This window comes from Streptomyces sp. NPDC006393 (genome assembly GCF_040628575.1).
In the GTDB taxonomy this organism is placed as follows: domain Bacteria; phylum Actinomycetota; class Actinomycetes; order Streptomycetales; family Streptomycetaceae; genus Streptomyces.
The window spans coordinates 1-56,399 of record NZ_JBEXZD010000041.1; the positions used below are offsets into that span (position 1 = coordinate 1).

At 72.1% G+C, this 56,399-nt stretch carries 49 protein-coding genes and 1 pseudogene (1 of these 50 running past the window's edge); 23 read left to right on the forward strand and 27 right to left on the reverse strand.

What is annotated here, in order from left to right; genetic code table 11:
* Window positions 1-218: 218 nt before the first annotated feature.
* Entirely contained in the window at window positions 219-2,066 is a 1,848-nt protein-coding gene (locus tag ABZ484_RS18865) for a phosphoenolpyruvate carboxykinase (GTP) (RefSeq protein WP_358867013.1), read from the reverse strand.
* A 298-nt stretch (window positions 2,067-2,364) separates the two neighbouring features.
* Between ABZ484_RS18865 and ABZ484_RS18870 the strand changes: the two genes are divergently transcribed.
* From ABZ484_RS18870 to ABZ484_RS18885, 4 genes are all read left to right on the forward strand, one after another.
* Window positions 2,365-3,078 (forward strand): hemolysin III family protein, encoded by a 714-nt coding sequence (locus ABZ484_RS18870; RefSeq protein ID WP_358867014.1) that lies wholly within the window; start codon window positions 2,365-2,367, stop codon window positions 3,076-3,078.
* 177 nt (window positions 3,079-3,255) lie between these two features.
* Window positions 3,256-4,887, forward strand: a complete 1,632-nt coding sequence (locus ABZ484_RS18875; RefSeq protein ID WP_358867015.1) for an MFS transporter — start codon at window positions 3,256-3,258, stop codon at window positions 4,885-4,887.
* Window positions 4,888-4,892: 5 nt separating this feature from the next.
* A complete protein-coding gene (locus ABZ484_RS18880; RefSeq protein WP_358867016.1) occupies window positions 4,893-5,525 on the forward strand; it encodes a TetR family transcriptional regulator in 633 nt (210 codons plus the stop codon).
* Window positions 5,526-5,558: 33 nt separating this feature from the next.
* Window positions 5,559-6,302, forward strand: a complete 744-nt coding sequence (locus ABZ484_RS18885; protein WP_358867017.1) for a Mut7-C RNAse domain-containing protein — start codon at window positions 5,559-5,561, stop codon at window positions 6,300-6,302.
* A 94-nt stretch (window positions 6,303-6,396) separates the two neighbouring features.
* Here ABZ484_RS18885 and ABZ484_RS18890 read toward each other — a convergent pair whose 3' ends face one another.
* Window positions 6,397-8,430 carry a thioredoxin domain-containing protein gene (locus tag ABZ484_RS18890; RefSeq protein WP_358867018.1) on the reverse strand — a complete coding sequence of 678 codons (2,034 nt, stop codon included), beginning with the start codon at window positions 8,428-8,430 and terminating at the stop codon, window positions 6,397-6,399.
* A gap of 159 nt (window positions 8,431-8,589) precedes the next feature.
* Here ABZ484_RS18890 and ABZ484_RS18895 point away from each other — a divergent pair, with 159 nt between their 5' ends.
* On the forward strand, window positions 8,590-11,793 hold the full coding sequence (locus ABZ484_RS18895) for a tetratricopeptide repeat protein (RefSeq protein ID WP_358867019.1): 3,204 nt from the start codon (window positions 8,590-8,592) through the stop codon (window positions 11,791-11,793).
* A gap of 167 nt (window positions 11,794-11,960) precedes the next feature.
* On the opposite strand, the gene ABZ484_RS18900 is transcribed toward ABZ484_RS18895, so the two are convergent.
* The gene (locus ABZ484_RS18900; RefSeq protein WP_358867020.1) at window positions 11,961-12,218 is read right to left on the reverse strand and encodes a hypothetical protein; all 258 of its coding nucleotides are present in this window, start codon (window positions 12,216-12,218) and stop codon (window positions 11,961-11,963) included.
* A gap of 6 nt (window positions 12,219-12,224) precedes the next feature.
* Entirely contained in the window at window positions 12,225-13,103 is an 879-nt protein-coding gene (gene mca, locus ABZ484_RS18905; protein WP_358867021.1) for a mycothiol conjugate amidase Mca, read from the reverse strand.
* A gap of 205 nt (window positions 13,104-13,308) precedes the next feature.
* Here mca and ABZ484_RS18910 point away from each other — a divergent pair, with 205 nt between their 5' ends.
* The 4 genes from ABZ484_RS18910 to ABZ484_RS18925 all read left to right on the forward strand — a co-directional run bounded on the left by ABZ484_RS18910 (window position 13,309) and on the right by ABZ484_RS18925 (window position 16,808).
* Window positions 13,309-13,707: a DUF4307 domain-containing protein gene (locus ABZ484_RS18910; protein WP_358867022.1), complete on the forward strand. Its 399-nt coding sequence runs from the start codon at window positions 13,309-13,311 to the stop codon at window positions 13,705-13,707.
* Between the two features lie 176 nt (window positions 13,708-13,883).
* The gene (gene greA / locus ABZ484_RS18915) at window positions 13,884-14,384 is read left to right on the forward strand and encodes a transcription elongation factor GreA (protein ID WP_358867023.1); all 501 of its coding nucleotides are present in this window, start codon (window positions 13,884-13,886) and stop codon (window positions 14,382-14,384) included.
* Window positions 14,385-14,609: 225 nt separating this feature from the next.
* Window positions 14,610-15,233, forward strand: a complete 624-nt coding sequence (locus tag ABZ484_RS18920; protein WP_358867024.1) for a hypothetical protein — start codon at window positions 14,610-14,612, stop codon at window positions 15,231-15,233.
* Between the two features lie 150 nt (window positions 15,234-15,383).
* Window positions 15,384-16,808 carry a DUF1254 domain-containing protein gene (locus tag ABZ484_RS18925; RefSeq protein WP_358867025.1) on the forward strand — a complete coding sequence of 475 codons (1,425 nt, stop codon included), beginning with the start codon at window positions 15,384-15,386 and terminating at the stop codon, window positions 16,806-16,808.
* Window positions 16,809-16,852: 44 nt separating this feature from the next.
* Here ABZ484_RS18925 and ABZ484_RS18930 read toward each other — a convergent pair whose 3' ends face one another.
* From ABZ484_RS18930 to ilvA, 4 genes are all read right to left on the reverse strand, one after another.
* A complete protein-coding gene (locus ABZ484_RS18930) occupies window positions 16,853-19,198 on the reverse strand; it encodes a SpoIIE family protein phosphatase (protein ID WP_358867026.1) in 2,346 nt (781 codons plus the stop codon).
* A 271-nt stretch (window positions 19,199-19,469) separates the two neighbouring features.
* A complete protein-coding gene (locus tag ABZ484_RS18935; RefSeq protein ID WP_358867027.1) occupies window positions 19,470-20,327 on the reverse strand; it encodes an ABC transporter permease in 858 nt (285 codons plus the stop codon).
* Window positions 20,324-21,289 carry an ATP-binding cassette domain-containing protein gene (locus ABZ484_RS18940; protein ID WP_358867028.1) on the reverse strand — a complete coding sequence of 322 codons (966 nt, stop codon included), beginning with the start codon at window positions 21,287-21,289 and terminating at the stop codon, window positions 20,324-20,326. Before ABZ484_RS18940 ends, ABZ484_RS18935 begins: the two co-directional genes overlap by 4 nt.
* A gap of 270 nt (window positions 21,290-21,559) precedes the next feature.
* Complete coding sequence (gene ilvA, locus ABZ484_RS18945; RefSeq protein ID WP_358867029.1) at window positions 21,560-22,789, reverse strand: threonine ammonia-lyase; 1,230 nt, start codon at window positions 22,787-22,789, stop codon at window positions 21,560-21,562.
* A 143-nt stretch (window positions 22,790-22,932) separates the two neighbouring features.
* Here ilvA and ABZ484_RS18950 point away from each other — a divergent pair, with 143 nt between their 5' ends.
* The 3 genes from ABZ484_RS18950 to ABZ484_RS18960 all read left to right on the forward strand — a co-directional run bounded on the left by ABZ484_RS18950 (window position 22,933) and on the right by ABZ484_RS18960 (window position 24,571).
* Entirely contained in the window at window positions 22,933-23,502 is a 570-nt protein-coding gene (locus tag ABZ484_RS18950) for a MarR family transcriptional regulator (protein ID WP_358867030.1), read from the forward strand.
* A 243-nt stretch (window positions 23,503-23,745) separates the two neighbouring features.
* Window positions 23,746-24,246 (forward strand): sigma factor-like helix-turn-helix DNA-binding protein, encoded by a 501-nt coding sequence (locus tag ABZ484_RS18955; protein WP_358867031.1) that lies wholly within the window; start codon window positions 23,746-23,748, stop codon window positions 24,244-24,246.
* Window positions 24,247-24,322: 76 nt separating this feature from the next.
* Window positions 24,323-24,571 carry a hypothetical protein gene (locus ABZ484_RS18960; RefSeq protein ID WP_358867032.1) on the forward strand — a complete coding sequence of 83 codons (249 nt, stop codon included), beginning with the start codon at window positions 24,323-24,325 and terminating at the stop codon, window positions 24,569-24,571.
* A gap of 64 nt (window positions 24,572-24,635) precedes the next feature.
* On the opposite strand, the gene ABZ484_RS18965 is transcribed toward ABZ484_RS18960, so the two are convergent.
* Entirely contained in the window at window positions 24,636-25,793 is a 1,158-nt protein-coding gene (locus ABZ484_RS18965) for a cystathionine gamma-synthase (RefSeq protein ID WP_358867033.1), read from the reverse strand.
* 186 nt (window positions 25,794-25,979) lie between these two features.
* Here ABZ484_RS18965 and ABZ484_RS18970 point away from each other — a divergent pair, with 186 nt between their 5' ends.
* The gene (locus tag ABZ484_RS18970; protein WP_358867034.1) at window positions 25,980-27,098 is read left to right on the forward strand and encodes a hypothetical protein; all 1,119 of its coding nucleotides are present in this window, start codon (window positions 25,980-25,982) and stop codon (window positions 27,096-27,098) included.
* A gap of 59 nt (window positions 27,099-27,157) precedes the next feature.
* Here the strand turns inward: ABZ484_RS18970 and ABZ484_RS18975 are convergent.
* From ABZ484_RS18975 to ABZ484_RS18995, 5 genes and pseudogenes are all read right to left on the reverse strand, one after another.
* Window positions 27,158-27,268 (reverse strand): annotated as a pseudogene (locus tag ABZ484_RS18975) (peptide-methionine (S)-S-oxide reductase); the annotation flags it as partial.
* 224 nt (window positions 27,269-27,492) lie between these two features.
* Window positions 27,493-27,963, reverse strand: a complete 471-nt coding sequence (locus tag ABZ484_RS18980; RefSeq protein ID WP_358867035.1) for a hypothetical protein — start codon at window positions 27,961-27,963, stop codon at window positions 27,493-27,495.
* 147 nt (window positions 27,964-28,110) lie between these two features.
* Window positions 28,111-30,318, reverse strand: coding sequence for a xanthine dehydrogenase family protein molybdopterin-binding subunit (locus ABZ484_RS18985; protein ID WP_358867036.1), 2,208 nt, complete (start codon window positions 30,316-30,318; stop codon window positions 28,111-28,113).
* On the reverse strand, window positions 30,315-31,304 hold the full coding sequence (locus tag ABZ484_RS18990) for a xanthine dehydrogenase family protein subunit M (protein ID WP_358867037.1): 990 nt from the start codon (window positions 31,302-31,304) through the stop codon (window positions 30,315-30,317). Before ABZ484_RS18990 ends, ABZ484_RS18985 begins: the two co-directional genes overlap by 4 nt.
* Entirely contained in the window at window positions 31,291-31,764 is a 474-nt protein-coding gene (locus ABZ484_RS18995; RefSeq protein ID WP_358867038.1) for a (2Fe-2S)-binding protein, read from the reverse strand. Before ABZ484_RS18995 ends, ABZ484_RS18990 begins: the two co-directional genes overlap by 14 nt.
* 247 nt (window positions 31,765-32,011) lie before the next feature.
* Between ABZ484_RS18995 and ABZ484_RS19000 the strand changes: the two genes are divergently transcribed.
* Entirely contained in the window at window positions 32,012-32,902 is an 891-nt protein-coding gene (locus ABZ484_RS19000) for a trypsin-like serine protease (RefSeq protein ID WP_358867039.1), read from the forward strand.
* A 205-nt stretch (window positions 32,903-33,107) separates the two neighbouring features.
* The gene (locus tag ABZ484_RS19005) at window positions 33,108-33,605 is read left to right on the forward strand and encodes a hypothetical protein (protein ID WP_358867040.1); all 498 of its coding nucleotides are present in this window, start codon (window positions 33,108-33,110) and stop codon (window positions 33,603-33,605) included.
* Here the strand turns inward: ABZ484_RS19005 and ABZ484_RS19010 are convergent.
* The gene (locus ABZ484_RS19010) at window positions 33,584-34,450 is read right to left on the reverse strand and encodes a hypothetical protein (RefSeq protein WP_358867041.1); all 867 of its coding nucleotides are present in this window, start codon (window positions 34,448-34,450) and stop codon (window positions 33,584-33,586) included. The two genes, ABZ484_RS19005 and ABZ484_RS19010, sit on opposite strands and share 22 nt — an antisense overlap.
* A gap of 246 nt (window positions 34,451-34,696) precedes the next feature.
* Window positions 34,697-35,743 (reverse strand): NAD(P)-dependent alcohol dehydrogenase, encoded by a 1,047-nt coding sequence (locus ABZ484_RS19015; RefSeq protein ID WP_358867042.1) that lies wholly within the window; start codon window positions 35,741-35,743, stop codon window positions 34,697-34,699.
* A gap of 169 nt (window positions 35,744-35,912) precedes the next feature.
* Between ABZ484_RS19015 and ABZ484_RS19020 the strand changes: the two genes are divergently transcribed.
* Window positions 35,913-36,836 carry a helix-turn-helix transcriptional regulator gene (locus ABZ484_RS19020; protein WP_358867043.1) on the forward strand — a complete coding sequence of 308 codons (924 nt, stop codon included), beginning with the start codon at window positions 35,913-35,915 and terminating at the stop codon, window positions 36,834-36,836.
* Window positions 36,837-36,983: 147 nt separating this feature from the next.
* Here the strand turns inward: ABZ484_RS19020 and ABZ484_RS19025 are convergent, their stop codons facing one another.
* From ABZ484_RS19025 to ABZ484_RS19035, 3 genes are all read right to left on the reverse strand, one after another.
* On the reverse strand, window positions 36,984-37,667 hold the full coding sequence (locus tag ABZ484_RS19025; RefSeq protein ID WP_358867044.1) for an ABC transporter ATP-binding protein: 684 nt from the start codon (window positions 37,665-37,667) through the stop codon (window positions 36,984-36,986).
* Between the two features lie 51 nt (window positions 37,668-37,718).
* Window positions 37,719-39,167: an ABC transporter permease gene (locus tag ABZ484_RS19030; RefSeq protein WP_358867045.1), complete on the reverse strand. Its 1,449-nt coding sequence runs from the start codon at window positions 39,165-39,167 to the stop codon at window positions 37,719-37,721.
* A gap of 140 nt (window positions 39,168-39,307) precedes the next feature.
* Window positions 39,308-40,555 (reverse strand): Ig-like domain-containing protein, encoded by a 1,248-nt coding sequence (locus tag ABZ484_RS19035; RefSeq protein WP_358867046.1) that lies wholly within the window; start codon window positions 40,553-40,555, stop codon window positions 39,308-39,310.
* A 510-nt stretch (window positions 40,556-41,065) separates the two neighbouring features.
* Between ABZ484_RS19035 and ABZ484_RS19040 the strand changes: the two genes are divergently transcribed.
* Window positions 41,066-41,428 carry a hypothetical protein gene (locus ABZ484_RS19040; protein WP_358867047.1) on the forward strand — a complete coding sequence of 121 codons (363 nt, stop codon included), beginning with the start codon at window positions 41,066-41,068 and terminating at the stop codon, window positions 41,426-41,428.
* 77 nt (window positions 41,429-41,505) lie between these two features.
* Here the strand turns inward: ABZ484_RS19040 and hutH are convergent, their stop codons facing one another.
* The 3 genes from hutH to ABZ484_RS19055 form a co-directional block, all read right to left on the reverse strand.
* Window positions 41,506-43,044 carry a histidine ammonia-lyase gene (gene hutH / locus ABZ484_RS19045; RefSeq protein WP_358867062.1) on the reverse strand — a complete coding sequence of 513 codons (1,539 nt, stop codon included), beginning with the start codon at window positions 43,042-43,044 and terminating at the stop codon, window positions 41,506-41,508.
* 164 nt (window positions 43,045-43,208) lie between these two features.
* On the reverse strand, window positions 43,209-44,360 hold the full coding sequence (locus ABZ484_RS19050) for a GGDEF domain-containing protein (RefSeq protein ID WP_358867048.1): 1,152 nt from the start codon (window positions 44,358-44,360) through the stop codon (window positions 43,209-43,211).
* Window positions 44,361-44,505: 145 nt separating this feature from the next.
* Window positions 44,506-45,300 carry an enoyl-CoA hydratase-related protein gene (locus tag ABZ484_RS19055; protein ID WP_358867049.1) on the reverse strand — a complete coding sequence of 265 codons (795 nt, stop codon included), beginning with the start codon at window positions 45,298-45,300 and terminating at the stop codon, window positions 44,506-44,508.
* A gap of 197 nt (window positions 45,301-45,497) precedes the next feature.
* Here ABZ484_RS19055 and ABZ484_RS19060 point away from each other — a divergent pair, with 197 nt between their 5' ends.
* Window positions 45,498-46,358 (forward strand): hypothetical protein, encoded by an 861-nt coding sequence (locus ABZ484_RS19060; protein ID WP_358867050.1) that lies wholly within the window; start codon window positions 45,498-45,500, stop codon window positions 46,356-46,358.
* Between the two features lie 80 nt (window positions 46,359-46,438).
* On the opposite strand, the gene ABZ484_RS19065 is transcribed toward ABZ484_RS19060, so the two are convergent.
* Window positions 46,439-47,566: an adenylate/guanylate cyclase domain-containing protein gene (locus ABZ484_RS19065; protein ID WP_358867051.1), complete on the reverse strand. Its 1,128-nt coding sequence runs from the start codon at window positions 47,564-47,566 to the stop codon at window positions 46,439-46,441.
* A gap of 248 nt (window positions 47,567-47,814) precedes the next feature.
* Window positions 47,815-48,744, reverse strand: a complete 930-nt coding sequence (locus ABZ484_RS19070) for a biotin--[acetyl-CoA-carboxylase] ligase (RefSeq protein ID WP_358867052.1) — start codon at window positions 48,742-48,744, stop codon at window positions 47,815-47,817.
* Between the two features lie 110 nt (window positions 48,745-48,854).
* Here ABZ484_RS19070 and ABZ484_RS19075 point away from each other — a divergent pair, with 110 nt between their 5' ends.
* The 4 genes from ABZ484_RS19075 (at window position 48,855) to ABZ484_RS19090 (ending at window position 51,564) form a co-directional block, all read left to right on the forward strand.
* Window positions 48,855-50,459 carry an acyl-CoA carboxylase subunit beta gene (locus ABZ484_RS19075; RefSeq protein WP_358867053.1) on the forward strand — a complete coding sequence of 535 codons (1,605 nt, stop codon included), beginning with the start codon at window positions 48,855-48,857 and terminating at the stop codon, window positions 50,457-50,459.
* A 26-nt stretch (window positions 50,460-50,485) separates the two neighbouring features.
* A complete protein-coding gene (locus ABZ484_RS19080; protein WP_030165650.1) occupies window positions 50,486-50,695 on the forward strand; it encodes an acyl-CoA carboxylase epsilon subunit in 210 nt (69 codons plus the stop codon).
* An 85-nt stretch (window positions 50,696-50,780) separates the two neighbouring features.
* Window positions 50,781-50,909: a hypothetical protein gene (locus ABZ484_RS19085; protein ID WP_086731389.1), complete on the forward strand. Its 129-nt coding sequence runs from the start codon at window positions 50,781-50,783 to the stop codon at window positions 50,907-50,909.
* Window positions 50,910-50,940: 31 nt separating this feature from the next.
* Entirely contained in the window at window positions 50,941-51,564 is a 624-nt protein-coding gene (locus ABZ484_RS19090) for a nucleoside triphosphate pyrophosphatase (protein ID WP_358867054.1), read from the forward strand.
* A 6-nt stretch (window positions 51,565-51,570) separates the two neighbouring features.
* On the opposite strand, the gene ABZ484_RS19095 is transcribed toward ABZ484_RS19090, so the two are convergent.
* Window positions 51,571-52,068 carry a hypothetical protein gene (locus ABZ484_RS19095; RefSeq protein ID WP_358867055.1) on the reverse strand — a complete coding sequence of 166 codons (498 nt, stop codon included), beginning with the start codon at window positions 52,066-52,068 and terminating at the stop codon, window positions 51,571-51,573.
* 397 nt (window positions 52,069-52,465) lie between these two features.
* Here ABZ484_RS19095 and ABZ484_RS19100 point away from each other — a divergent pair, with 397 nt between their 5' ends.
* Window positions 52,466-54,238 (forward strand): biotin carboxylase N-terminal domain-containing protein, encoded by a 1,773-nt coding sequence (locus ABZ484_RS19100; protein WP_358867056.1) that lies wholly within the window; start codon window positions 52,466-52,468, stop codon window positions 54,236-54,238.
* Window positions 54,239-55,121: 883 nt separating this feature from the next.
* Here the strand turns inward: ABZ484_RS19100 and ABZ484_RS19105 are convergent.
* Window positions 55,122-56,093, reverse strand: a complete 972-nt coding sequence (locus tag ABZ484_RS19105; protein WP_358867057.1) for a DeoR/GlpR family DNA-binding transcription regulator — start codon at window positions 56,091-56,093, stop codon at window positions 55,122-55,124.
* Window positions 56,094-56,227: 134 nt separating this feature from the next.
* A protein-coding gene (locus ABZ484_RS19110) for an NAD(P)H-quinone dehydrogenase (protein ID WP_358867058.1) crosses the window boundary here: on the reverse strand, window positions 56,228-56,399 show its 3' portion. It continues 1,277 nt past the right edge of the window; only the last 172 of its 1,449 coding nucleotides appear in the window; the start codon falls outside the window, past its right edge; it ends in the stop codon at window positions 56,228-56,230.

Sequence of the window (56,399 nt, forward strand, 5' to 3'; positions counted from 1 at the left end):
CGGGAAGGCGCGCGAGCGCGGGATCGCCCCCGAGGCTCCGGAGGCCGACCGGGTCCTGCGTGACCTGTTCGGGGACGCCGACCCGGCCCCTGAGGCCCTACCGGGCCTGGCCGCGCCGCGGCCGGCCGGAGCGACATCGCAGGTCAGGGCAAGTCGCGGCCGGCCGCGGAGTTCGTGTCGCCCGGGCGGCCGCCCGGGACGACGCGGAGGGCGGGGTCTCAGCCCAGGCGCTCGACCAGCGCCCGGTACTGGTCCCACAGCTCCTTCGGGGTGTGGTCGCCGAAGGTGTTCAGGTGCTCGGGGACCAGGGCGGCCTCCTCGCGCCAGACGTCCTTGTCGACCGTGAGCAGGAACTCCAGGTCGGAGGCGGACAGCTCCAGGCCGTCGGTGTCCAGCGACTTGCTGGTCGGCAGGATGCCGATCGGGGTCTCGACGCCCTCGGCCTTGCCCTCCAGGCGCTCCACGATCCACTTCAGCACGCGGCTGTTCTCGCCGAAGCCGGGCCAGACGAACTTGCCCTCGTCGTTCTTGCGGAACCAGTTGACGTAGTAGATCCTCGGCAGCTTGGACTCGTCGCCGTCGCGGGCGACCGCCGTCCGGCCCATCTCGATCCAGTGGCCCATGTAGTCGCCCATGTTGTAGCCGCAGAACGGCAGCATGGCGAACGGGTCGCGGCGCAGCTCACCGACCTTGCCCTCGGCCGCCGCGGTCTTCTCGGAGGCCACGTTGGCGCCGAGGAAGACGCCGTGGTTCCAGTCGAGGGACTCGGTCACCAGCGGCACCGCGCTGGCCCGGCGGCCACCGAACAGGATCGCCGAGATCGGCACGCCCCTGGGGTCCTCCCACTCGGGCGCGATGATCGGGCACTGCGAGGCGGGGGTGGTGAAGCGGGCGTTGGGGTGGGCGGCGGGCTCGGCGGAGTCCGGGGTCCAGTCGCGGCCCTTCCAGTCCGTCAGATGGGCCGGGGTCTCCGGCGTCATGCCCTCCCACCACACGTCGCCGTCGTCGGTGAGGGCGACGTTGGTGAAGACGGAGTTGCCCCACAGGGTCTTCATGGCGTTCGCGTTGGTGTGCTCGCCGGTGCCGGGCGCCACGCCGAAGAAGCCGGCCTCGGGGTTGATCGCGTACAGGCGGCCGTCCTCGCCGAACCGCATCCAGGCGATGTCGTCGCCGATGGTCTCGACGGTCCAGCCGGAGATCGTCGGCTCCAGCATGGCGAGGTTGGTCTTGCCGCAGGCGCTCGGAAAGGCGGCGGCGACGTACTTGGACTCACCGGTGGGCGGGGTGAGCTTCAGGATCAGCATGTGCTCGGCCAGCCAGCCCTCGTCACGGGCCATGACGGAGGCGATGCGCAGGGCGTAGCACTTCTTGCCCAGCAGCGCGTTGCCGCCGTAGCCGGAGCCGTAGGACCAGATCTCGCGGCTCTCGGGGAAGTGCGAGATGTACTTGGTGGAGTTGCACGGCCAGGGGACGTCCGCCTGGCCCGGCTCCAGCGGGGCGCCGAGGGTGTGCACGGCCTTGACGAAGAAGCCGTCGTCGCCGAGCTCGTCGAGGACCGGCTGTCCCATGCGGGTCATGGTGCGCATGGACACGGCGACGTAGGCGGAGTCGGTGATCTCGACGCCGATCGCGGAGAGCGGAGAGCCCAGCGGCCCCATGCAGAACGGGACGACGTACATCGTCCGGCCCTTCATCGAGCCGCGGAAGACGCCGCCCTTGCCGTCCGTGCCCTGGAAGATCTCCCGCATCTCGGCGGGGGCCTTCCAGTGGTTGGTGGGTCCGGCGTCCTGCTCCTTCTCGGAGCAGATGAACGTGCGGTCCTCCACGCGGGCCACGTCCGAGGGGTCCGAGGCCGCGTAGTAGGAGTTGGGGCGCTTGATCGGGTCGAGTTTCTTGAACGTGCCCTTCTGGACGAGCTCCTCGCACAGTCGGTCGTACTCGGCCTCGGATCCGTCACACCAGACCACGTTGTCCGGCTGCGTGAGTTCCGCGATCTCGTTCACCCACGAGATCAGGTCCTGGTGGTTGGTCGGGATGACGGGGGGAGCCGCGATGTCGCGCGCCACGATCGCTCCTAAATGAGGGGTTTTTGTCTTGTCGCCCCGTGGGGGCTTCGACCCGGATGCTTCGCAGCCGCTCATCCGGTGCCGACCGCACTCATTTGATCATCCGACTACTGCGCCCATCTGTCCAGAGGGCCGCACAGGTGAGCAACGTGAGGAAGGCCACGGTTTCCGTGATTCTTTGCGTCCACCTTGGGTTCCACAGAAGGACTTTTTGCGTTCCGGGGCCGCTACGCGATCACCGGTCGCTCACGCTGTGCGCTCACACCCGACTTACGGTGACGTAGGTACGATGCCCCGCATGACTGCGTCCGCCTCCGACGCGCCCCTGGACAAGCCGGCCGGTGGCCGCGGTCCGGCGGCGCTCTCCCTGCCGCATCCGGTCAAGCCCAAGCTGCGCGGCTGGCTGCACCTGGGCATGTTCCCCGCCGTGCTCATAGCGGGCCTGGTGCTCACCGCGCTGGCCGACTCCAGCCGCGGCCGGATCGCCTGCGGCGTCTACGTCCTCACCGCCTGCCTGCTGTTCGGGGTGAGCGCGCTCTACCACCGGGGCAACTGGGGCCCGCGCCTGGGCGGCGTCCTGCGACGCCTCGACCACGCGAACATCTTCCTGATCATCGCGGGCACCTACACGCCGCTGACCCTGCTGCTCCTGCCCGGGGCCAAGGGCCAGTGGCTGCTGTGGGGGATCTGGGCGGCGGCCCTGGCCGGCATCGTCTTCCGCGTCTTCTGGGTCGGAGCCCCGCGCTGGCTCTACACCCCCTGCTACATCGCGATGGGCTGGGCGGCCGTGTTCTTCCTGCCGGACTTCCTGCGCACCGGCGGCATCGCGGTCCTGGTCCTGGTGATCGTCGGCGGACTCCTCTACAGCGCGGGCGGCGTCGTCTACGGCATCAAGCGCCCGAACCCGTCCCCGCGCTGGTTCGGCTTCCACGAGGTCTTCCACTCCTTCACGCTGGCCGCCTTCGTGGTGCACTACGTCGGGATCTCGCTGGTCGCGTACCAGCACGCCTGACCCCTCGCACCCCTCACGGCCGCCCCTCGCACCCCTCACGGCGGCCCCTCGCGGCCCGCCCGCCCCTCACGGCCCCTCAGGCCACGGCTCACACGAGCCGTGGCCTTTTTGGTGCGTCCGAAAGCCGATGTCGATCCCGATTGACAGCACCTATATTTTGAGAGTTACTCTCATTTCATGGTTACTGTCACTCAGGCGGAAGACGCGCGACGCGACCCGCGCCGCTGGTGGGCCCTGGGGGCCCTGGTCGCGAGCATGCTCACGCTCGGCTTCGACATGACGATCCTCAACGTGGCACTGCCGACCATGGCCGGCGAACTCGGCGCCACCACCGGCCAGCAGCAGTGGATGGCGGACGCGTACGTCGTCGTCTTCGCCGCGCTGATGCTCCCGGCCGGGCTGCTCGGCGACCGGTTCGGGCGCCGCCGGATGCTGATCACCGGGCTCGGGGTCTTCCTCGCCGGCTCGCTGGTCGGGGCGCTGGCCGGGGACGTGAACTGGGTCATCGCGGCCCGCGCCTTCATGGGCGTCGGCGGAGCGCTCGTCACCCCGCTCGCGCTCTCCGTGCTGCCCTCGCTCTTCGGACCCGGCGAGCGCACCAAGGCCGTCGGCATCATCTCCGCCGCCTCCGCGCTCGGCCTGCCGCTCGGCCCGATCATCGGCGGCTGGCTGCTGAACCACTTCTGGTGGGGCTCGGTCTTCCTCGTCAACGTCCCGATGGCCGCGATCGGCATCGCCGCCTGCGTGCTCCTGCTCCCGGAGACCAGCGACCCCGCCTCCCCCAAGGTGGACGCCCTGTCCACCGCGCTCACCGCGACCGGCCTCGGCGCCCTCGTCTACGCCATCATCGAGGCACCCGACCGCGGCTGGGGCGACCCTCTGGTGCTCACGATGTCCGGCGCGGCCGCGGCGCTGCTCACCGCGCTGGTGCTGCGCGAGCGGCGGGCCGTACGCCCCATGCTGGACATGACGCTGCTGGCCCAGCGCGGCTTCCTGTTCAACACGCTCGCCGCCACCCTGGTGATGTTCGTCCTGTCGGGCCTGCTGTTCGTACTGCCCCCGTATCTCCAGGCCGTCCTCGGCCACGACGCCTTCGGCACCGGTCTGCGCCTGCTGCCGATGATGGGCGGCCTGATGATCGCCGCGAGGGGCACACAGCCGGTCGTCGCACGGTTCGGCCCGCGTGCCGTGGTGAGCGCCGGCCTGGTGGTGCTGGCCTTCGCCGCGCTGCTCGGCAGCCGTACGACGGTCGACTCCGGCTACGGCTTCACCGCGCTGTGGCTCTCGATCGCCGGTGTCGGATTCGGGTTCTCCGTCGTGCCCGCGATGGACGGCGCCCTCGGCACCCTGCCCCGCGACCGGGCCGGCAGCGGCTCGGGGCTGCTGATGACGCTGCGCCAGGTCGGCGCCGCCATCGGCATCGCCCTGCTCGGCAGCCTGCTCGCCGGCGTCTTCCGCGACCGACTCGACGTCACGGGGCTGCCCGCACGGGCCGCCGACACCGCCGGTGACTCGGTCGTCGCCGCGCACCTGATCGGCGCGAAGCTGGGCTCGGCTCGGCTCGCGGCCTCCGCGGACAGCGCGTACGTCCACGGCATGGGCGTGGTCCTGCTGGTGTGCGGCATCGCCGCGCTGGTCGCCGCGCTGCTGGCGGCGGCTTTCCTGCCGAGGGCGACGCCCGTGCCGCCCACGGCAACCGAACCCGCGCCGCCCACGGGACCGGAACCGGGCACGGACACGGACGCGGACGCGGGTCCGGAAAGCGTCACCCCCGACGTGGCCGCCCCGGTGGAGGATGCCCGACAATGAACCCCATGACGGCCGCACGTTCCCGCCTCTCCCCCGCCGACCGCCCCCAGCTGGGACTTCGTGAGCGCAAGAAGATCAAGACCCGCGAGGCGATCCGCGACGCGACATACGCGCTGATCAGGGAGCAGGGGTACGACGCCACGACGATCGAGCAGATCGCCGACCGGGCCGAGGTGTCGCCGTCGACCGTCTTCCGCTACTTCCCGACCAAGGAGGACATCGTCCTCACGGACGAGTACGACCCCCTGATGCTGGAGGAGTTGCGCGCACGGCCCGCCGACGAGCCGTGGATGGACTCGCTGCGGCACGTCATCCGCATGTCCCTGGACACGATGATGGCGGAGGATCCCGAGGTGGTCCGGATGCGGGCGCACCTCGGGATCCAGGTCCCGGCCGTCCGCTCCCGAATGGTCGAGAGCATGTCGGAGACCGGGCGGATGCTCCGCGGGGCCATCGCCGAACGCACCGGCCTGGACCCGGACAGCCTCGACGTGCGCGTCTACGCCATGTCCCTCACCGGCGGCCTGATGGAGGTCTACATGCACTGGGCGGAGACCGGCTTCGAGGGCGAACTGGCCGACCTCGTGGACCGCGCCCTGGACGTCCTGGAGCACGGCCTGCCCACCGGAAACCCCTGAGCCCCGCCGCCCCTTCCGTGACATCCTGACCGGGTGAACGGTCCCGAGATCCATGTCGAGTTCGCCCCCGAGCTGGCCCTCTTCCTCCCGAACGGCCGGCGCCGGGGAGCCGGAGAGGTCCCGACCGACGGCGTCTCCTCCCTCGGCCACGTCGTGGAGTCGCTGGGCGTGCCGCTGACCGAGGTCGGGGCGCTGGTGGTGGACGGCCGCCAGGTGCCGCCGTCGTACGTCCCGGCCGCGGGCGACTTTGTGGCGGTGCGGCCGGTCGAACGCCCCCAGCAGGTGCCCGGCGCTCCCCTCCGCTTCCTCCTCGACGTCCACCTCGGCACCCTCGCCCGGCGCCTGCGCCTGCTCGGCGTGGACACGGCGTATGAGTCGACGGACATCGGCGACGCGGCGCTCGCCGCCCGCTCGGCCGCGGAGAAACGGGTCATGCTCAGCCGCGACCGGGGCCTGCTGCGCCGCCGCGAACTGTGGGCCGGCGCCTTCGTCTACAGCACCCGCCCCGACGAGCAGCTCCGCGACGTCCTCGACCGTTTCCACCCCGAGCTGCGGCCCTGGACCCGCTGCACCGCCTGCAACGGCCTGCTGAAGGAGGCCACCAAGGAAGAGGTCGCCGACCAGCTGGAACACGGCACCCGGCGCACGTACGACGTCTTCGCCCAGTGCCGCTCCTGTGGCCGCGCCTACTGGAAGGGCGCCCACCACGACCAGCTGGAGGCGATCGTGCGGCGCGCGCTCACGGAGTACGCGGACGCGGACGCGGACCGCGGCTGACACGGCTGACACCCCGCAGGACCGCCCGGCCACCCGGCCGCCCGGCCACCCGGCCACCCGGCCGATGTGAGCCGTGCCGGTCGTTCCGGCCGCGTCAGCCGCCGAGCGCGACCCGCAGCCGCTCCGGGTCGGTCGTCGGCGCGTCGCAGGTGAAGTTCCGGCAGACGTACGCCGTCGGCGCGCCGCCGACGAGGGGCCGGTCGGCGAGCAGGGGGAACTCGTCGCTGCCGGGGACGCCGTAGGCGACCACGGCGCCGGGGGCGGCGCCCAGAAGTGCCGTACGGTGCAGGGTCCTCGCGGCCTCGTCGGCGAGCGACGGCCCGACGACCGCGACCTCGCGCGGCCCGTCGAGCGCCGCCTCTGCGACGGCCAGCCCCCAGCCGATGAAGCGCGGCACACGCGGGCCGAGCGCCTGCACGACCCCCAACGCCCGTTCCGCGGCGGTGCGGTGGGCCTCCGAACCGGTGTGCGCGGCGTAGGCGAGCAGGGCGCCGGCCGCCGCCGTCCAGCCGGAAGGGGCGGCGTTGTCGGTGGGGTCCTGGGGCCGGCGGATCAGCTTCTCGGCGTCGGCGGCGGTGTCGTACAGCGAACCCGACTCCGGGTCGGCGAACCGGGTCAGGACGTGGTCGAGGAGCAGGCCCGCGAAGTCCAGCCAGACGCCCTCGCCGGTGACCGACGCCAGCGCGAGGAAGCCCTCGGCGACGTCGGCGTAGTCCTCCAGTACGCCGGCGTTCGCTCCGACGCGACCGTCCCTGCTGGTGCGCGACAGCCCGGCGTGCTCGTCCATGTGCAGCCGTACGAGGAGGTCGGCGGCGCCGACCGCGGCCTCGACCAGGTCGGGCCGGTCGAAGTACGCGCCGGTCTCGGCGAGGGCGGCGATCACCAGGCCGTTCCAGGCGGCGACGACCTTGTCGTCCCGGCCCGGGGCGGGCCGCCCGGCACGCGCGCCGAGCAGCCGGCGCCGTACGGAGGCGATCCGCTCGGCGTCGAACACGCTGTCCTGCTGTGGAAGTTGCAGGACGGAGGACCCGTGCTCGAAGGTGCCCTCCACGGTCACCCCGAAGTACTGTGCGGCGAGCTCGGCGTCCTCGGGACCGAGGACGTCGCGCAACTGCTCCGGGGTCCAGACGTAGTAGGCGCCCTCCACATGCCTGCCCGTCCCGTCGTCGCTGTCGGCATCGAGCGCCGAGGCGAACCCGCCCTCTTCGGTGCGCAGTTCACGGACCATGAAGTCCGCGGTCTCCAGGGCGACCCGCCGGGCCAGGTCGGATCCCGTGGTGCGCCACAGGTGGGCGTAGACACGGCACAGCAGCGCGTTGTCGTACAGCATCTTCTCGAAGTGCGGCACCACCCAGTCACGGTCGACGGAGTAGCGGGCGAAGCCGCCGCCGAGCTGGTCGTAGATGCCGCCGCGGGCCATCCGCTCGCAGGTGTCCCGAGCCATCTGCAGGGCCCCCTCGGAGCCGGTGCGGGCGTGGTGGCGCAGCAGGAACTCGAGCACCATGGAGGGCGGGAACTTCGGCGCCCCGCCGAATCCGCCGCGCCGCGGATCGTACTCACGGGTCAGCCCGAGCAGCGCCTGCCCCAGCTCCTCCGGGCCCGGCGTCCGGGTCCCGCCGAAGTCGATCTCCCGCTGGGCCAGGTCCCGCACGATCTTCCCGGCGACGTCGCCGACCTCCTCCCGCCGCGTCTCCCAGGCCTGCCGCACGCCCTGGAGCACCTGCCGGAAGGACGGCATGCCGTGCCGCGGCTCGGGCGGGAAGTACGTACCGAAGTAGAACGGCTCCGCGTCCGGCGTCAGGAACACGGTCATCGGCCACCCACCCTGCCCGGTGGCCGCCTGCACCGCCTCCATGTACACGGCATCGACGTCGGGCCGCTCCTCACGATCCACCTTGATATTGACGAAGTGCTCGTTGAGGTAGTCGGCGGTGCCGCGGTCCTCGAAGGACTCGTGAGCCATCACATGACACCAGTGACAACTCGAGTACCCGACGCTCAGCAGCACGGGCTTGTCCGCCCTGCGTGCCTCCTCGAACGCCTCCCCCGACCAGGGCCACCAGTCGACCGGGTTGTCGGCGTGCTGGAGCAGATACGGAGACGTCTCATGAGCCAGTCGGTTCGGCATACCCCCATCCTGCCTCACCCGCACCGGCCAGGCACGGAACGTGATCGCCGCCGGGTGGTACGCCCCGCCTCCACCGCCGTGATCGCCGCCCCCTCGCGTTCGTGGATGGCGCGAAGGACACTCGTACGCACAGGAGTTGTCGCCGGAGGGGGACGGTTCATGCGGGACGGGCATCGGGTGGAGGCCGAGCGGTTGCTGGCTCGGGCCGTGGAGGAGGAGGTGCGGCGGTCGGGTGGCCGGGTGGACGGTGGGGTGCTGCTGTCGCGGGCCCGGGCGGCCCTGGACACCCTCGCGGAGCCGGCGGCCGAGGAGTACGAGGCGTACACCCGGGCTCTGGACGAGGCGGCGGCCGGGCAGCTCACCTTCGCGCAGCGGTATGCGCGGGAGGGGGCCGGGACCGCGCTGATGGTCGCGGTCGTCGCCGCGTGCGCCGCCGCCGTGGCCGATGCCGCCCTCGGTACCGGCCCGGGTACCGCCGTCGGCGCGGGCGTCGTGGCCGGTGTGGTGGGCGCGGCGGCCACCGTCGTGAAGGTGACGGCGGCGCATCTGCCCGCGGCCCACCACCGGGCGGGCGCAGCCGGTCAGCCCGGTGGCGCCGAGCAGCTGCGGTTGCAGTGGCTGACCGCGCTGGAGGTGCGCGGGATCCGTCCCTTCATCGATCAGCAACGCGTGCTCACCGCCTCCACGGCGCCGAAGAAGGCGGCGCCCCGGTTGCGGGGCACGGACAAGAGCGCGGCGGCCCGCAGGCGCAGCGTTCTGGAGCAGTCGTTCGGGCAACTGCCCGAGCCGGAGGGCGTGTTCGCGGGCCGGCGGCAGGAGCTGGCGCGGATCCGGCAGTGGGTGCAGGCGGCCCGTGCGAGCAGCGAGACCCGGCCGACGGTCGTCGTGCTGCACGGCGCGCCGGGCTCCGGCCGTACCACTCTCGCCGTCCGGGCGGCCCACGACCTCAAGGACCAGTTCCGTGGCGCGGTCGTCGTCGACCTGCGCGGGGACAACACGGAGGAGGCGCCGCTGACCACCCGCGAGGCCCTGCTGCATCTGCTGAACCGGCTCGGCGCGCCCCGCGAGCAGTTGCTGTTCCGTGAGCGTTCCTCCGCCGATCAGCAGGTCAAGCGGCTGGGCGAGCTGTACGACCAGCATCTGACGGGCCTGCCGGTGACGATCGTGCTGGACGACGCCTCGGACGCCGAGCAGGTCCGCGCCCTGATCCCCGAGCGCTGCGACAGCCTGGTCCTGGTCACCGCCCGCAGGCCGCTGCGGCTGCCCGCCGAGCTGCCGGCCTGGGTGTACCAGCTGCCGGTCCAGGCCCTGGACGAGGCGGGCGCGGAGGAACTGCTGGGTGCCGCGGCGCAGGACGTCTCGGGGCCGTACGACGCGGAGTCCGCCGAGCGGATCCGTCAGTTGTGCGGTGGGCTGCCGCTGGCGCTGCGGATCGCGGGCTCCTCGCTCGGTCCGCGCTCGCCCCGTCAACTGGCCACGGATCTCGGGGCGTACGGGCCGGTGGAACCCGTCGAGCGGGTGCTGTGGCTGCGCTACACCGACCAGCCGGAGCCGGCCCGGCGGCTGCTGCGCCGCCTCGCGCTGGCGGGCCGTACGTCGCTGGGCGCGGCGGCGGCCGCCGCGCTGCTGGCCACGGACGAGGAGGAGGCGTCCCGCCGGCTGGCGGAACTCGCGCGGGCGGGTCTGATCGACCATGTGCGGGGCAGCCGCTACCGGCTGCACGACCTGGTCCGGGACTTCGCCCACGCCCGGCTGCTGGACGAGGAGGACCCGGACGAGCGTACGGCGGCGCAGGAGCGGCTGATCGGGAACTACGCCGAGCTGGCGGACTCGGTGCTGCGCCTGGTCGACGGCAACAACTCGACCCGCTCGGACCGCTTCAGCCCGCACGGCTTCACCTCCCTGGACGAGGCGCTGCGCTGGCTGGACGACGAGTCGAGTTTCATCACGGCGGCCCTGAAGCACGCGGAGGGCGTGGACCAGGCGGCCGTGCTGCATCTGCTGGGCGCGCTGTGCGACTACTGCCTGCTGCGCGGCGACTTGTACCGCCTGGGTGAGATCAGCGAGCTGACGCAGGCCGTCGACCAGGGGCTGCTGGTCCGTTCGGTGCAGTGGCGCACCGGTATCGCGGCCCGTCAGCTGGGCGAGCTGGACAAGGCGCGCACCACGCTGACGTCGGTGGTGGATCTGTACATGCAGGCCCATCACGACGCGGGCGCGGCGCGTGCGCTGAACTCCCTGGGGATCACCCTGCACCACCAGGGCAATCTCACGGAGGCGGCGGCCAGGCTGCGCGAGGCCCTGGACCTCCAGGCGGCCGAGGAGCTGGCGACGGACCGGGCGTGGACGATGCACGCGCTCGCGGCGGTGGAACGGGACCGGGGGAACCTGGCCCAGGCGCTGGATCTGCTGACGCGTTCGCTGGTGCTGCACCGGGAGGGCGATTCGGTGCACGGTGAGGCGTGGGCCCACTTCCAGCTGGGCCAGCTCGCGCTGCGGCTGGGCGAGGTGGAGCGCGCGGAGGCCGATCTGGGGCAGGCCCTGGACCGTTACGGCCGTACCCGTGACGCGCGCGGCGAGGCGTGGGCGCTGACGCAGCTGGCGCGGGCCCGGCTGGTGGCCGGTGACGGCTCCGAGGCGGTGGACGGGCTGCGCCGGGCGGCGGCCCGGCACCGTGACAACGAGGACGCGCGCGGCGAGGCGTGGTCGCTGTACCACCTGGGTCAGGCGCTGGAGGAGACCGGCGATCTGGACCGGGCGCTGCGCGAGCTGGAGCGGGCGCGCACGATGTTCTCCCGGATGCGGGACGTGTACGGGCTGGCGTGCGCCCGTCACCACTCGGCGCGGGTGACCCGCGACCAGCGGGCGGCGCAGACGGGTTCCCTGCGCAACTCCGGTTTCGCCCGTCAGCTGCTGGCCGACGCGCGCGCCGACTTCCAGCGGATCGGCGTCGCCCACGGCGAGGCCTGGACGTGCCTGGAGCTGGCCGTGGTGGACGCGGGCAACGCCCGCAGCCGGCAGGCGCTGGCCCTGTGCGACGAGGCGCTCGCCCTGTTCTCCTCCTACGGCGACCGCCGCGGCGAGGACTGGGCGCGTTTCCTGCGCTGCACCCTGCTGCCGTACGCGGCGCCCGGCGGCGTGGAGGTCGGCACGGCGGTCGCCCAGGAGGAGCTGTCCGCCCTGGGCCGCGCCGGACACGCGCTGCGGGACGGCAAGCTGGAGCAGTACGTCGACGCCTACCAGCTGCTGCTGGAGCGCGGTGTGGACCTGGAGGCGGGCTGGCAGGCCTGGCGTCTGGGCATGGTGCCGGACCGGCGCGCCCGCGAGGTGATGGGGGTGGAGGTCGCGGGGGTGCGGGGGTGAGACCGCCCCGTCAGGGAGGGTTCGGCGCACGCACGACCACCCGGGCGGCGGCCTCACGGCAGGGCGAGGCGACCCGTGTCACGCGGCCGGGGGCGTGGCGTCACGTCGCCCCGCGGGGTGACACGGGCACCGCACTCTGTGGGAGCGGGCGTGCGTGAGCCGCTGTGTCAGCCCTTGGAGGGCTGGGCCCCGCCGCCTCCCGGGGCGCCCTTGCGGGGCGTGTTCGTCTCGGTCTCCGAGGTCTCCTTGAAGTCCACCTTGCCCATGTGGCGGTTCATGGACTTCATCAGGCCCCACACGGCCAGGGCCATCACCGCGAAGACGATGAAACCGAGGACGCCGGGGGTGACCTTGTCCTTGTCGAACTCGGCCAGAGTGACCAGGTGCGTCGTTGCCAGGCTCGCGCTTGCGCTCATGTCAGGCATTGTCCCTCAGGGCCGGCGGACGCCCGCAAAGAGGTCGTCCTCGGGGAGCGAGGTGTCCACGAGGGACTTCGCGAGCTCGTACTCCTCCGTCGGCCAGACCTCCCTCTGGACGTCCATCGGCACCCGGAACCAGCCGCCGTCGGGGTCGATCTGCGTGGCGTGGGCGATCAGCGCCTTGTCGCGGATCTCGAAGAAGTCGGCGCACGGGATGTGCGTGGTGAGGGTGCGGTCCTTGTGGCCGGACTTGCCCCAGCGCTCCAGCCACTCGCCGTAGGGGGACTCCAGGCCGCGGTCCAGCAGGGCCTTGTGCAGCGCCTCGGTGCGGGGACGGTTGAAGCCCTGGTTGTAGTACAGCTTCAGCGGCTGGTACGCCGGGCCGTACTCCGCCTCCGGGTACTTCTCGGTGTCCGCCGCGCCCTCGAACGCCACCATCGAGATCTTGTGGGTCATGATGTGGTCGGGGTGCGGGTAGCCGCCGTTCTCGTCGTAGGTGGTGATCACCTGCGGGCGGAAGGCGCGGATCTTCCGCACCAGCTCGCCGGCGGCCTTGTCGACGTCCTCCAGGGCGAAGCACCCCTCCGGCAGCGGCGGCAGCGGGTCGCCCTCGGGCAGTCCGGAGTCGACGAAGCCGAGCCACTCCTGCGTGACGCCGAGGATCTCCCGGGCCTCGTCCATCTCCCGCTTGCGCACCTCGTGGATGTGCTCCTCGATGTACTTGTCGCCCTGGAGCTTGGGGTTGAGGATGGAGCCGCGTTCTCCGCCCGTGCAGGTCACCACCAGCACGTCCACCCCCTCGGACACGTACTTCGCCATGGTGGCCGCGCCTTTGCTCGACTCGTCGTCGGGGTGCGCGTGCACGGCCATCAGTCGCAGCTGGTCAGTCAAGGCTCATTCCTCAAGGTCAGGTCGGTGCCCGGGGGCCGCGGGCGTCAGCGGGTACCGCCCCGGTGACTCTCCGTCGTCACGGGGCGGCGGCCGAGCGGCACGCCGGGCCTTCTATAGTGACCGAATCGGGGGCGGAATAATTCCGGAGTACCGCTCCGGGAGCCCCTCGCGGGGCGCGTGTCCCGCACCGGCCGAGAGGACGATCATGAGTACGGCGAGCACCCGGCTGCCCGAGGGCCGCTACGGCCGCTCCTCGGACGAGCGCGCCGACCACAAACTCAAGATCACGGGCGCCGTCCTGGGCGCGGTCCTGCTCGCACTGATCGGCTGGTTCGCCTACCACTACGTCGCGCAGAACGAGATCAGCGCACAGGTCGTCTCGTTCGAGACCTCGGACAACGCGGTGCGGGTCCATCTGGAGGTCCACAAGGACGCCGGCACCCGCGGCTACTGCACGCTGCGCTCACAGGCGGCCGACGGCGACGAGGTCGGCCGGGCCGACTTCCGCTTCGACGAGCACGCCAAGCAGATCGACAAGGTCCTCACACTGCGTACGACGTCCCGGGGGACGACCGGCGAGCTGCTGGGCTGCCACGCCGACTGAACGCTCCGGTGCCCTGCGGAATACGCGGGCGCTGACCTGCGTTGACGCAAATCTGAGGCTTATGTCCTCCCCCTTTCCCCCGTGAATTGTTAGGCTCGTGGTTTCGCCCATCCATGAGGGAACATTCTTCTGGGTAGGGCGATGCTTTGTATTCCCAGTACCGACGAGGAGCACCTGTGACCCAGACCAGCGAGAACGTCACCTGGCTGACCCAGGAGGCGTACAACAAGCTCAAGGACGAGCTTGAGTACCTTACTGGTCCTGCGCGCACGGAGATCGCCGCCAAGATCGCGGCCGCGCGCGAGGAGGGCGACCTGCGCGAGAACGGCGGGTACCACGCGGCCAAGGAGGAGCAGGGCAAGCAGGAGCTCCGTGTGCGCCAGCTGACCCAGCTCCTCGAGAACGCGCAGGTCGGCGAGGCTCCGGCGTCCGCGGACGGCGCGGTCGCGCCCGGCATGGTCGTCACGATCGCCTTCGACGGTGACGAGGACGACACGCTGACCTTCCTGCTGGCCTCGCGCGAGTACGCCAGCACCGACATCGAGACCTACTCGCCGCAGTCCCCGCTGGGCTCCGGCGTGATCGGCCACAAGGTGGGTGAGGACGCGGAGTACGAGCTGCCGAACGGCAAGAAGGCCTCGGTGACGATCCTCAAGGCCGAGCCGTACACGGGCTGAGCGCCCGCGCGGACACCCTTCTCCGACAAGCCCCCGGCGCCCCGCTGAGCGCGCCGGGGGCTTCGTCATGACCGGCACGGCCGGCGCGCACGCCGTGGCCGAACGCCCGCCCCCTCGAGTTGCCCGTCACCGGAACGGACCACATGCTGGGAGGGTGTTTCGCCCGTGAAGGCTGTTTCGCCCGTGGAGGGTGTTTCGCCGTCGAGCACGTTGGGCCGGATCGCCATGACGAAACTGGACATCACCAAGACGAACGGCGCGGTGGAACGGCTGCTGGAGACCACCGAGAACCCCCGGCACCGCTTCATGCTCCAGGCGTATCACCGCCACCGTTATCTGGAGATCGCGGGGCGCTACGAGGAGATCTTCGCGCCCGAGATGATGGTGGAGAATCCCGTCTACCACTTCCACGCGCTGGGCATCAGCGCCCGGCTGGAGGGCCAGGAAGCGATCAGGAACCTGTACCGGGAGTGGTCCGAGACGGGCGAGTGCGTGATGTACACCGACGACGAGGAGATCGCCGTCAGCGACCACATGATCGCCTCCAGGATGACCGGACATCAGTTCAAGCCGGGCAAGGTGCTGGCAGCCGCCGGGTTCGACGTCGACCACGAAGAGGCGATGTACGTCTACAGGGCGCACGAAGAGATGGTCTGGCCCTACGACGACCGCTGCCGACTCGTCGGCGAGGACGTGTGGGAGGTCGACCCGGACAAGGCCGAGATCGTCGAACTCGACCCCGCCGACGTCATCACGGCGAAGGAAGCCCGCCGCATCCTCGACCCCCTGATCAAGCCGCTCCCTCCCTTCGAAGCAGCGACCATGCGGCCCCGGGCCGTCGCGCGCTGACACCGCAGGCGTGCATGTCCGCTGCCGTCCGTCCGCGGTCACGCACCGCACCGCGGTCACGCCCGCCGTCACGCCCGCCGTCACGCGCGTCGATCGCGCGCGCACGGCGTCATCGTTCGCGTGAGCCGGACGGACATCAGGAGGTACAGGATGTCTTTCGCAGTCGAGCGTCGTCCATTCACCCGTGCGGCGGTCGCATCCGCGGTCACCACGGTCCTGGCCCTGTTCACGGCCGCGCCCGCGAACACCGCACCCACCCGGGACGACCTCACCGAGGACGCCGTCCAGGCGTACGTCTACGGCTACCCGCTGGTACTGATGAAGGCCACGGAGCAGTCGTCGACCAACGTGACCGGCCCGGACCCCTCCACCATCAGGGCGCCGATCAACCAGTTCGCGAAGGCGGCCGGCGTCCCGGGCCCCGATCAGAAGTCCGTGGTCTCGCCCAACGTCGACACGCTGTACACGCAGGCCTGGCTGGATCTGTCCGCCGAACCCGTCGTGCTGCACGTACCCGACACCTCCGGCCGCTACTACCTCATGCCGATCCTCAGCGCCTGGACCGACGTGATCGCCTCGGTGGGCAAGCGCACCACCGGCACACAGGCGGGCGACTACGCCATCACCGGCCCTGACTGGCACGGCACACTGCCGGCCGGGGTGAAGCAGATCAAGTCCCCCACCGACACCGCGTGGATCCTCGGCCGCACCCAGCTCAACGGCCCCTCGGACCTGCCGGCGGTGCAGGCACTGGTGAGCAAGTACGACATCCGCCCGTTGAGCGCCTACGGTGACACGTCGTACAAGCCCCCGCAGGGGCGAGTCGACCCGAACGTCCCCGGCACGGCGCCCAAGCACCTGGTGCAGCGGATGGACGCCCAGGCCTTCTACTCACGCCTGGCCGCCGCGATGGCCGCCAACCCGCCGGCCCCGGCGGACGCCCCCGTGGTCGCCAAGCTCGCCCGGCTGGGCATCCACCCCGGCAAGGCGTTCGACCTCGACGCCCTGCCGCCCGACACCGCCAAGGCCCTGCAACGGTCCCTGTCCGAGGGCCAGAAGCGGATCCAGGCGGCCGTCACGGGGCTCGGCAAGAACGTCAACGGCTGGCGGGTCGCCACCGACCTGGGCACCTACGGCACGAACTACACCCTGCGCGCGGCCACCGGCTGGCAGGGCCTGGGCGCCAACCTCCCCCAGGACGCCGTCTACCCGATCAACTTCGTCGACAGCACGGGCCGGCAGCTCAGCGGCGCCGACCGGTACACGATTCACTTCCCCCCGGGCAGGACCCCTCCGGCGAACGCCTTCTGGTCGGTGACGATGTACACCCCGGACGGCTTCCTCGTCCCGAACCCGATCAACCGGTACGAGGTGGGACACACGGCCGAAGCGACCGCGAACCCCGACGGCTCGGTGGATCTGTACATCCAGCACGACGCCCCGGCCGCGGACAAGAAGGCCAACTGGCTCCCGGCCCCGTCCGGCCGGTTCAACGTGATGCTGCGCATGTACTGGCCGCGGCAGAGCGTGATCAACGGCACCTGGGCGCCACCCCCGATCGTCAGGACCCAGTAGGTCTCATCCAGACCCGGGGAGGTCTCACCCGGGCCCGCGAGGTCTCACCCGGACCCGGTAGGAATGGTCTGCTCGGCCCAGATGGTCTTTCCCCGGGCGGAGTAGCGCGTCCCCCAGCGGTGGGCGAGCTGGGCGATCAGGAAGAGACCCCGGCCGCCCTCGTCCGTCTCGTAGGCGTACCTGAGATGCGGGGCGGTGCTGCTGCCGTCGCTGACCTCGCAGATGAGCCCGCGGTCGCGGATGAGGCGCAGGCCGACAGGCCCGGTCCCGTAGCGGATGGCGTTGGTGACGAGCTCGCTGACGATCAGTTCGGTGGTGAAATCCAGTTCGTCCAGGCCCCAGTCGGCGAGTTGCCGAAGGCTCAGGGAACGGGCGGTGGTGACGACCTCCGGGTCAGGCGGGAGGGTCCAGGTCGCCACCCGGTCCTCGGGCAGCGCCCGGGTGCGGGCCAGCAGCAGAAGGAAACCCTCACCTGCGGTGGGTTCATAGGCGTGGAGGAACGCGTCGCAGCTGTCCTCCAGGGTGCGGGTCGGGTTGCTGCTGAGGATCTGGTCCAGAACGCGGGCCGCGGGCGACCGGTCGGGTTTCCCGGCGGGCGCCTCACTGCCGGTGAACAGCCCGAGCGTGGTCCCCTCCGGCAGTTCCAGGTCCGCGGTCCGGTACGGCGGATGCCCTGTGCCCAGCGGGGGGCCCGCCGGGATGTCGGGGATCTCGACCTCGCCCTGCGGGCTCACGACCACCGCCGCGGGATGTCCGGCCCGGGCGAGCGTGCAACGGCGCGAGACAGGGTCGTAGACCGCGTACAGACAGGTCGCTCCCTGCATATGGCTCCCGGCCGATGCCGCGCGTGGATCGTCGGCGGGCTCGTCGCGGCGTCCCGTCACCACATCGTGCAGCTGGCCGAGCAGTTCGTCGGGGGTGAGGTCCTGTGTGGCGAGCGTGTTGATGGCCACGCGCAGCTGCCCCATCGCGGCGGCGGCGTCGATGCCCTGGCCGGCCATACAGCCCACGACCAGTGCGACGCGCGCGCCGGAGAGGGGAATGACATCGAACCAGTCCCCCGGGCTGTACGCCGATTCATGCCGCCAGGCCACCTCCACGGCGCTCTGCGGCGGCGCGGACCGCGGCAGCAGGGCGCGCTGAAGGGACTGGGCGGCGTTGCGCTCCCGGGTGTACTGACGCGCGTTGTCGATGGACACGGCCGCCCGGGCGCAGAGTTCGGAGGTGAGGACAAGGTCCTCCTCGCCGTACGGATCCGGCTCTCGTGCCCGGTAGAAGCTGGCCAGGCCGAGGACCACACCACGGGCCGCGAGGGGTACGACGATCAGGGAGTGGGCCGCGTCGGCGATGATGCGCGGGGTGCGACGGTCGCCGACGGGCATCTCGCCCGCTTCGAGGCGCCGTACCAGGATGGGGCGCAGCTCGGTCAGGCCTGCGATGTGGGACGGGAGCAGGTACTCGACCAGCTCACCGGTGTCGTAGGCGGGCTGGGTGCCGGGCACCCGGGCGCTCAGGAAAGCCGCACGTCTCAGCCGGGTCTGCTCGTGGACCGGACCCGGAGGGGACGCCTCGCCGTGGAGCACGCCGTCCAGCACGTCGACCGTGGCGATGTCGGCGATGGCCGGAACCGCGGCGGCGACCAGCTCCTTCGCGGTGGTGAGGACGTCGAGCGTGGTCCCGATCCGGTTGCCCGCCTCCACCAGGAGGTCCAGGCGGGCCCGGGCGCTCTCCCGCTCGGTCACGTCCTGGGAGGCCACGAGGGCCCCTATGCCGCGCCCCGCCGAGTCCCTGAGGGGCAGCAGGGTCACCGAGTAGACATGATCGTGGTCGGAATCGGCGGGAGGCCGGCCGGTGTGCAGGAAACTCAGGGGCCGACCGCTCTCGACCACATGGCGGACCTTCTGCTCGACCCCCTCGTCGATCAGGCCTGGCGCGACGTCGCGGATGTGACGGCCGATGGCCTCTGCACCCACGACACCGCGGACTCCCGGACCGGAGAGGTTCAGACGCATGAGCCGGAGGTCGCCGTCGACGGCCTGCACACCGAGCGGAGAAGCGGTCAGCAAGGCCTGGAGCAGGGCGGCGTCGATCTCTTCCTGAGCAGTGTCCGACTCGGTGATCAACCGCACCGACCAGTGCCAGGCCCCGCCGGGTCGGGCCAGCGGGCTGACCGCCGCACGGACCGCCACCCGGCGGCCGTCCCGGTGCCGCGCTGCGATGTGCCCGGAAGTCGCCGTGTCGCCCGGCTGCCGGTCCAGGAACACGGTGGCATGGCGGCCCAGCGCCTCCTTCGCGGAGTAGCCGAGGAGCCGCTCCGCCTCCGGGCTCCATTGCGCGACGGTCCCTCGCTCGTCGAGGACGAGCCGGGCGTCGCGCGACGGTGCACTCATGGGGAAGGCGTCACCAGAGGCCGACCGTTGTCATGACCCGCACCTCCGAGAACAGAGCGGCAGATGTAGTCCCATTTGCCCACAGTGGCTGCCGCCTCGCAATCGGCGGTGTCCGAAGGCCATTCGGCCGGACGACCGAACGGCCTCGGGCGCCGCGGCCCGGCCGGGGGCACCTCCGGCCTCGGCGGACCGGCGGCTCGTCCGGGGTCCGCCGGTTGCCTCCCGGGGTGCCCCTGGCCGGGCTTTCACGCGTTCGGAACGCGCGGGACCGTCACCCGGCCGCCCGGCGGTACTTGCGGACCGCGAGCGTACGGAAGATCACGAGGATCAGGACCGACCAGATCAGTGAGGCCCACACCGGGTGCTGCATGGGCCAGGCGTCCGACTGGGACTGACCGGGGTTGGCGAAGAGCACCCGGCAGGCCTGGGCGGTGGCGCTGAACGGGTTCCACTCGGCGATGTGGCGCAGCCACGGGGTCATGTGGCTGGTGTCCACGAACGCGTTCGAGATGAACGTGACCGGGAACAGCCAGATCAGCCCGCTGGACGTGGCCGCCTCCGGGGTGCGCACGGACATGCCGATCAGGGCGCCGATCCAGGTGAAGGCGTAACCGAGCAGGAGCAGCAGTCCGAAGGCGCCGAGGACCTTGCCCACGTTGGTGTCGCCGTTCGACCCGACGCGCCAGCCGACCAGCAGGGCGACCACGGCGAGGACGACGAGGGTCAGCGCCGTCTGCACCAGGTCGGCGAGGGTCCGTCCGGTGAGCACCGCGCCGCGTGCCATGGGCAGGGAGCGGAAGCGGTCGATGAGGCCCTTGTGCATGTCGTCGGCGATGCCCGCGCCGGAGCTGGCGGTGGCGAAGGTGACGGTCTGCGCGAAGATGCCGGCCATCAGGAAGTTCTTGTAGTCGGTGGCGCTGGTGCTGCCGCCGATCTGCATGGAACCGCCGAACACGTAGGTGAAGAGCACCACGAACATGATGGGCTGGATCAGCCCATAGATGATCATTTCGGGAATCCGCGACATGCGGATCAGATTGCGTTTCGCGACCACCATCGAGTCCCGCAGGGACTGGCTGACGGGGTTGGCGGTCGGTGCGACCCGCAGGGCGTCGGTGACGGCACTCACTTGGCGGCCTCCTCGGGCTTCTCCTCGGCCACATGACCGGTCAGGGACAGGAACACGTCGTCGAGGGTGGGTCGGCGCAGTCCGATGTCGTCGATCTCGATGCCGCGGCCGTCCAGCTCGCGGATGACCTCAGCCAGCAGCTTCGCGCCGCCGGTGACGGGCACGGTGAGCTTGCGGGTGTGCTCCTCCACGGCGGTGTCGCCCTTGCCGAAGCCGCGCAGCACCTCGGAGGCGGTGGCGATGTCCTCCCGGTCGTGCACCACGACCTCGACGCGCTCGCCGCCGGTGCGGGCCTTGAGCTGGTCGGAGGTGCCGCGGGCGATGACCCGGCCGTGGTCGACCACCGCAATCTCGTGCGCCAGGTGGTCGGCCTCTTCCAGGTACTGGGTGGTCAGCAGCAGGGTCGTACCGCCGGAGACCAGTTGCTTGATGACCTCCCAGAGCTGCTGGCGGTTGCGTGGGTCGAGGCCGGTCGTCGGCTCGTCCATGAACATCACCGGCGGGGAGACGACGAGCGCAGCCGCCAGGTCGAGCCGGCGGCGCATGCCTCCGGAGTAGGTCTTCGCGGGCCGGTCGGCGGCGTCGGCGAGATTGAACTGCTCCAGCAGCTCCTGCGCCCGGTCCTTCGCCGCCCTGGCCCGCATCTGGTACAGCCGGCCGACCATCTGGAGGTTCTCGCGGCCGGTCAGGTACTCGTCGACCGCGGCGAACTGACCGGACAGGCCGATCGAGCGGCGCACCTCGTTGGGGTGCTTGAGCACGTCGATGCCCGCGACGACGGCCTTGCCGCTGTCGGGTCGGAGCAGTGTGGTCAGACAGCGGACGGTGGTGGTCTTGCCCGCGCCGTTCGGCCCGAGCAGTCCGAGCACCGTGCCCTCGGGGACATCGAGGTCGACGCCGTCCAGAGCCCTTACGTCGCCGAAGGTCTTCACCAGACCTTCGGCGTAGATGGCGCCTGGCATGTGAGTCTCCACGTCATCGGGGATGGGTCATGGGTCGAAAAGCCTAGGTTCGCAGGCCTTGACCTCGGTGCGCCTGGGAATTTCAGGCCTGCGGGGGTGCGTCACGGCGAACACGGATGCCGTCCATGCCGCTGGTGCGTGAAAGGCATGGGTGGCGTGGATGCCACGACGTGTGCGACACACCATAACGCGATGTATCGCGTCTCTCAACGGTTTTTCCCGAACGGGTGACGAAGAGGGTGCCGACCTCGGTGTTCCGCTGCCCGACGCTCAGTCGATGACCGTGTAACCCGCGTCCCGCAGGGCCTGACCGACCTCGGCGCAGTGCTCCGGGCCCTTCGTCTCCAGGTGCAGCTCCACCTCCGCCTCCGTGAGCCCGAGCCGTGGGTCGGTCCGTACGTGGCTCACATCGAGGACGTTAGCGTCGACCACTGACAACACCCCGAGCAGCGTGGCGAGCGCCCCCGGCCGGTCGGTCAGACGCAGGCGAACGGCCAGGTAGCGGCCCTGCGCGGCCATGCCGTGGCGCAGCACGCGTTGAAGCAGCACCGGATCCACGTTGCCGCCGGACAGCACCGCCACCACCGGGCCCGCGACGCCGCCGCCGTCGCCGAGGAGCGCGGCCACCGGGCTCGCCCCGGCCGGCTCGACGACCAGCTTGGCCCGCTCCAGGCACAGCAGCAGCGCCGCGGACAGCTCGTCCTCGCTGACCGTGCGCACCTCGTCGACCAGCTCGCCGATGATCCCGAACGGCACGTCGCCCGGCCGCCCCACCCTGATGCCGTCGGCCATCGTCGCCGGGTTCTGGATCGCCACCGGGCGCCCCGCCGCGAGCGACGGCGGATACGCCGCCGAGCCCGCCGCCTGCACCCCGACGATCCGCACGTCCGGGCGCAGCGACTTCACCGCGACCGCGATGCCCGCCGCGAGCCCGCCGCCGCCGATGCCGACGACGATCGTGCGTACCTCCGGGCACTGCTCCAGGATCTCCAGCCCCACCGTCCCCTGGCCCGCGATGACGTCCGGGTGGTCGAAGGGATGGATGAACACCGCGCCGGTCTCGGCCGCGTACTCCTGCGCGGCGGCCAGCGTCTCGTCGACCACCTGACCGTGCATGCGCACCTCGGCGCCGTAGTCCCGGGTCGCGCTGATCTTCGGCAGCGGGGCGCCCTTCGGCATGAACACCGTGGCGTGCACACCGAGCAGCGATGACGCCAGCGCGACACCCTGCGCGTGGTTGCCGGCGCTCGCCGCCACCACGCCGGCGGCGCGCTCCTCGGGCAGCAGTCCGGCGATCCGCACATAGGCGCCGCGCAGCTTGAACGAGCCCGTCCGCTGGAGGTTCTCGCACTTGAGGTGGACCGGCGCGCCCACCAGCTGGGACAGGTGCCTGCTGGTCTCCATCGCGGTCACCCGCGCCACCCCCGAGAGCATCTTCTGTGCACCCCGCACGTCGTCGAGGGTGACGGGAGGGAAGGAGACAGCCGTGCCGTAGCTCATGAGCCAAGTCTCGCAGTTCACGAGCTCGACGGGCCGGTGTGACCAACGTCTGGGACCGGTTTGCGCAGCGCCGGTACGACCTGCGGCCCGGCCGCGTACCCTGTCCCCCAACCCAGCAGCCCTTCAGAAGTGAGCCTCCGGCCATGCCCACAACACCTGAAATGTCGATGGACATGACGACCGTCGGTGACACCGGTCTTCTCGACACCCTCCAGCACGAGGTGGCCCTGTTCGCCCGCCGTGCGGAACAGACCCGGCTCGGCGGGGTCGGGCAGGTGCGCAACTCCATGGACCGCGCCGCGTATCTGCTGCTCAACCGGCTCGACCGGGAAGGCCCGATGGGCGTCAAGGCGCTCGCCGCGAGCATGGGCATCGACTCCTCGACCGTCACCCGGCAGGTGGCTCCGCTCGTCGACACCGGGCTGGTCAAGCGCACCTCGCACCCCGAGGACGGGCGGGCCGTGGTGTTGCAGCTGTCCCCGCGCGGAGTGTCGCGGCTGGAGGAGGTGCGCTCGTCCAGGCGCCGGCTGATGGCCGAGCTCACCCACGACTGGGCGCCGGAGGAGCGGGAGACCTTCTGTACGCTCCTGACCCGCTTCAACCACGCGCTCTCCGCCCGCCAGGCCACCCAGGGCGGCGGCACGGCGCCGGAGGCGGGGACAGGGGCGGCATCGGGTACGGGGACCGGGGCGGAGCCGGCGCCGGCGTCCTGAGCTCCCGGACGTCCCGCGCCGTGACGGCGTCCTGAACTCCCGGACGTCCCGCGCCGTGACGGCGTCCTGAGCTCCGCCGGCGGACCACGTTCCACCGATCATCCCGTCCGCGTGCGCGCGCGGCTCTTGACTCACGGGCCGCCGCTGGCCTGGTATGAGACCGGGTCCTTGTCGCACACGGTTCCGTATCCCGTACGGCGGACGGGTCCCGCTTCTTCAGGATCGCCCCTGGCGGGAGGCGCGGTGCGAGAACGGCAGGCGTCCCAAGGCGTGCGCCGGGCCCGGGAGTTCGAGGCGTTCGTCGCGGGCTCCGCCGGGCGGCTGCTGCATGCGGCGACACTGCTCACCGCGGAGGCCCCGGACGACAACCCGCGCGCGTGCCGCCTGCTGACCCTGTCCCTCGCGCACACGTACGCGTGCTGGGACCGGCTGGGCGGAGAGGACCCCTACGCGTGCGCCCGCCAGCACATGGCCGCCCGCTTCGCCCGTGAGGCGTGGCACCAGCACGGCTTGGGCCGCGGCCGGTCCAGGCCCCCCGGCACACTGGCCGCCCTCGCCCCTCAGGAACGTCTCATCCTCGTCCTCAGGTTGTACGAGGGGGTCGCCGAGGAACAGACGGCGGCGATGCTCGGCCTGCCCCCGGAACGCGTCCGCGTCATCTGCGACCGCACGATCGCCGCGCTCACCCGCCTGCCCGCGCGGCCCGCCCCGGCGGTGCGCGACCCGGAGGTGGCACCGTCGTAGCGGCACACCGGGGGCCGGGGCGGCGCACGAGCACACAGGAAACGGACGGGCGGCGGCGAGCGAGGGGGAGGCGGACGTGAACCGGATGGAGCGTGAGGCGGCCGTGCGGCGGCTCCTGGAGCAGACCCCGCCGCAGGTTCCGGCGGAGCTGTACGCCGACGTGGTGCGCCGCGGCGGCCGCATGCTGCGGCGCCGGACGCTCGCCCGCCGCACGATGTGGCTGATGCTGTTCGTCGCGGTGGTCGCGTTCACCGTGTGGGCGCTGACGGTACGGCCCTGGGTGGAGCCGCCGTCACAGACGACTCCACCGGTGAGCGACTGGTGAGGCCCGCGGCGACCGCCCCCGCGGGAGCGGCCACCGGCCCGGCGGACCGCTGGGGAGACAGCCCCTAGCGGCCGAGGGCCTGCTGGAGGTCCTCCAGCAGGTCGTCGACGTTCTCGATGCCGACGGACAGGCGGACCAGGTCGGCGGGGACCTCCAGGGCGGAGCCCGCCGCGGAGGCGTGCGTCATGCGGCCGGGGTGCTCGATCAGGGATTCGACGCCGCCCAGGGACTCGCCGAGGGTGAACACCTTGGCACGGTTGCAGACCTCGACGGCGGCCTCCTCGCCGCCCTCGACCCGGAAGGAGACCATGCCGCCGAACGCCTTCATCTGCTTGGCGGCGACCTCGTGACCGGGGTGGTCGGGCAGACCCGGGTACAGCACGCGTGTCACGCGCGCGTGCCGGGACAGCATGTCGGCGACCTTCGCCGCGTTCTCGCTGTGCCGGTCCATGCGCACCGCGAGCGTCTTGGTGCCGCGCAGCACCAGCCAGGAGTCGAAGGGGCCGGCGACGCCGCCCATGGCGTTCTGGTGGTACGCCAGCTCGTCGCCGAGTCCGGCGTCGCTGACGATCAGCGCACCGCCGACGACGTCCGAGTGGCCGCCCATGTACTTGGTCAGCGAGTGCACGACGACGTCCGCGCCGAGCGCGAGCGGCTGCTGGAGGTACGGCGTGGCGAAGGTGTTGTCGACGACGAGCCTGGCGCCGGCGTCCCGGGCGACCTGAGCGACGGCGGCGATGTCCGTGATGCCGAGCAGCGGGTTGGAGGGGGTCTCCACCCACACCACCTTGGTCCTCGGGGTGATCGCGGCCCGTACGGCGGCCGGGTCGCTGGTGTCGGCCACCGACCACTCCACGCCCCAACGGGAGACGACCTTGGCGAACAGGCGGAACGTGCCGCCGTACGCGTCGTTCGGGATGACCACGTGATCACCCGGGCCGAGCAGCGTACGCAGCAGGCAGTCCTCGGCCGCCAGTCCGGACGCGAACGCGAGCCCACGACGACCGCCCTCCAGGGCGGCGAGGTTCTCTTCGAGGGCGGTCCTGGTCGGATTGGCGCTGCGGCTGTACTCGTAGCCGCCGCGCAGACCGCCGACGCCGTCCTGCTTGTAGGTCGAGACCTGGTAGATCGGCGGGACGACCGCGCCGGTGAGGGGATCGGCGGTGTTGCCCGCATGGATCGCGAGGGTCTCGAAGTGCTGACTGATGTGCCTGTCGCTCATGGGGCCGAGGGTAGTGCGCCCGGAGGGCTGGTGGCGGACCGCCGGGCGACGGAACGTGGCGGCACGCGGCGGCGGGGCCCGGGCGGTTGGCGGGGAGCGGGGATCGCGGAGGTTTTCCACAGGCCGTTTCCACAGGCCCGGGGCACGGGTTGGCCAATTGTCGGCGCGGTCTGGTTCGCTTGAGGCATGGAGATTCTCTGGGTCCTGGTGGCGCTGGTCATGCTGGGCTTCGTGCTGCTTCCGTTCCTCAGGCGCAGGCGTGGCGCCATCGAGCAGGTGCCGCCCGGGCATCCGGACGCCGCGGACCCGGCCGACTACGGGTTCCTGCCGCAGGAGGAGCTCGACGTGCGCATGCCGGGCCCCGACCAGGACCTGGTGGACGTGCTGGACCTGGTGCAGCGCACGCAGGACTATCACGCGGCCGCCCAACTCCTCGCGGGTACGGAGACGGAGGGCGAGCTGCGCTGGCAGCGGGTGCAGGCCTTCGCCGGCGCAGCGGCGCTGGAGCTGCGGCACCGGCCGGGCGGCGTCCACGAGGTGCCGGGCGGGCAGTGGCTGCGGGTGTGGCGGGCCGAGCAGCCCAAGGACCCCGGCGGTGCGGCGGTGCACGCCGAGTTCCTGGTGCAGCAGGCGTGGCGGACGGCGACGCCGGGGACGGACGAGTTCCGGATCATCATGGAGGAGGCCCGGGAGATGTGCGGGCAGGCCGCGCTGCTCGCGCCGGGCGACCCGGTCCCGTACATCGTCGAGCTGTCGGTGGCACGCGGACTGGCCTACTCCCAGCCGGAGTTCGAGAAGCTGTGGCTGAAGATCCTCGACCGCGCGCCGAACCACATGGGCGCGCACCTGGCGGCGCTGCACTACTGGTGCGAGAAGTGGCACGGCTCGCGGAAGCTGGCGATGGCGTTCGCCGAGGCCGCGGCGGCCCGCGCGCCGCAGGGCTCGCTGCTGGCGGCGCTGCCCCTGTTCGCCGTCTTCGAGCACCTGCCGGAGGTGAACCTGGTCAGCACCTTCTACCAGAGCGAGGTGGTGACCAAGGCCGTGCACGGCGCGCTGCACGCGGTCCACTCGGCGCCTTCCGGCGACCCGGTCGTGGCGCACGTACGCCATCTGCTGATCTTCTTCCTGGTGCGCTCCGAGCGCTGGGCGGAGGCCATGAACCAGCTCATAGGCGTCGACGGCCACGTGGGCGCCCTGCCCTGGACCCTGTCCGAGGACCCGGCGGCGGAGTTCGCGATCTACCGTGCCCTGGCCGTGGCGGGCTACGAGGCGAACGGCGGCAGCCCGGCGACGCTGCCGCACTGACGCGCCCACGCGGGGCGCGTGTGGCCTTCGGATTCTTGCTGTCCGATGCTGTCCGAAAGGCCCTGGTAGCCGACGAGGGTGGTCCAGACACCCGCCGGAAGCTGCCAGAATTGGCGCTCGGCGCTCCAGAAGCAGCCGAGGGCGAAGTCCGCGATCTCTAGACCCTCGGGGGCGCCGGAGCTGCCTGGCCCGAAGGCCTCGGCGGCACGGGCGTGTCCTGCCCGATCGGCGTGGCCAAGGCAGATGGCTGAGCCCGTCTCGGCTGAGTCGACGACGACGCTGCGGGCCCTGCACGCCCAGACCAGCGGATAAACGGGTGGTGGGCAGGTGCGGTTGCGGTTGCCCGACGCGCTACTGAGGGTTCGACGGCATCGGATCTTCGGATGCCGGAGCGTCAGAAGGCCTCGGTCATGCCGGCCACGCCACCGACGAGCGCGCTCAGCAGCATCGCGGCACCCAACGAGCCGAGCAGCACCCACAGCGCGCGAGGCACCCGGCGGGCACCGGTCCTGACACAGACGGCCAGGACCCCCAGCAGCAGCATCGACAGGCCCAGGAGGGAAACGGCCAGCCATCCGCACGAGGCCGCGAGCCCGATCCGCTCGTATCCGCCGGAAGCCGTCTGCCGGACGGCGATCGTGCTGCCGGAAGGCAGGTGTGCGCCGACCGAGGCGTCGGGGTCCACGACCGTCCCGTCGGAGGAGTGGAAGACCCCGCTGCAGTGCGGGTACCGATGGCCCCCCACGTGTTCCCAGACGCACTCTTCGACACGGAGATGACCTGAGGTTCCCGCAAGGCCCGTGGCGTACGCCAGATGCCCTCCCGCGAACCAGGTCAGCGTGGCACCTGCGGCGAGCAGGAGCACGACCAGGAGCACAGGGTGCCGTGCCCGGACTGCCTTGCGGTCCCGGTCCGGACCATTCATCCACGCCCCCAACGACTCGAACCGGGACTCTAACCCAGGCCGGCCGCATTCGAGCCGCTGTCGCCGTACGTCGCCCTCACGTCGGTGTCACAGCAGGGCGTCCAGCGTGATCGGCAGGTCGCGGAGGCGTTTTCCGGTGGCGTGGTGGACGGCGTTGGCGATGGCGGCGGCGATGCCGACCAGGCCGACCTCGCCGACGCCCTTGGTGCCGGTGGCCGTGGCGCGGTCGGGTTCGCCGACGAAGACCACGTCCAGGTCGGGGATGTCGGCGTTGACCGCGACCAGGTAGTCGGCGAACGTGCCGTTGGCGATGCGTCCGGTGCGCGGGTCGGTGGCCGTGTCCTCGAACAGGGCCATGCCGATGCCGCCGACCGTGCCGCCGATGATCTGGCTCCTGGCCGTCTTCTCGTTGAGGATGCGGCCGCCGTCGATGACCGAGACCACCCGTGCCACCCGGATGAGTCCGAGCTCGGCGTCGACCCGTACCTCGACGAACTTGGCGCCGTAGGCGCCGGCGAGGGACATGCCCAGCTCGGTGGGGACCGGCGGTGTGCTGTTGCCGTTCGCGGTGAGTTCGGTGAGCCCGTGGCGGGCGAGGATGTCGGCGTAGGTCTCGCCCAGGTCGGGGCGGCCCGTGGGGTGGATCCGCCCGTCGGTGCACTCCATGTCGTCCGGGGGGAAGCCCCGCAGGGGCGAGTCGGCGTCGTCGTGTGCGAGTTCCGCGAACTGGCGCAGCAGCCGTCGGCAGGCGTCGTGCACGGCGTTGCCCAGCGCGCCGGTGAGGCCGGAGCCGCCCGCCATCATCGAGTGGGGCATGTCGGAGTCGCCCAGGTCGAAGCGGACCTGGTCCAGGGGCAGGCCGAGTTCCTCGGCGGCCAGTTGGGCCATCACGGTGTAGGTGCCGGTGCCGATGTCGGCGGCGGCGCTGCGCACCAGCGCGCTGCCGTCCCGGCGGACGGTGGCCTGCGCGGCGCAGGGCTGCGCGAAGTAGGGGAAGAGCGCGCTCGCCATGCCGTAGCCGATGAGCCAGTTGCCGTCGCGCATGGAGCGCGGCTCGGGGTTGCGGTCGGACCAGCCGAAGCGGCGCGCGCCGACCTCGTAGCACTCCAGGAGTGCCTTGCCGGACCAGGGCAGCCCGTTGCGCGGGTCGACGTCGGTGTGGTTGCGCAGCCGTAGCTCCACCGGGTCGATGCGCAGCTGGTGGGCCAGTTCGTCGAGCGCCGACTCCAGCGCGAAGTTGCCCTGTGCCTCGGCGGGGGCGCGCATGGACGTCGGCACGGCGACGTTGAGCCGGGCCTGCCGGTCCTGGGTGATCACGTCGGGGCAGCGGTAGGCGAAGGAGGTCGCCGAGGTGAAGGGCTCGTAGTCGTTGTCCTCCATGCTCAGGGAGCTGAGGCTGCGGTGGTCCAGGGCGACCAGCTCGCCGTCACGGGTGGCGCCGACGCTCAGCCACTGCACCCCGCTGGGCCGGTGCCCGATGGAGGTGAACATCTGCGGCCGGGTCAGCACCAGCTTGACCGGCCGTTTGATCATCCGGGCGGCCATGGCGGTGAGGATCACATGCGGCCACACGCGCAGCCCGGCGCCGAAGCCGCCGCCGACGTAGGGCACCAGGACCCGTACCGAGCTCTCGGGGATGCCGAAGACCGTGGCGAGGGTGGTGCGCACCATCGACGGCCACTGGCTGGTGTCGTGGACGGTGAGAGTGTCGCCCTCCCAGGTGGCCAGGGTGGCGAACAGGCCGAGCGGGTTGTTGGTGTTGTCGGCGGTGGTGTAGGTGGCCTGAAGGGTCACCTCGGCGGACTTCAGGGCCGCGGTGGCGTCGCCGCGCGAGGTGTCCGTGCCCCACGGGTCGACGAGTTGTTCGGCGCGCGGGTCCTGGAGGTCCAGCAGCGGCTCCGTGGCCTCGTAGTCGGCGCGCACCAGGCGCGCCGCGGCGGTGGCCTGCTCGGGCGTGTCGGCCACCACGAAGGCGATGTGCTGCCCGTGGTGGAGGATCCGGTCGTTGCGCAGGGGCGGCGGCGGTGCCGCTCCGAGCACCGTGGTCGGCCCCGTGCCGACCTTCGGGGCGTTCTCGTGGGTGAGGACGCTGATCACGCCGGGGGCGGCCTCGGCGGCCTCGGTGTGCATGCGGACGATCCGGCCGGCGGCGACGGTGGACTGCACCAGGGCGCCGTAGGCCTGGCCGGGGACGCTGAAGTCCATCGGGTACGGGGCGGTGCCGGTGACCTTGCGCGGGCCGTCGACCCGGTTGACGCCCGCGCCGATCCGCGTCCTGCTCTCCACGGTGCTCATGCGGTCACTCCTGAGACGGTCTGCAGCTCGCGCACCAGGGTGCGCCGGGCGAGCGGCACCTTGAACGCCGTTCCGGGCACGGTCCAGGCGTCGCGCATGGTCGCCTCGGCCGCGTCCGTGAACGTCGCCGTCGTGGCGGGCGCGCCGGTCAGCAGGTGCTCGGCCGCGTGGGCCCGCCAGGGCTTCGTCCCTACGCCGCCCAGGGCGACCCGGGCCTCGAGGATCGTGCCGCCGTCCAGGACGAGCTGCACGGCGGCCGAGGCCAGGGCGAACTCGTACGACGTCCGGTCGCGGACCTTGAGGTAGCCCGAGCGGGCGGCCGGCGGCGGCAGCGGGATCTCGACGCCGGTGATCAGCTCGGCGTGCTCCAGGACGGTCTCGCGTTCGGGGCTGACGTCCGCCGTCAGGTAGAACTCCGTCAGCGGCACGGTGCGGGACCCGGTGGGCCCCTGGATGTGCACGATCGCGTCGAGCGCCACCAGGGCGACGGCGAGGTCGGAGGCGTGGAGCGCGATGCACCGCTCGCTCGCGCCGAGCACGGCGTGCATGCGGGCCGTGCCCCGGACCGCGGCGCAGCCGGAGCCCGGCGCGCGCTTGTTGCACTCGGGGACCGTGGGGTCGCGGAAGTAGCGGCATCGGGTGCGCTGGAGCAGGTTGCCGCCGATGGTGGCCATGTTCCGCAGCTGCACCGACGCGCCCAGCAGCAGGGACTCGCGCACCATGGGGAGGCGCTCGGCCACCGTGGCGTCGGCGGCCAGTTCCTCCATGGTGACCAGCGCGCCCACGTGCAGGGCATCGTCGCGGCGTTCGATGCCGCGCAGGGGGAGACGGGTGATGTCGATCAGCCGCGGTGGCTCCAGCACCCCGTCCTTCATCAGGTCGAGCTGTGTCGTGCCGCCCGCGAGGCAGGACGCCTGCGGATCGTCCGCGAGCAGGCGCACCGCCTCGCGGGTGTCGGTGGCCCGGACGTAGTCAAAGGCGCGCATCGTGACCTCCCCGGGCGGCCGCCTCGCGGATCGCCGCCACGATGTTGGGGTAGGCGCCGCACCGGCACAGGTTGCCGCTCATGAACTCCCGGATCTCCTCGTCCGAGCCGGTCCGTCCCTCGGCCATCAGTGCCATCGCGGACATGATCTGTCCGGGGGTGCAGAAGCCGCACTGGAAGCCGTCGTGCTCCATGAACGCCTGCTGCACCGGGTGGGGGCGGCCGTCGGGGCCCAGGACGCCCTCGATGGTGGTGACGTCCCGGCCCTCGGCCTGGGCCGCCAGGGTGAGGCAGGCCAGCACTCTGCGACCGTCCAGGTGGACCGTGCACGCGCCGCAGGCGCCCTGGTCGCAGCCCTTCTTCGTGCCCGTCAGACCGAGCCGGTCGCGCAGCGCGTCCAGCAGGGTGACCCGGGTGTCCAGGCGCAGGGTGTGCGGGCGGCCGTTCACCGTCAGTGTCACGACCCGTTCGATGACCGCGGGACGGGCGGGACGGTCATCCGTGTCCTGTCTGCTCGCATTTGTCACTCTCGTCACGATATAGCCGTCATGCGTCCTTCGGCATGCGGTCCGCTCACGAGGAGAGGTCACGAGGAGATCCGGAAGACGTCACCGCGCTCTTGTCGTGGCCGGTCGCAGGCGGTTCACTGATCGCGGCTCACACCCCCCACAGGAGAACACCCGTCCCACCCATCCGAAGGGTCTTCTCTTGATCAAGCGACGTGCCACCACCATGGCCCGCATCACCGCCGTCGCCGCGGCCGGCTGTGCCGCCGTGCTCGCGACCGCGCTGCCCTCGTCCGCGATCAACTCCTACAACGCGAGCCCCGCGCCGGAGCGCACCGAGGTCGGCGCCCTCATCGCCACCTGGGACGACGACGGCGACCCGGCGACCCCGGACCGCGTCGACTGGGTCTGCTCCGGCACCATGGTCGACGGGAACACGTTCCTGACCGCCGCCCACTGCACCACGGACTGGCCGGCCGACGTGCGGTTCTACGTCTCCCTGGACCAGAACGTCCAGGCCGGGCTCGACGCCGCCGCCACGAAGTATCCGGGCGATCCGGCCGCGCAGGCGGGCGCCGTCGGCGTCGAGGGCGCCGCCCACACCGACCCCGCCTACCCCGGCCCCTCCTCCGACCCGCACGACATCGCGGTGATCGAGCTGCCCGCGCAGAAGATGAAGGCGCGCTGGAGCTTCACGCCCGCGACCCTCCCGGCCGCCGGCCAGTTCGGCGCGCTCGGCCCGCAGGGGCTGAACGCCCTCGACTGGTTCGTCGCCGGGTACGGCACCCAGGAAGCCGTCAACGGTCCGGGCGGGCAGACCCATCCCGGCGGAGGCGTGCGCATGAAGGCGCCCGTGACCTTCGACGCCCTCAACAACGCCTGGATACGGCTGGCCATGACCGCCCCGCAGGGCAACGGCGGTGCCTGCTACGGCGATTCGGGCGGGCCCAACTTCGCGGTCGTCGACGGCAGGAACATCCTCGCCGCGACCACGATCACCGGTGACACGCCGTGCTACGCCACCAACGTGACCTACCGTCTCGACACCCCGGCGGCCCGGACCTTCCTGTCCCCCTTCGTCAAGCTGCCCTGACGGCCCGGGCCGGCCGTGGCGTCGACCGTCACGACCGGCCCGCGTCATCTCGTCACGGCCGACCCGCGCCACCTGCCCATGGCCGGTCCGCGCCACCTGCCCATGGCCGGTCCGCGCCACCTCGTCATGGCCGGTCCGCGTTCCTCCGTACGGCCGGTCCGCGCGAGGGCGTGGATGATGCTGTCCGACAGGAAGGGGGCGTCGGATGACGGGACTTGACGACTTCGCCGCGCGGTTTCGCTCGGACATCCGGGCGGAGCTGGACTGGGAGCGGCTGGCCGAAATGCGGGCGGGGGTCCGGGTGGAGACGCTCGGTCAGAGGGCGGGCAGGCGGCGGCTGGCCGAGTTGTTCACCGTCTGGTACGCCGGTCCGGAAGGCGACGACAGCAGTTGGAGCGCTCCGGGGAGCCGCCCGCTACGGGTGGCGGCGGCCGACCGGACGCTGCCGAGCTGGCCCGTGGAGCGGCGGCGGGCCGTCACCGCGTTGACGCGGGCCTTCGCCGAGGGGCCCGAGCCCCTGCCGCTGACGCTGCCGGCGTACCGGGTGGACGAGGACCGCTGCGTCCTGCTGGACGGCAACCACCGTGCCGTGGCCGCCCATCGGACGGGCGCCGACATACACCTGACGTTGTGGTCGCTGTCCGGGCCGGTGTGCGAGAGCATCCTGCCGGACCTGCGTCACTACGCCGCTCCGCTCACCTGAGCGTCGTCGCCGGGGTCGTCGGCCGGGACGACCGGAACGGGCGATCCCGGCAGCCGGGCGGCCGCGTGACGCATCTCGTGGTCCTCCAGGAGGTTGCGCAGCGCCTCCCAGCACTCGGTCCGGCGCAGGCGCAGCACCTGGGCGAGGACGACGGCCGTCACGGTGGCGGCGACGAGCGCGATCACGGTCGCCGCCACCACGCCGAGCGGCGCCAGGTCGATCAGCGCCCAGGTGCCGAGGGCCAGCGGCGGCAGCGTGGACAGGAGGATGTTGATCTCCGCCTCGGTGGCGTCCGGCGCGAGCCCGGGATTGTGTTCGCGCAGCCATAACTTGGCGTAGACGAAGGCCTCGTAGACGTTTCCGGTGCGCAGGGCGCCGCCCGGGCGCCGCAGGTCCTCGGAGCGGGCGGCGGTGGTGTCGGCCGTGGTCAGCAGGTGCCGGAGCAGCGGGTGCGTCCGCAGGCAGCGGCGCAGCGCCGCCTGCCCGTAGACGGCCTCCAGTTCCGCGTACAGCGCGCCCAGTGCGGGATGGTGCCGTCCGCGCAGCCGCTCCGCGGCGCCGAGGAGGCGGAAGGCCAGCTCACGGCCGACATACCCGGCGAGGTACGCGGCGGCCAGCCAGGAGACGTCGACGAGGATCATGGCCGGTCCCCGGATGGTCCGCACGGCGTCGCCGAGGGTCGCGCCCAGGTCGCTCGGGTGCCGGGCGTGCAGCATGAGCGCGGCCAGGGAGGTCACGGTGACGAGTCCGGGCACCATGACCGAGGTCAGCTGCACGGAGACGTAGAACGCGAACCGTCTGCCCGCCGCGGCCCTGCCCGCGGTCACCGCCGTCAACGGATCCATGGCTCCCCCCGGCAGATCCAGATCCGACGGATCCGGCCGCCTGAACGCCGGATCCCGCTTCACCGAGCCCGCGGCCACGGTACCGGGTGACCGGACCGGCGGCCATGGCCCGGGGGAACCGGGGGCCATGGCCGCCGGTCCGCGACGGCCGGGGCGGCGCGTCACCGCCCCGCCCGCTCAGATCGCCACGGGAGCTACCCGACGGCTCAGATCGTCGCCGGACGGCTCAGAACGCTACGGAACGGCTCAGATCGTCGCCGTGTCGATGACGAACCGGTAGCGGACGTCGCTGGCGATCACCCGGTCGTACGCCTCGTTGATCCGGTCGGCGCTGATCAGTTCGATCTCGGAGCCGATGCCGTGCCGGGCGCAGAAGTCCAGCATCTCCTGGGTCTCCGCGATGCCGCCGATCATGGAACCGGCGAGGGTCTTGCCGCCGCCGATGACCGAGAAGAGGTTCAGGGAGATCGGCTCCTCCGGCGCGCCCACGTTCACCAGGGCGCCCTGGCTCTTCAGCAGGGACAGGTAGGCGTTGAAGTCCAGCGGCGCCGACACCGTCGAGACGATCAGGTCGAAGGTGCCGGCCAGTTCCTCGAAGGTCTTCGGGTCGCTGGTGGCGTAGTAGTGGTCGGCGCCCAGCCGCAGCCCGTCGTCCTTCTTGCGCAGGGACTGTGACAGCACGGTCACCTCGGCGCCCAGCGCGTGCGCGATCTTCACGCCCATGTGACCGAGGCCGCCCATGCCGAGGATCGCGACCTTCTTGCCGGGGGCGGCGCCCCAGCGCTTGAGCGGGGAGTACAGGGTGATGCCGGCGCACAGCAGCGGCGCGGCGACGTCGAGGGAGAGGCCGTCGGGGATGCGGACGACGAAGTTCTCGTCGACGACGATCTTCTGCGAGTAGCCGCCGTAGGTGGGCTCGCCGTCCTTGCCGACGGCGTTGTACGTGCCGATCATGCCGCCGCCGGTGCAGTACTGCTCCTGACCGGCCTTGCAGTTGTCGCACTCGCGGCAGGAGTCGACCATGCAGCCGACGCCCACGCGGTCGCCGACCTTGTACTTCGTGACGCCGGAGCCGACCTCGGCGACGACGCCGGCGATCTCGTGACCGGGGACCATCGGGAAGATGGCCTCGCCCCAGCCCTCGTGGGCCTGGTGGATGTCCGAGTGGCAGATGCCGGCGAACTTGATGTCGATCAGGACGTCGTACGCACCTACCGCGCGGCGCTCGATGGTGGTCCGCTCCAGCGGCGCCTTGGGGGCGGGCGCGGCGTACGCGGCGACAGGGGTGGTCATGCCGGGGTTCTCCTCGGGGTTGCGCGCATCCGGCCGCCTTCCGGCCGGACACGTTCTCCAGGGTGCCCGGACCAAGGGCGTTCGCCCAGGTCACGGCTCTGCCTACGTTCCGCGTTCCTACTACTGGCGGGGTCAGGCTGCGGTACGTACGACCACGGATACTGGAGGCATGGACGAACAGCCGGACAGCATGACCGCCCCCGCCGCGGGCGCCGGTGCGGACGCTCGTGCCGGGCTGGACCGGCGGGCCGAGCTCAGCGAGTTCCTGCGCACCCGGCGGGCCCGGTTGCAACCGGAGGACGTCGGGCTGCCGCACTACGGCCGCCACCGCCGGGTGCCGGGGCTGCGCCGCGAGGAGCTGGCCCAGCTGGCCGGCGTGTCGGTCGCGTACTACACGCGTCTGGAGCAGGGCAACGGGCAGGGGGTGTCGGCGGAGGTTCTGGACTCCATCGCCCGTGCGCTGCGCCTCACCGACGCCGAGCACGCCCACCTGACCCATCTGGCCAAGCCCAAGCACAAGAAGAAGCAGGCCGCACAGACCCAGCAGGTGCGTTCCTCGCTGCGGCAGCTGCTGGACACGATGGACACGGTCCCGGCGTACGTCGTGGGGCGGCGCGCCGAGCTGCTGGCGTGGAACCGGATGGCGGCGGCGGTCTTCGGCGACTGGTCCCGGATGCCGGCGCAGGAGCGCAACTGGGCGCGGATGGTCTTCCTGAAGCCCGAGTACCGGGACCTGTTCGTCGACTGGGAGCAGAAGGCGATCGACATCGTGTGCGCGCTGCGCATGGAGGCCGGCTGCTATCCGGAGGATCCCCGGCTGTCCGCGCTGGTCGGCGAACTGTCGGTCAAGAGCGAGGAGTTCCGGCGCCTGTGGGCCGCCCACGACGTCAAGGAGAAGAGCCACGGCGTCAAGCGCCTGCGCCACCCCCTGGTCGGGGAGATGGACCTGCCCTACGAGTCGTTCAAGCTCGCGGACGACGCCGACCAGTCCATGGTCGTCTACCACGCCGAGCCGGGGTCCCCGTCGGCGGAGGCGCTGCGCCTGCTGGCCAGCTGGGGCGCGGACGCCACCCGGGCGGGGACCGCGAGCTAGAGCCCCGACCGGCCCCCACCGGTCCCGACACCGGACCCCACCGGTTCCGGCACCGGACCCGGCACGGGCCCTCACCGGCCCCGGCCGGTCCCGGCAGGCGGTGTCCGCCCGCCGGGGCACCGGCCGCGCCGGTGCGGGTCGCGCCGGTCAGGCCCGCGCGTTGTCCTTGACGGTGATGCGGCCCTTGCGGATCGTCGCGACGCGCGGGGCCTTCTTCGCGAGCGCGGAGTCGTGGGTGACCATGACGAACGTCAGTCCGTGCTCCTTCCACATGCGTTCGAGTACGTCCATGATCTCGTCGCGGGTCGACTCGTCCAGGTTGCCGGTGGGTTCGTCGGCGAGCAGCACCTTGGGCTGCTTGACCAGGGCGCGGGCGATGGCGACGCGCTGCTGCTGGCCGCCGGACATCTCGCCGGGCAGGTGGCCGCGCCGTTCGCCGAGTCCCACCGACTCCAGTGCCTCGGCGGCGCGTTCGCGCCGGTCCCTGGCCTTGATTCCGAGGGGTACGAGAGCGGTCTCCACGTTCTCCTGCGCGGTCAGCGTGGGGATGAGGTTGAAGGACTGGAAGACGAAGCCGATGTTCTCGCTGCGCACCCTGGTGAGCCTGGCCTCGGGCAGCTTGGCCATGTCGGTGCCGTCGAGCACGACCTGGCCGGAGGTGGGCCGGTCCAGGCCGCCGAGCATCTGGAGGAGGGTGGACTTGCCGCCGCCGGTGGGGCCCTGGATGACCAGCCGGTCGCCGTCGGGGATGGTCAGGTCGACGCCGTCGAGGGCGAGGACGATCTCCTTGCCGCGGGTGTAGCGCTTGGTGACGCCGGTGAGTTCGTACATGGTGTGGCAACTCCTGGGGTGCGTGACGGGGTGGGGCGGCGGGCGCGGGTGCTATTCGACGCGTCGCAGCGCGTCGGCCGGCCGCAGCCTGGAGGCCCGCCAGCCGCCGAACGCTCCCGCGATCAGCCCGCCGGCGACGGCGAGGGCGACCGCCACGGCGATGGTGGTGAGGCTGACCGGTGCGGTGAGCGCCACGTCCAGGGACTTCGCGGCCTGCCGGCCGGCGCCGCCGAAGCCGCCCCCGCCGCCGAAGCGGGCACCGGGGCCCTGGCCGCCGGAGGAGCCGAGCTGGGCCTGGAGGGTCGGGCTGACGGCGCTCACCGCGTACGCGCCCGCCAGGCCCAGCGCGATGCCGAGGGCGCCGCCGACCAGACCGTTGACGACGGCCTCGCCGACCACCTGCCGGGTCACCCGGCCGGACCTCCAGCCCAGTGCCTTGAGCGTGCCGAACTCACGGACCCGGCGGGAGACCGCCGAGGAGGTCAGCAGCCCGGCGACCAGGAACGCGGCCACGAGCACCGTGATCGACAGCCACTTGCCGACGGTGGTGGCCAGGTCGGAGGCGGTGGACAGCGAGCCGGAGACGGTCTTCGCCAGGTCGGCGGAGGTGGTGACCGTGGTCCCCGAGACGTTCTTCTGGATGGCGCTCTTGACGGAACCGATCTCCTGGGAGTCGTTCGCCTTGACGTAGATCGTCGTGACCTTGTCCTTGTTGTCACTGAGCGTCTGCGCCTGCTTCAGCGGCATGTACAGGTTGGCCGCCGCGTCGCCGCTGTCGGCGGTCGCGATGCCGATCACCTCGTACTTCACGCCCTTGATGGTGACCGTGCTGCCGACCTTGAGCTTCTTCTCCTTGGCGTACGCGGAGTCGGCGACGACGACCTTGGCGTCCGTCTCGGTGGTCTTGAAGGTACGGCCGCTGGTGATCTTGGAGGAGGTCAGCGGGCCGAGCGCCGGCTGGGTGACGTCGGTGCCGAAGACGGTGTACTGGTTGACGTCGAAGTCCGCGCCGCCGCCGACGACCTTGCCCTGCGGGGACTGGCCGCCCTGGCGTCCGAACCCCTTGCCGCCGTTCTGCTCCATCTGGATCTTGCCCCGGGCGAACTGGCCGTCGACCTTCATCACGCGCAGGCTCAGTCCGCCGACGGCGGACGCGACGCCCTTCTGGTCGCCGACCTTGCCGACCGTCGAGGTGGGCAGGGTGGTGAAGCCCTGCGCCATGACCAGGTCGCTGCTCTGCGTCGAGTCGTCGCCGTCGCCCTTGGCGTCGAACTTGAAGTGCGGCTTCTGCACGTTGTCCGGGTCCGCCGCCTTGGTGACGGTCATGTCCGTGCCCAGCCCGTACAGGGACTGGAGGACCTTGTCCTGCGCCTTGCCCATGCCGTTGGACACGGAGTTGACCACGATGACCAGCGCGATGCCCAGAGCGAGGCCGGAGGCGACGACGAGGGCCGCCTTTCTGCGGCGGCGCAGCTCGCGCCTCAGGTAGGTGAAGAACATGCGCCGCAACGTAGGGACGCACCCTGATGACGGGATAAGGCTGTCATCAGAGAACCATGAGAAGGGACTGTGAGAGAGACGGCCCCGACATGACCGATGCCGCCCCGGAGGGCGGCATCGGCAGGGAGGCTGACGGCGGATCAGGCGGCGGAGCCGGCCTTCCACTGCGCCCAGCTCATGTTCCAGCCGTTGAGGCCGTTGTCCGGGGCGACCGTCTTGTCGCCGGTGTTCTGCACGACCACGACGTCACCGATCAGCGAGTGGTCGTAGAACCACGCGGCCGGCGTGGTGGAGTCGCCCGCGCCCTTCTTGTCCTGGAGGCCCACACAGCCGTGGCTGGTGTTGACGTTGCCGAACACGGACGGCGCGCCCCAGTAGTTGCCGTGGATGAACGTGCCGGACGTGGTCAGGCGCATGGCGTGCGGCACGTCCTTGATGTCGTACTCGCCCTTGCCGTCGTCGTCGGTGAAGCCCACCGTCGCGCCGTTCATCCGGGTCTGCTGGAACTTCTCGGAGATCACCATCTGGCCCTCGTACGTGGTGTGTTCGGGGGCGCCGGCGGAGATCGGGATGGTCTTGACGACCTTGCCGTCCTGCGTGACCTTCATCTGCTTGGTCTTCGCGTCGACGTAGGAGACCTGGTTCCGGCCGACGTGGAAGGTGACCGTCTTCTGCTGGACGCCGTAGACGCCCGGGGCGCCCTGGACGCCGTCGAGGGCGAGCTTCAGCGTGACGGTGGAGTTCTCCTGCCAGTACTGCTCGGGGCGGCAGTCCATGCGCTGCGCGCCGAACCAGTGGCAGGCGACCTCCTGGCCGCTGGAGGAGGAGACGGTGATGCCCTTCTGCACGGCCGCCTTGTCGGTGATCGCCTTGTCGAAGTTGATCGACACCGGCATGCCCACGCCGACCGTGGTGCCGTTGTCCGGCGTGAAGGAGCCGATGAAGCTGTGCGCCGGGGCGACCGTGGTGAAGGAGGCGTTCTCGTGGGCGGCGCGCCCCTTGGCGTCCGCGGCGGTCGCGGCGATCTTGTAGGTGGTGGCGCGGTCCAGCTGGGCGCTCGGCTTCCAGCTGAGCTTGTCCGCGGATATCTGACCCGTGACGGCCTTGCCGTCGGCCGTGGTCATGGTGACGTCCGTCAGCGTGCCCTTGGCGACGGTGACGACGGCGGAGTTGTTGATGGAGGCGTTGTCGGAGCCGTCCGCCGGTGTGATCTTGATCTGGGCTTCCGACGACTGCTGCGCAGCCGCCTTGTCGGCCTTGGCCTGCGAGGTGTCGCCGCCGTTCTTGCCGGACGCGTCGCTGCTGCCGGAACAGGCCGAGAGCACCAGCACACCACCGAGCAGTGCGGACGAGGCCACCAGGGCCCTGCGCCGCTTACTGTTCGTCATCAAACGCTTCTCCATCGCTACGAATTCCCCAGGACCCCACGCGTCCCCCATCACGATTCATCAACGCTACGACCGTTTCGTCCGGTTCCCCATGCCGCACTGATGTGGGCCTCGCCACGTCCGCCGGGACGGCCGGGCAGGTGGGTGCCGGGTGGTGCGCGTGCCGATCGCCATCATCCTCGCCCGGCCCGGGGCGCGGCGAACCGGGGTGGCATCCGGCATGTCGTGCGGTCCGTGGCCGGTCCGGCGTTCGCCGCGCCTCCGTCGTCGCGCCTTCGCCGATCAGTACGAACGGACGCGTCGATTCCACCGAGCCTTCACTGTGTTGTGCGTCACATGCCGCCGGCGACTTTCGTCAATCTCCGTGGAACGGCGCGTCGTCGGCATCTCCAGTCACAGAAGCCCCGTGGGTTCAAACCTCCCGTGACTTTCCCGTGACCCGCCACTTTCACTAACATCAGCTCAGCCCACACGGCCAATTCACCAGCGCCACAAGGGGATCGATATTCCGTGTCATCCGCTCGCCGCACGTTGCTGACCGCCACCGCCGCGGGCACCCTGCTGGGCGCCCTGTGGTTCGTCCCCTCCGCGAACGCGACGGACGCGCCGGCCAGAGCGGTGACCTCGGCGGAGTCGACGGCACATGTCACGGAGCAGGGGCGGGCCGCATCGACGTCCGTGGCGGCGCGGGCGGTCGCGGGGCCGGCCGCGCGGACCGGGACCCAGGCGGGTTCCCCGTCCTCGGACGGTACCGAACTCGCCGACACGGGAAGCGTGGACACCACTCCCTACGTCGTCGGCGGCACGCTCTTCCTCGCCGTCGGCGCCGGCTTCGTCGTGTACTCGGTGCGCCGGGAACGCCTCGGCTTCTGACGTTCCCGGCGCAGGCGCGAGCAGCACCTGCCGACACCCGCCCCGCACACCTGCCGCGCCGGCCGACGCGGACCGGGCTACTGAAGCGGGCCGGTGACGCTCTCCGCGGCGGCGACCAGACGGCCGTCGCGCACGAAGGCGTCGGCGGCGGCGAGATCGGGCGCCAGGAAGCGGTCCGGGCCGGGACCGCCCACGCCCGCCTCCCGGGCGGCGTCGATGACCGCCCGGCTCGCGGGAGCTGGAGTCAGACCGTCGCGCAGTTCGACGGCGCGCGTGGCGGCGTACAGCTCGATGGCGATGATCCGGGTCAGGTTGTCGACGGCCGTGCGCAGCTTGCGCGCCGCGGACCAGCCCATGGAGACGTGGTCCTCCTGCATGGCGGAGGACGGGATGGAGTCCGCGGAGGCCGGTACGGCCAGCCGCTTCATCTCGCTGACCAGCGCGGCCTGCGTGTACTGGGCGATCATCAGGCCGGAGTCCACGCCGGCGTCGTCGGCGAGGAACGGGGGCAGGCCGTGGCTGCGGTTCTTGTCGAGCAGCCGGTCGGTGCGGCGCTCGGCGATGGAGCCGAGGTCGGCGGCGGCGATGGCGAGGAAGTCGAGGACGTAGGCGACCGGGGCGCCGTGGAAGTTGCCGTTGGACTCCACCCGTCCGTCGGGCAGCACGACCGGGTTGTCGACGGCGGAGGCGAGCTCGCGGTCGGCGACCAGGCGGGCGTGCGCGAGGGTGTCCCGGCCGGCGCCGGCGACCTGCGGGGCGCAGCGCACCGAGTAGGCGTCCTGGACGCGCGGGGCGTCGTCCTGGTGGTGGCCGGTGAGGCCGGAACCCTTCAGCACGGCCAGCATGTTGGCGGCGCTGGCGCCCTGGCCGGGGTGCGGGCGGATGGCGTGCAGCTCGGGGGCGAGGACCTTGTCCGTGCCGAGGAGCCCCTCCAGCGACAGTGCGGCGGTGATGTCGGCGGACTTGTAGAGGGTGTCGAGGTCGGCGAGGGCCATGATCAGCATGCCGAGCATGCCGTCGGTGCCGTTGAGCAGGGCCAGGCCCTCCTTCTCGCGCAGCTCGACGGGCTGGATGCCGTGCTCGGCGAGGAGCTCGGCCGCCGGGCGGACGGTACCGTCCGGGCCCTCGGCGTCGCCCTCGCCCATGAGCGTGAGGGCGCAGTGGGACAGCGGGGCCAGGTCGCCGGAGCAGCCGAGCGAGCCGTACTCGTGCACGACCGGGGTGATCCCGGCGTTGAGGACGTCGGCCATGGTCTGCGCGACCTCGGGACGCACGCCGGTGTGGCCGGAGCAGACGGTCTTCAGGCGCAGGAACATCAGCGCGCGTACGACCTCGCGCTCGACCCGCGGGCCCATGCCCGCGGCGTGCGAGCGGACGATGTTGCGTTGCAGCCGGGTGCGCAGGTCCTGGCTGATGTGCCGGGTCGCCAGGGCGCCGAAGCCGGTGCTGACGCCGTAGACGGGGTCGGGCTTGGCCGCCAGCGCCTCCACGATCTCCCGGGCCGCCGCGAGGGCCGCCACCGCCTCCCCGGAGAGCTCGACCCGTGCGCCGCCGCGCGCCACGGCGAGAACGTCGGACGCGGTGACACCGGACGTCCCCACCACCACAGTGTGCATATCCATATTCAGGAGCGTACGCAGTGAATGCGGAGATGTCACTAGTGGGTGCCGGGTGCACCCCTTACCACGAGGGTGACCCGCGCCACGGGCACGTACGCGCGCACCGCGTCACGGGCACGTACGCGCGCACCGCGCCCCACGGGCACGTACGCCGCACCGCGTCACGGCCGGCGGCCGCGGAAGCGGCGCCGTTCGCCCGCGCCCCGGGGCTCGGGAGTCGGCTCGTCGGCGAGGCGGACCACCGGATCCTCCGGCCCCTCGCGGCCGGCGACCACCGGCCGGTCGCCGCGCAGCGCCTTCGCCCGGTACTGCGCGGCGTCGGCGAGCCGGAACAGCCGCCGGGCCGACCGTACCGGCCCGATCGCGTCCTCGGTCGAGGCCACCCCGCAGGCGACGCCCTCCCCCAGCTCCAGCTCGGCGGCGCGCCGGCACAGCTCGTCGGCCGCCTTGACCACCTCGTCGGCGGATGTTCCGACCGCGAGCAGGCAGAACTCGTCCCCGCCGAGGCGGGCCGCGAGGGCGCCGGGCACCATGGCGCCGCACAGCGACAGCACGGACCCGAACCGCTCGAGCAGCCGGTCGCCCACGGCGTGCCCGAGGGTGTCGTTGACCCGCTTGAGGCCGTTGAGGTCGCAGACGACGAGACTGACGACGGTCCCGTCCGCGCGGTGCCGCTCGATCGCCTCCTCCAGCCTCACGTCGACGGCCCGGCGGTTGGCGAGCCCGGTGAGCGCGTCGGTGAAGGCCAGCCTGCGGGCCTCCTCCAGGCGCTCGGTCTGCGCGAGCCCCGCGGCGACCACGGCCGCCAGGACGGTGGCGAAGTCGGCGTCGGCGCGGCCGAAGAAGGGGTCGCCGGACGAGCGGGCGACATACAGCTCGCCCCAGGCGCGTCCGTGCTGCACGATCGGCGCGACCACGCAGCAGCCGCGGCCGCGCCGCCGCAGGGCCGCGACCCGCTGGTGGCAGTAGCCGGGACGGCCTGCCGCGGGCCCCTCGGCGGTCTCCACCCAGGCGTCCGGCTCACCGCCCGAGGCCCACCGCTCGTGCAGGAACTCGGTGATCTCCGGGAACTGGTGCACGGGGTAGGTCTCGTCCTCGGGGAACTCCTCCTCCTCGGGCGCGCGGTCCCCCACGTTCACCAGGACCCGCAGCCGGCCGCGCTCGCGCTCCCACACCGACAGCGCGGCGAAGCTCCCCTCCAGCGCCCGGCAGGCACCGAGCGCCGCCGCCCGCCACGACTCACGCGGAGTGTGCGCCGCGGCCATCCCCTGCGCCAACGCCACGACGGCGGCCAGCCGTCCGTTCTCGCCCATTCCCCCAGGCTAGGGATGTTTTGCCCAATCCGGGACATTGATGCGCCTGTCGGTGGGCCGCACCGCCTGCCCGCTCACGAACGGACAGGCCGTGCCCGGTCGAGAACGGACGCGCCGCGCCCGCCCGAGAACGGACACGCCGAGGTCACTCGCCCGGCCAGCGCGGGGCGCGCTTCTCGTTGAAGGCGGCCACACCCTCCGCCCGGTCCCCCGAGAACGCCACCGAACGCCAGGCCGCGTCCTCCACCTCCAGGCCGGTCCGCAGATCCAGCCCGTGCCCGAGGCGCAGGGCACGCTTGGCCGCGCGCAGGCCGACCGGCGAGTTCGCGGCCATCCGGGAGGCCAGCTCCAGGGCCTCCGCCCGGTCCCGGCCCTCGTCGACCAGCTGGTCCACGAGACCCAGCTCGTGCGCCTCGGCGGCCTCCAGGCGGCGCGCCGTGAAGATCAGCTCGGCCGCGCGCGCGGCCCCCACCCGCCGCGGCAGCAGCTGCGTACCGCCGCCGCCCGGGATCACCCCGACGGACACCTCCGGCAGCCCCACCACGGCCGTGCGGTCGGCCACGATCACATCGCAGGACAGCGCCAGCTCGAACCCGCCGCCGAGCGCGAACCCGTGCACCGCGGCGATCGTCGGCATCGGCAGCTCCAGTACGCCGGTGTACGCCCCGCGCGCGACCGGCCGCTGCTTCACCAGATCCGCGTCGCTGAAGGAGTTGCGCTCCTTCAGGTCGGCCCCGACGCAGAACGCCCGCTCGTGCGACGAGGACACGACGACGACGCGCGCGTCACGGTCGGCGGCGAGCGCGGCGCACGCCCCGGCGATCGAGCGGGCCATGTCCGTCGACACGGCGTTCATGGCCTTGGGCCGGTCGAGGACGAGCTCCGCCACGTACTCGTGCCGCCGCACCAGCACGAACTCCCCGAACCGCTCCTCGCTCATGACACCCTCCGGGTTAACGCAGGTTAACGACGTACGCCCCGATCATGGCAGCCGCGCCCCCCGGAGGGAAAGGGGCCGCCTGTCGAGCACCGACCCCCCGTTCGAGTGACATCCCGCCCAACTCCCGCGAACTCCGCGCGCCACCGCATAACGTGCGCCGCCAGGGCGCACAGGGGGCGCGCACCGGGAGGACGGCGATGACGAAGGACACGACCTCGGTTCAGCAGGACGGCACCGGCATACGGGAGACCCCGGCCAGGCGGGGCGGAGACGACCCGCGGGACACGGACGCCCGCCCACAGGGCACCCCAGGCCCGCGGAACACGACCCGCCCACAGGACACCGCCGACCCGCGGAACACGACCCGCCCACGGGATACCGCCGACCCGCGGAACACGACACGCCCACGGGAGACCACCACTCCGCAGGGCACCACCTCGCCGGCGCCGTCGCCCGGCCCGCACCCTCGGGGGCGGCACCGCCGGCCCCGGCGCCGCAAGGTGCTGCTCGCCGCCGGCGGGCTCGCGCTGGCCGCCGGTGCGCTGAGCCTGGTACGGCTGGCGCCCGAGTACGCGGGCGGCGGTCCGGGCGCGGACGAGCCCCACGCGGACGCCCGCGCGGACGCCGGCACCGGCCGGTCGGCCGACGTCTCTGCCACCGTCGGTGCCGGCCCGGCGGCGCTGCCCTCGGCGTCCGTGCCCATGGGCGGCACAAGCGGTGCGGCGGACCCGGAGGCGAACCGCGCGTCGTCGGCGTCCCCCTCCGTGGCCGCCGCCGTCCCGCCCTCGGCCCTCCCGGACACCGCGACCGGCGCCACGTCCGCGCCGGACACCGTGCCCACGACCGTCCCCGAGGACCCGAACCCGCCGGAGCAGGCGAACCCGCCGGCCCAGCAGACCCCCACCGGCCACTCCCAGCAGCCCGCCACCACACGCCCCGCACCGCGGCCCACGCCCGCCCCGAGCCGCAGCTCGCACGCCCCGGAGACCCCGCCGCCCTCGTCCGGCGGCGCGGGCCTGTGCCTCCCGATCGTCGGACTGTGCGTCGGGCTCGGCTGATCACCGGTGAACCGGACGGCGAAGCGGACGGCGAAGCGGACGGCGAACCAGGCAGCGGTCCGGGGGCGGTCAGGCGGCGGTCAGGGCGTCCGCTCGTCCCGCCGGGTGAGCAGCCAGGGCTCGACCACGCCCAGTCCACGCACCGGGCGCTGCCACATCGGCTGGAGGGCGAAGCGGTACGCGGGCGGTTCCTCGCCCTCCTTCTCCGCGGCGGCCGCGGCCTCGGCCGCCTCCGCCTCGGAGGCCGGGGCGTCACCCGAACGGATCAGGTCCTCGGCGAAGGCGCTGTCGACGAGCACGGCGTCGCGCGGGGCTATCGAGGTCAGGCGGGAGGCGAGGTTGACGGTCGTACCGAAGACATCGCCCATACGGGTGGTCACCGTGCCGAACGCCATGCCCACCCGCAGCTCGGGCATCGTCTCGTCGTTCTCCATCGTCTCGACCAGGCGCAGGGCGATGTCGGCGGCCGTACCGGCGTCGTCGGCCACGTACAGCACCTCGTCGCCGAGCGTCTTGATCAGCCGCCCGCCGCGCGCCGCCACCAGGTCGGCGGCCGTCGTCTCGAAGGCCTCGACCAGCTCGCCGAGCTCCTCCTCCTCCATCCGGCGGGTCAGCCGGGTGAAGCCGACCAGGTCGGCGAAGGCCACGGCCAGCCGGCGGTCGACCATCTCCTCGTCGTCGGCGGCCTGCACCACCCGACCCGCCGAGGCGGCGAGCTGGCGGCGCCAGACGTAGACCAGGAACTCCTCCAGTTCGGGCAGGAGCAGCTCCACGATCGGGTACGTCACCTCGGTGCGCGTCATGCCCGGCTCGGGCGGCTCGGTCAGCCCCTCCAGGAAGGAGTCCATCTGCCATTCGGCCAACCGGGCGGTGGTCTGCCCGGTGGACCGCGCCACCTGCACGGCCATGGCCTCGCTGAGCAGTCCCGCCTCCACCAGACCGGCGAGACGGCGCAGGGCCAGCACGTCGGCCTCCGTCAGCGCCTTGGCCTGGCCGATGTCGGCGAAGCCCATGGCCCGCCAGAAGCGCGAGGCCAGCTCCATCGAGACGCCGGCGCTGCGGGCCGCCTGGAAGGGGGTGTAGCGCCGCTCCGCGCCCAGGATGAGATGTTCGAGACGCAGCGCGAGCGGGTCCTCGCCGGGGTCGGCGGCGTGGGGGTCCACCCGGCCGTCCGCGTCCGTGCCGGAGCCCGAGTCGTCGACGGTCACGCCTGCTGCCCTTCCGATCTGCCACGGTCAGGTTCGACCGGCCTCAACTCTACGGCAGGTGTGCGCCAGCTCACTCGGTCAGGTCGGGCCGTGGGTGACCTGACCGGGGATTTCACGGCGAGCGCACGCGTACACACCGGTGCGCGGCCGTACGCCGCCGTACGCACCCGTGCGCGGCCGCAGGCGGTGTGGGCGCCCGCCGCGAGCCGTGGGGCACCCGCTCCCCTCACGGCCACCCGACCCCAGGTTCACGCGGGCCGCAAGTGCACGATGTCCCCCGCCCCGACCGGCTCCTGCACCCCGTCCTCGGTCGCCAGGACCAGACGGCCGTCACCGTCCAGCGCGACCGCCTCGCCGACCAGCGACCGCTCGCCCGGCAGTTCGGCACGCACCCGGCGCCCCAGGGTCGCGCAGCCCGCCGCGTACGCCTCCTGGAGGCCGCTGCCGACCGGGTCGCCGCCGGCGGCCCGCCACCGCCCGTACCAGTCCTCCAGCGAACGCAGGACACCGCGCAGCAGCGGATCGCGGTCCGTGCTCGCGGCCCCCGCCAGGGCCAGCGAACCGGCCTGCGGTACGGGCAGCTCGTCCGCCCGGAGCGTGACGTTGACGCCGACGCCGATGACCACGCCGCCGTCCCCGGCCCGCTCCGCCAGGATGCCGCCGGCCTTGCGCTCCTCGCCGCCGACCGTCACGAGCAGGTCGTTCGGCCACTTCAGCGCCATGTCCACCCCGGCGGCGCGGGCCAGCCCGGTGGCCACCGCGACACCGGTGAGCAGCGGCAGCCAGCCCCAGCGGGCGACCGGCACGTCGGCGGGCCTGAGCAGCACGGAGAAGAAGAGGCCGGAACGGGCCGGCGCGGTCCACCGGCGGTCCAGGCGGCCCCGTCCGGCGGTCTGCTCCTCGGCGACCAGCACGGCGCCCTCGGCCGCCTTGCCCGCCTCGGCGCGGGCCACCAGGTCCGCGTTGGTGGAACCGGTGCGCTGCACCACGTCCACCTCGGACCACAGGCCGCCCTCGCGGACCAGTCCGCGCCGCAGCGCGGTGGCGTTCAGGGGCGGGCGGTCGAGGTCGGACCAGCGGCTGCCTCCCGAGGAGTCGCCGGAGTTCTCCGGATTCTCGGGATGCCCGGGATTCCCGGAGTTCTCGGGGTTGTTGTCTGCTGCATCTCGCGGCGTCATGCAAGCCACCCTAGGTGTGGTAAACGCCGCACTGCCGAACCGCGGGGGTGACACTACGCTACGGATGAGTAACCGTCCCCCCTTTTGAGCAGGCAGGGAGCCGCATCCCGATGTCCGAGCCGGAAGAGCGTCACGAGATCCAAGGGATCGACATCCATACGACCGCGGGCAAGCTCGCGGATCTTCAGCGCCGCATCGAGGAAGCGACGCACGCCGGCTCGGAACGCGCCGTGGAGAAGCAGCACGCCAAGGGCAAGCTGACCGCCCGCGAGCGCATCGCGCTCCTGCTCGACGAGGACTCCTTCGTCGAGCTCGACGAGTTCACCCGGCACCGCTCCACCAACTTCGGCCTGGAGAAGACCCGCCCCTACGGCGACGGCGTCGTCACCGGCTACGGCACCGTCGACGGCCGCCCCGTCGCCGTCTTCTCCCAGGACTTCACCGTCTTCGGCGGCGCGCTGGGCGAGGTCTACGGCCAGAAGATCGCCAAGGTGATGGACTTCGCCCTGAAGACCGGCTGCCCCGTCATCGGCATCAACGACTCCGGCGGCGCCCGCATCCAGGAAGGCGTCGCCTCGCTGGGCGCCTACGGCGAGATCTTCCGCCGCAACACCCACGCCTCCGGCGTCATCCCCCAGATCTCCCTGGTCGTCGGCCCCTGCGCGGGCGGCGCGGTCTACTCCCCCGCCATCACCGACTTCACCATCATGGTCGACCAGACCAGCCACATGTTCATCACCGGCCCCGACGTCATCAAGACCGTCACCGGCGAGGACGTCGGCTTCGAGGAACTCGGCGGCGCCCGCACCCACAACTCCGCCTCCGGCGTCGCCCACCACATGGCCGGCGACGAGAAGGACGCCATCGACTACGTCAAGCAGCTGCTGTCCTACCTGCCCTCCAACAACCTCTCCGAGCCCCCCGTCTTCCCCGAACAGGCCGACCTCACGGTCACGGACGAGGACCTGGAACTGGACAGCCTGGTCCCCGACTCGGCGAACCAGCCCTACGACATGCACACGGTGATCGAACACATCCTCGACGACGCCGAGTTCTTCGAGACCCAGCCGCTGTTCGCCCCGAACATCCTCACCGGCTTCGGCCGGGTGGAGGGCCACCCCGTCGGCATCGTCGCCAACCAGCCCATGCAGTTCGCCGGCTGCCTGGACATCACCGCCAGCGAGAAGGCCGCCCGGTTCGTGCGCACCTGCGACGCCTTCAACGTCCCCGTGCTCACCTTCGTCGACGTCCCCGGCTTCCTGCCCGGCGTGGACCAGGAACACGACGGCATCATCCGCCGCGGCGCCAAACTGATCTTCGCCTACGCCGAGGCCACCGTCCCCCTGATCACCGTGATCACCCGCAAGGCCTTCGGCGGCGCCTACGACGTCATGGGCTCCAAGCACCTGGGCGCCGACCTCAACCTGGCCTGGCCCACCGCTCAGATCGCCGTCATGGGCGCCCAGGGCGCCGTCAACATCCTGCACCGTCGCACCATCGCCGAGGCGGGCGACGACGCCGACGCCACCCGCGCCCGCCTCATCCAGGAGTACGAGGACACCCTCCTCAACCCCTACATCGCCGCCGAGCACGGCTACATCGACGCCGTGATCATGCCCTCCGACACCCGCTCCCACATCGTCCGCGGCCTGCGCCAACTGCGCACCAAACGCGAGACCCTGCCCCCCAAGAAGCACGGCAACATCCCCCTCTGAGCACCCCCAGAACCCAGGGACCCCACATGACGATCAAGGTCGTACGAGGCAACCCCACCCCCGAGGAGCTCGCCGCCGCCCTGGCGGTGGTCAGGGCACGCGCCGCGGCGGCGGCCACCCCGCCGTCCGGCGCGCCCGGCCCGAGGGACTCCTGGGCGGACCCGTCCCGCATCGCCGCCCACCGCGTCCCGCGGCCGGGTCCGGCCTCCTGGGCGCGCACCTACTGGCCCGCCTGAGCGGTCCTCACCACGCGGCGCGGTCCGGCCGACTTGAGTACGCGTACTCAGGCGCCGGACCCGCCCGCCGCCGCACCATCGGGGAATGCTGTGGTCCGACCCCGAGAACGAGCCGCCGAAGGAACTGCGCGACATGCAGGCGATGCTGCGTCGGCTGGGCGTTCTCATGGCGTTGGCCATGGTGCTGGCCATGTTCGTGATCGGAGTGAGGTGAGCCTCGAGGCTCGCGTGGATACTCTGACCGCATGACTGACCAGCCGCGCCGCCGCCTCGTACTCGCCTCCCAGTCCCCCGCCCGGCTCGGGCTGCTCCGGCAGGCCGGGATGGACCCCGAGGTGGTCGTCAGCGGGTTCGACGAGGACGCGATCACCGCCCCCACCCCCGCCGAGCTGGCGCTGGCGCTGGCCGAGGCGAAGGCCTCCGTCGTGGCGGCGAAGCCGGAGATCCGGGGCGCCCTGGTGATCGGCTGCGACTCGGTGCTCGACCTGGACGGCCAGGCGCTCGGCAAGCCCGCCGACGCCGAGGAGGCGACGGCCCGCTGGAAGGCGATGCGCGGACGGGCCGGGACCCTCCAGACCGGGCACAGCATCTGGGACACGGCCGCCGGACGGCACGCCTCCGCGGTCGCGTCCACGGTGGTGCACTTCGGGGAGCCGACGGACGAGGAGATCGCCGCGTACGTCGCCTCGGGTGAGCCCCTCTACGTCGCCGGCGCCTTCACCCTGGACGGCCGGTCGGCCCCCTTCATCGACCGCATCGACGGCGACCACGGCAACGTCATCGGCATCAGCATGCCCCTGGTGCGCCGGCTGCTGGCCGATCTGGGCGTCGCGATCACCGAGTTGTGGTCGCCGGCCGACGGCGACTGACGCGGCTCAGGAGGCGCTGGGTTCCCCCGGAGGGGCGACCGGCGGGACGGGAGCGGGCGTGCCGCTCTTCGGGGCGCCCTCGGGGCCGTCGGGCCCGTCGGCGGGCGCGCCCTCCTCGCGGTCGTACGTCATCAGCAGCAACACGATGAGCGCGAGCACGACGACCATGAACAGGAACGCCGTCCAGCCCATCGGCCCCCACGCGAAGGCGCCCAGCAGCCCGTGCACCACGGCCGCGCTGATCAGCAGGATCCGGCCGACGCCGGCCGGACGGCGGTCCCGCACCGCGACGAGCAGCGCGGCGAGGCCGCACAGGGCGAAGTAGAGGCCGAAGACCACCCCGGCGACCTTCGACGAGGTGGACATCACGTCCGGATCCAGGCCGGCGAGGGACATCTTCTGCCGGTCGACGACCACCCCCAGGAACCAGTTCACCGCCGCGAAGCCGAGCGCCTCGACGAAGAGCACGACCGCCACGATCCACGCCACCGGTCTGCGCACCACCGGTCCCACCCACTTCCGCCTGCCGCTCCACCACGAAGCGCTGTTACCGCGAGTACTCTCCGGACATCGCGAACGCTACTAACGGGTAAACGCAGGGACAAGGGTCGTGCAGGGGTCGCGCACGGGCCGGTCGAGCGGCAAAGAATCATTGGGCCATTCGTAGGGACTCCACAAAGAAACCAAGTGGGCCGCAGCACGCTCTCACAGAGACCTTGACCACATCAGAGGGCTAGGGTTTCCGGGAGGAACCCTGCGTACCAAGGTGCGACAAGGGGTTTCGCAGGTCGAGCGCGCCTCGAATCACGCTCCGTGTGGGCAAGCTCACCATTGGGGACGGGTCGAAGTGCCGTGTCGGCAGTCCCTAAACTCGGCTTGTTTCAAGGAGGGAGCCTCAATCGTGCGCAAGGTGCTCATCGCCAACCGTGGCGAAATCGCTGTCCGCGTTGCCCGGGCCTGCCGGGACGCCGGGATCGCGAGCGTGGCCGTCTACGCCGACCCCGACCGGGACGCTCTGCACGTCCGCGCCGCGGATGAGGCGTTCGCCCTGGGCGGTGACACCCCCGCCACCAGCTACCTGGACATCGACAAGGTGCTGAAGGCCGCCAAGGAGTCCGGTGCCGACGCCATCCACCCCGGCTACGGCTTCCTCTCCGAGAACGCCGACTTCGCCCAGGCCGTCCTGGACGCCGGCCTGAACTGGATCGGCCCCCCGCCGCAGGCCATCCGCGACCTCGGCGACAAGGTCGCCGCCCGCCACATCGCCCAGCGCGCCGGCGCCCCCCTGGTCGCCGGCACCCCCGACCCGGTGAGCGGCGCGGACGAGGTCGTCGCCTTCGCCCGCGAGCACGGCCTGCCGATCGCCATCAAGGCCGCCTTCGGCGGCGGCGGACGCGGCCTGAAGGTCGCCCGGACCCTGGAAGAGGTCCCGGAGCTGTACGACTCCGCCGTCCGCGAGGCCGTGGCCGCCTTCGGCCGCGGCGAGTGCTTCGTCGAGCGCTACCTGGACCGCCCCCGCCACGTGGAGACCCAGTGCCTGGCGGACAAGCACGGCAACGTGGTCGTCGTCTCCACCCGCGACTGCTCGCTCCAGCGCCGCCACCAGAAGCTGGTCGAGGAGGCCCCGGCCCCCTTCCTGTCCGAGGAGCAGGTCGCCGAGCTCTACCGCGCCTCCAAGGCGATCCTGAAGGAGGCCGGCTACGAGGGCGCCGGCACCTGTGAGTTCCTCGTCGGCCAGGACGGCACGATCTCCTTCCTGGAGGTCAACACGCGCCTCCAGGTCGAGCACCCGGTCACCGAGGAGGTCGCCGGCATCGACCTGGTGCGCGAGATGTTCCGCATCGCCGACGGCGAGGAGCTCGGCTACGACGACCCGGTGCTGCGCGGTCACTCCTTCGAGTTCCGCATCAACGGCGAGGACCCCGGCCGAGGCTTCCTCCCCGCCCCCGGCACGGTGACGAAGTTCGCCGCACCCTCCGGCCCGGGCGTGCGCCTGGACGCCGGTGTGGAATCGGGCTCGGTCATCGGCCCGGCCTGGGACTCCCTGCTGGCCAAGCTGATCGTGACGGGCCGCACCCGCAAGGAGGCCCTTCAGCGCGCCGCCCGCGCCCTGGACGAGTTCCAGGTCGAGGGCATGGCCACCGCGATCCCGTTCCACCGTGTGGTGGTCAGGGACCCGGCGTTCGCCCCCGAGCTGACCGGCTCCACCGACCCGTTCACGATCCACACCCGCTGGATCGAGACGGAGTTCGTCAACGAGATCAAGCCCTTCGCCGCCCCCGCCGATGCCGAGGCGGAGGAGGAGCTGGGCCGCGAGACGGTCGTCGTGGAGGTCGGCGGCAAGCGCCTGGAGGTCTCCCTGCCCACCTCCCTGGGCATGAGCCTGGCCCGCACCGGCCTGGCCGCCGGCGCCAAGCCCAAGCGCCGCGCCGCGAAGAAGTCCGGCCCCGTCGCCTCCGGCGACACCCTCGCCTCCCCCATGCAGGGCACCATCGTCAAGGTCGCCGTCGAGGAGGGCCAGGAGGTCAAGGAAGGCGACCTGGTCGTCGTCCTGGAAGCCATGAAGATGGAACAGCCCCTCAACGCCCACAAGGCCGGCACCGTCAAGGGCCTGACCGCCGAGGTCGGCGCCTCCATCACCTCCGGCGCCTCCATCTGCGACATCAAGGACTGACCCACATCAGCCTCGTGAGGCGCTCGGCCAACCGGCCGGGCGCCTCACTGCTGCATGCCGGGGCGCCGGGCGCGGCTGGCGGAGGCCGCCGGAGCGGCGTGCGATGCGGGGCCGGTGGGCGGTGGGGCGGCCCCAAGGGGCGTAGCTGCCGGGGAGGCGTCGGTGGCGCCTGGGGGTTCCCGGGCGGACAGCCGTGCGGTGCCTGCGGTGGCGGCGCCCCCTTCCACCCCCGAGGGCCGGTCGAAGAAGAGGGCCGGAGGCCGGGCCTGCGAGGTGGGGTGGCCGTGGGTCGGTCGGGAGCGGCCGGTGTGATGGGCGGGCGGGGGCGGTCTCGGGCCGGTCGCGGTGCGGTCGGCGCGGCCCGTCGCCACCCACTTCCCGCGGCCCCCGCGGCTTCCGTGGCCTGCGCGGCTTCCGCGGGCTTCGCCACTTCCGCAGCCCCCGCGGCTTCCGCAGCCCCCGCCGCTTCCGCAACCCCCGCGGGCCGCGTCCGCCGGGTCTCCGGCCCGCGTCACGGTCCTCAGCGCCTCAGCAGCCCCTGCGGCTTCCGCAGCCCTCGCCGCTTCCGCAGCCCCCGCGGGCCGCGTCCGCCGGGTCTCCGGCCCGCGTCACGGTCCTCAGCGCCTCAGCAGCCCCTGCGGCTTCCGCAGCCCCCGCCGCTTCCGCAGCCCCCGCGGGCCGCGTCCGCCGGGTCTCCGGCCCGCGTCACGGTCCTCAGCGCCTCAGCAGCCCCCGCGGCTTCCGCAGCCCTCGCCACTTCCGTAGCCCCCGCCACTTCCGCAGCCCCCGCCACTTCCGTAGCCCCCGCGGCTTCCGCAGCCCCCGCCACTTCCGCGACACCCGCGGGCCGCGTCCGCCGGGTCTCCGGCCCGCGTCACGGTCCTCAGCGCCTCCGCAGATCCGCCACCCGGGCGGCTCGCTCTGCTCGGTCCGGGCCCGCTTGGTCGCCCGTCAGAGGGGTTGAGCGCAGGGTGGCGGTCGGGGCGCCGAGCTGGCTGCGGCGGGGCCCGGGCACGGGGACGTCACGGCGGCGGTCGGTGCGGGACGGGGGGTGGTCGCCCACCGGGTTTCCCATCGCGCCGGCCACGGCGATCTGGACGCCCTGGTCCGCGAGGGCCTGGAGTTCGGTGGCCGCGCGGTCGTCGTGGACCGGAGGCTCGTCCGTCACCAGGCGGGTGATGAGCTCGGTCGGAACCGTCTGGAACATGGTGTCCGCGCCGAGCTTGGTGTGGTCGGCGAGGACCACGACCTCCGCGGCGGCCTGGACGAGGGCGCGGTCGACGGAGGCCGACAGCATGTTGGACGTGGACAGTCCCCTCTCGGCCGTCAGCCCGCTCCCGGACAGGAAGGCCCTCGACACACGCAGACCCTGGAGCGACTGCTCGGCTCCCGACCCGACGAGGGCGTAGTTGGAGCCGCGGAGAGTGCCGCCGGTCATCACGACCTCGACGCGGTTGGCGTGGGCCAGCGCCTGGGCCACCAGCAGGGAGTTGGTCACGACGGTCAGGCCGGGCACCCGGGCCAGACGGCGCGCCAGTTCCTGCGTGGTCGTACCCGCTCCGACCACGATGGCCTCGCCCTCTTCGACGAGACCCGCGGCGAGGTCGGCGATGGCCGTCTTCTCGGCCGTCGCGAGATGCGACTTCTGCGGGAAGCCGGACTCGCGGGTGAACCCGCCCGGCAGTACCGCACCGCCGTGCCGGCGGTCGAGGAGTCCTTCTGCCTCCAGTGCGCGCACGTCCCGCCGTACGGTCACTTCGGAGGTCTGGACGACGCGGGCGAGTTCACGGAGCGACACGGCACCGTTCGCTCGCACCATTTCGAGGATCAGTTGGCGACGTTCAGCAGCGAACACGAAACTGACAGTAACCCCAGCGACCGTCTGGTTTCAGCAGTTTGCGCCGAATAACAGAAGTTGTTCGCACACCAGGGCAGGAAGTGGTATAGAGCCGCAACTCCCCGTGACCGGCGGGGAGTCGGACCCGGACGTCAGGCCTCGGCCGCCGTCTTGCGCGTGTGCAACTGCCGGGCCACCTCGGCGATCGACCCCGAAAGGGAGGGGTACACGGTGAACGCCTTCGCGATCTGCTCCACCGTCAGATTGTTGTCGACGGCGATCGAGATGGGGTGGATGAGTTCCGAGGCGCGCGGCGCGACGACC

Excerpts from the sequence above, each read along its gene's own strand:
- ABZ484_RS18870 (WP_358867014.1), top strand. The coding sequence starts at position 2,365 with ATGACTGCGTCCGCCTCCGACGCGCCCCTGGACAAGCCGGCCGGTGGC.
- ABZ484_RS18875 (WP_358867015.1), top strand. The coding sequence starts at position 3,256 with ATGGTTACTGTCACTCAGGCGGAAGACGCGCGACGCGACCCGCGCCGC.
- ABZ484_RS18880 (WP_358867016.1), top strand. The coding sequence starts at position 4,893 with ATGACGGCCGCACGTTCCCGCCTCTCCCCCGCCGACCGCCCCCAGCTG.
- ABZ484_RS18890 (WP_358867018.1), bottom strand. The coding sequence starts at position 8,430 with ATGCCGAACCGACTGGCTCATGAGACGTCTCCGTATCTGCTCCAGCAC.
- ABZ484_RS18895 (WP_358867019.1), top strand. The coding sequence starts at position 8,590 with ATGCGGGACGGGCATCGGGTGGAGGCCGAGCGGTTGCTGGCTCGGGCC.
- ABZ484_RS18900 (WP_358867020.1), bottom strand. The coding sequence starts at position 12,218 with ATGCCTGACATGAGCGCAAGCGCGAGCCTGGCAACGACGCACCTGGTC.
- ABZ484_RS18910 (WP_358867022.1), top strand. The coding sequence starts at position 13,309 with ATGAGTACGGCGAGCACCCGGCTGCCCGAGGGCCGCTACGGCCGCTCC.
- ABZ484_RS18920 (WP_358867024.1), top strand. The coding sequence starts at position 14,610 with ATGACGAAACTGGACATCACCAAGACGAACGGCGCGGTGGAACGGCTG.
- ABZ484_RS18925 (WP_358867025.1), top strand. The coding sequence starts at position 15,384 with ATGTCTTTCGCAGTCGAGCGTCGTCCATTCACCCGTGCGGCGGTCGCA.
- ABZ484_RS18930 (WP_358867026.1), bottom strand. The coding sequence starts at position 19,198 with ATGAGTGCACCGTCGCGCGACGCCCGGCTCGTCCTCGACGAGCGAGGG.
- ABZ484_RS18940 (WP_358867028.1), bottom strand. The coding sequence starts at position 21,289 with ATGCCAGGCGCCATCTACGCCGAAGGTCTGGTGAAGACCTTCGGCGAC.
- ilvA (WP_358867029.1), bottom strand. The coding sequence starts at position 22,789 with ATGAGCTACGGCACGGCTGTCTCCTTCCCTCCCGTCACCCTCGACGAC.
- ABZ484_RS18950 (WP_358867030.1), top strand. The coding sequence starts at position 22,933 with ATGCCCACAACACCTGAAATGTCGATGGACATGACGACCGTCGGTGAC.
- ABZ484_RS18965 (WP_358867033.1), bottom strand. The coding sequence starts at position 25,793 with ATGAGCGACAGGCACATCAGTCAGCACTTCGAGACCCTCGCGATCCAT.
- ABZ484_RS18970 (WP_358867034.1), top strand. The coding sequence starts at position 25,980 with ATGGAGATTCTCTGGGTCCTGGTGGCGCTGGTCATGCTGGGCTTCGTG.
- ABZ484_RS18985 (WP_358867036.1), bottom strand. The coding sequence starts at position 30,318 with ATGAGCACCGTGGAGAGCAGGACGCGGATCGGCGCGGGCGTCAACCGG.
- ABZ484_RS18990 (WP_358867037.1), bottom strand. The coding sequence starts at position 31,304 with ATGCGCGCCTTTGACTACGTCCGGGCCACCGACACCCGCGAGGCGGTG.
- ABZ484_RS19005 (WP_358867040.1), top strand. The coding sequence starts at position 33,108 with ATGACGGGACTTGACGACTTCGCCGCGCGGTTTCGCTCGGACATCCGG.
- ABZ484_RS19010 (WP_358867041.1), bottom strand. The coding sequence starts at position 34,450 with ATGGATCCGTTGACGGCGGTGACCGCGGGCAGGGCCGCGGCGGGCAGA.
- ABZ484_RS19015 (WP_358867042.1), bottom strand. The coding sequence starts at position 35,743 with ATGACCACCCCTGTCGCCGCGTACGCCGCGCCCGCCCCCAAGGCGCCG.
- ABZ484_RS19020 (WP_358867043.1), top strand. The coding sequence starts at position 35,913 with ATGGACGAACAGCCGGACAGCATGACCGCCCCCGCCGCGGGCGCCGGT.
- ABZ484_RS19025 (WP_358867044.1), bottom strand. The coding sequence starts at position 37,667 with ATGTACGAACTCACCGGCGTCACCAAGCGCTACACCCGCGGCAAGGAG.
- ABZ484_RS19030 (WP_358867045.1), bottom strand. The coding sequence starts at position 39,167 with ATGTTCTTCACCTACCTGAGGCGCGAGCTGCGCCGCCGCAGAAAGGCG.
- ABZ484_RS19035 (WP_358867046.1), bottom strand. The coding sequence starts at position 40,555 with ATGACGAACAGTAAGCGGCGCAGGGCCCTGGTGGCCTCGTCCGCACTG.
- hutH (WP_358867062.1), bottom strand. The coding sequence starts at position 43,044 with ATGCACACTGTGGTGGTGGGGACGTCCGGTGTCACCGCGTCCGACGTT.
- ABZ484_RS19050 (WP_358867048.1), bottom strand. The coding sequence starts at position 44,360 with ATGGGCGAGAACGGACGGCTGGCCGCCGTCGTGGCGTTGGCGCAGGGG.
- ABZ484_RS19055 (WP_358867049.1), bottom strand. The coding sequence starts at position 45,300 with ATGAGCGAGGAGCGGTTCGGGGAGTTCGTGCTGGTGCGGCGGCACGAG.
- ABZ484_RS19060 (WP_358867050.1), top strand. The coding sequence starts at position 45,498 with ATGACGAAGGACACGACCTCGGTTCAGCAGGACGGCACCGGCATACGG.
- ABZ484_RS19070 (WP_358867052.1), bottom strand. The coding sequence starts at position 48,744 with ATGACGCCGCGAGATGCAGCAGACAACAACCCCGAGAACTCCGGGAAT.
- ABZ484_RS19075 (WP_358867053.1), top strand. The coding sequence starts at position 48,855 with ATGTCCGAGCCGGAAGAGCGTCACGAGATCCAAGGGATCGACATCCAT.
- ABZ484_RS19080 (WP_030165650.1), top strand. The coding sequence starts at position 50,486 with ATGACGATCAAGGTCGTACGAGGCAACCCCACCCCCGAGGAGCTCGCC.
- ABZ484_RS19085 (WP_086731389.1), top strand. The coding sequence starts at position 50,781 with ATGCTGTGGTCCGACCCCGAGAACGAGCCGCCGAAGGAACTGCGCGAC.
- ABZ484_RS19090 (WP_358867054.1), top strand. The coding sequence starts at position 50,941 with ATGACTGACCAGCCGCGCCGCCGCCTCGTACTCGCCTCCCAGTCCCCC.